This is a genomic window from Enterobacter sp. 61D5 (assembly GCF_034107965.1).
Taxonomy (GTDB): Bacteria; Pseudomonadota; Gammaproteobacteria; order Enterobacterales; family Enterobacteriaceae; genus Enterobacter; species Enterobacter cloacae_M.
Genome location: NZ_JAWNFK010000019.1, coordinates 377 through 56,814, shown reverse-complemented (window position 1 = coordinate 56,814; position 56,438 = coordinate 377). Strand labels below are relative to the sequence as shown.

Here is a 56,438-nt window from a genome sequence, read left to right as displayed (position 1 = left end):
ACCGAGATGAAACTCTGCCGGATTAAATTCCTGTTCCTGAATGTTCTCTGCGGTGTAAAGCGTGTTCAGTGTGCCGACAACCACCTCTTTCGCCATCGCACCGGTGAAAAGCCCGACGGTTGCCTGCCAGTTATCCTCATGCACGCCAATCGGTTTGAAGACCGGCGTGATGACGCGGCTGACGGAGGCGAGGGCAGAGTCGTTGATGTTATCCGCCGCCTGCCCGCTGAGGGTGAAGCTGTTCAGCGCGCTCAGGAAAATGCTGACGATGACAATCACCTTACCGGCGCGCAGCACAAAGCCCTTCAGGCGCTGCCAGGTCTGGATCGCCAGACTTTTCAGATGCGGCACGTGATACACCGGCAGCTCCATCACAAACGGCGACGCTTCACCGCGCATGATGGTGTGCTTCAGCATTAAACCGGTAAGAATAGCCATCACGATGCCCAGCACGTACAGCGAGAAGACCGCCAGCGCGCCCTGCTGGCCAAAGAAGGCTGCGGCAAAGACCGCAAAAATGGCCAGACGGGCGCCGCAGGACATAAACGGCGCCATCATGATGGTCATCAGACGCTCACGCGGCGCATCCAGGGTGCGCGCGCCCATCACCGACGGTACGTTACAGCCGAAGCCGACAATCAGCGGGACGAAGGATTTACCCGGCAGACCCAGCGCCTGCATCAGACGATCCATCACGAACGCGGCGCGCGCCATGTAGCCGGAATCTTCCAGGAACGAGAGGAACAGATACATCATGCCGATCTGCGGCACCAGAGGCAGAACGGTGTTGATACCGCCGCCGATCCCCTGTGCGAGGAAGATGGTTAACCATTCGGGGAAGTGGAGGGTGTAACCTACCCACTGAATTCCGTGGACGAAGACCGCGACGGAACCGGCGTCGAAAATGGGCTGGAGGGCGCCGCCGATGTTAATGGCGAGCAGGAACATCACGTACATCACCAGCAGGAAGATGGGCAAACCGAGGAAGCGGTTAAGCACAATCTTATCTACCGCCGCCGTAAAGCGGCTGGGCTCTGCCGTCAGGGCGTTGCTGACAACATCGCAAATCGAGGCGATGGCCTGGTAACGCGCATCGGCGATGTGCAGCGCCGGGTCGTCCAGCTCGTCGCTAAGACGAGCCACCGTCGCGTCCAGCTTATCAGCCGCATGCCCGGCGTAAGCGCGGCTGTAAATATCCCCTTCCAGCATCTGCAGGCCAAGCCACAGGCGCTGTTTCGCAGGCATGCTTTTGTCCATCTCCTGCGCAAGCACATTGGCTTCGCGCAGGAGAGGCTGCGCGTAATGCACCAGCTCAATGTCATGATTTCCCTGGTGACGGTCAATGGCCAGCTTCAGCGCATCAATACCGCGAGCGCGCGTCGAGACCAGCGGAACGACCGGGCATCCCAGGCGCGCGGAGAGGGCATCGACGTCGATACGCAGCTTTTGTTTCTCCGCAATGTCGAGCATGTTGAGCGCTACAATGCAGGGGATCCCCAGCTCCAGCAGCTGCAGCGTCAGATAAAGGTTACGCTCGAGATTGGAAGCGTCGACCACGTTGATCAGCAGGTCCGCGTCGCCGCCAAGAATATAGTGGCAGGCAATCTGCTCATCGAGCGAGGTTTGCGACGAAATGGTGGTTAACGAGTAGGTGCCGGGAAGGTCAACCAGCGTCACCTGGTTGTCTGTTGTCGTGAACTGGCCCTCTTTACGCTCAACCGTCACGCCCGCCCAGTTACCCACGCGCTGGCGGGCTCCGGTCAGCTGGTTAAAAAGCGTAGTCTTGCCGGAATTAGGATTGCCAATTAAGCCAATAGTTAACTTTTTCATTTTTTTAGACTCACTGAAACCGCTGGCTTGTTATCGGGATAAGGCTTCGACTTCTATTAACGCGAGGTCTTTCTTACGCAGTACCAGATTCACGCGGCGGGTTTCGATGTGAACCGGATCGCCCAGCGGGGCCACGCGCACGACCTGGAATGACGAGCCGGGAAGCATGCCCAGCGACAGCAGCTTTTGCCGATAGGCCGGGCTAATTTCGCGGGTAAAACCGGTAATCTTCCATGCACTGTCTGGAGTGAATTGCATAACGCCTGATTCCACGAAAGGTTAAATTATCTACTATGGGATGATAATGAGAATAGTTTTTATCAGCAATATTAAAACTGTGACGGAATGTTGTTTGCGGTATTAATTTACGGCCTGTTTGACCTGGCTCAATATTTGCTGAATGGCCTGGAAAACGAAAAGGGGAGTATTTGTTAACGGGGTGATAATTGGAGGTTTAAATATGGCTATGCAATCGGTTTCATATATTTCGGTATAATTTGTCCCCTCACCCCGGTCCTCTCCCCTTTGGGGAGAGAGTTAGGGTGAGGGAATTTACAACCTTAGCGTTTCTTACCCATCGCTGCCGCCAGCGCATCCATCATCGCGCTGTTGCCTGCAGGCTGAGCATCACGTCCGCGCGGTTTTGCCGCTTTCGCGGCCGGGCGCTGCTGCTCGCGGCCACCGCCATTGCCGCCGCGGCGCGCGCTGGTGTCGCCCGGCTGTTCGTCCAGACGCATGGTCAGCGCGATACGCTTGCGCTGCAGATCCACTTCCAGCACTTTGACCTTCACGATGTCACCCGCTTTAACCACGGTGTGCGGGTCTTCAACGAACTTGTCGGCGAGGGATGAGATATGCACCAGGCCGTCCTGATGCACGCCGATATCCACAAACGCGCCAAAGTTGGTGACGTTGGTCACCGCGCCCTCCAGCACCATGCCGGGCAGCAGGTCGTTCATGGTTTCCACGCCGTCAGCAAAGGTCGCCGTTTTGAACTCAGGGCGCGGGTCGCGGCCCGGCTTTTCCAGCTCTTTGATGATGTCGGTGACGGTAGGAACACCAAATTTGTCGTCGGTGAAATCAACGGCTTTCAGGTTGCGCAGGGCGCTGCTGTCACCCATGAGATCTTTCAGCGCCTGCTGGGTGGCGGCCAGAATGCGTTCCACCACAGGGTACGCTTCAGGGTGAACGGTAGAGGCATCCAGCGGGTTATCGCCGTGGTTGATGCGCAGGAAGCCCGCACACTGCTCAAAGGCTTTTGGCCCCAGACGGCTCACTTTCAGCAGCTGCTGACGATTCTGAAACTGGCCGTTCTCATCACGCCAGGCGACGATGTTCTGCGCCATCATGCGGGTTAAGCCCGCCACGCGGGTCAGCAGGGGAACGGAGGCGGTGTTCAGGTCAACGCCAACGGCGTTTACGCAGTCTTCCACCACCGCATCCAGCTTACGCGCCAGCTGAGTCTGGCTCACGTCGTGCTGATACTGGCCCACGCCGATGGATTTCGGGTCGATCTTCACCAGCTCCGCCAGCGGATCCTGCAGGCGGCGTGCAATAGAAACCGCACCGCGCAGGGACACGTCCAGGTCCGGGAACTCCTGGGCCGCCAGCTCGGAGGCGGAATAGACGGATGCCCCCGCTTCGCTGACGATCACTTTCTGCGCCGTCACTTTCGGGAACTGCTTCTGCACGTCGAGGTAGAAACGCTCGGTTTCGCGTGAGGCCGTACCGTTGCCGATGGCAACCAGCTCCACGTTGTATTTTTCGCACAGCGCCGCTACCACGACGGCCGCTTTCGCTGCCTGGCCGGTGTGCGGATAGATGGTATCGGTCGCCACCAGCTTGCCGGTGCCGTCAACCACAGCGACCTTCACACCGGTACGCAGGCCCGGATCGAGACCCATGGTCGCGCGCAGGCCGGCAGGGGCGGCCATCAGCAGGTCGTGCAGGTTACGGGCGAAGACGTTAATCGCTTCATCTTCGGCGCGCTCGCGCACGGTGCCCATCAGCTCGGTTTCGAGGTGCATCAGCACCTTGATGCGCCAGGTCCAGCTCACTACGCCTTTGCGCCAGCTGTCCGCCGGGGCGTTATTCAGGCGCAGGCCGAGATGGTCGATAATGATCTGCTCGCAGTGGCTCTCTTTCGGCGGTTCGTCAAACTGCGGGTCGGCGTTCAGGGAGAGCTGGAGCACGCCTTCGTTGCGGCCGCGGAACATCGCCAGCGCGCGGTGTGAAGGGGCGGTAGAAATCGGTTCGTGGTGATCGAAGTAGTCGCGGAATTTCGCGCCTTCTTCCTCTTTACCCGCGACGACGGTAGAGACGATGTGGGCATTCTTCCACAGGTAATCACGCACTTTAGCGAGCAGGGCGGCGTCTTCGGCGAAGCGCTCCATCAGAATGTAGCGCGCGCCGTCGAGGGCGGCCTTGGTGTCCGCTACGCCTTTGTCGGCGTCGATGAATTTCGCCGCTTCGGTTTCCGGGTCGTGGGACGGCTCGTTCCACAGCAGGTCGGCCAGCGGCTCAAGACCCGCTTCAATCGCAATCTGCCCGCGCGTGCGGCGCTTCGGTTTGTACGGCAGATAGAGATCTTCGAGTTCGGTTTTGCTCAGGGTGCCGTTGATGGCGCTTTCCAGCTCGCTGGTCAGCTTGCCCTGTTCGCCGATGGATTTAAGGATCGCCTGACGACGTTCTTCCAGTTCACGCAGATAGCCCAGACGGGTCTCCAGGTTACGCAGTTGCGTGTCATCCAGACCGCCGGTGACTTCCTTACGATAGCGTGCAATAAACGGCACGGTGTTCCCTTCATCAAGCAGGCGAACGGCAGCTTCTACCTGTTCGGCTCTGGCCTGAATATCACCCGCAATAATGCGGCAGAGCGAATCTTTCATCATGGCTTTATCATCTGTTGAGTCGAAAAAATCAGGGGATAGTTATACGGGCTGACACGGCAAAATGCCAGCCGGGGAGGGCGCTCTCGGACTATTTTACGTAGACGATCTCATTGACGTACCAGCTGGCTTCACCACCAGGGGTCTGAACGACGGCCAGATCGCCCACTTCCTTTTTCAGCAGCGCGCGGGCCATCGGGGAGTCGATGGAGATGTAATCCTTACGACCAAAAATTTCATCGTAGCCGACAATGCGAAAACGCAGAGTGTCGCCATCGTCGTTTTCAATCTCCACCCACGCGCCGAAGAACACTTTGCCCTCCTGCTGCGGGGAGTAATCGACAATTTTGAGATTCTCGAGGCACTTCGTCAGATAGCGAACCCGGCGGTCAATTTCGCGCAGCCGCTTTTTGTTGTACTGGTAGTCAGCGTTTTCGCTGCGATCGCCCAGGCTTGCCGCCCAGGTCACCTTTTTGGTTACTTCAGGACGCTCTTCGCGCCAGAGGTAATCCATCTCTTTTTTGAGATTTTCGTACCCTTCGCGGGTGATCAGGGGCGTTTTCATGGTAAAGCCTTTGCTGCCTGCCGGTTAACTGTCTTGCGCACAATACGTACCACACAGTGTAACAGACAGGATTAATAATGATTTATGTGATGAAATGAGCAGATAAGCTGCTGTTAAATATGCTTTGTAACAATTTCGACTAGAATTTATACCAGAATTAACTGGTCGAATACGTGCACTTTTTTAGAATACGCTGTTACAAAGACTATCCGAACCTTTGGGAGTACACACAATGCAAGAGAACTACAAAATTCTGGTCGTGGATGACGACATGCGCCTGCGCGCGCTGCTGGAACGTTATCTGACCGAGCAGGGCTTCCAGGTTCGTAGCGTCGCGAACGCTGAGCAGATGGACCGTCTGCTGACCCGTGAATCTTTCCACCTGATGGTTCTCGACCTGATGCTGCCTGGCGAAGACGGGCTTTCTATTTGCCGCCGTCTGCGCAGCCAGAGCAACCCGATGCCGATCATCATGGTGACGGCGAAGGGCGAAGAAGTTGACCGTATCGTGGGCCTCGAAATCGGCGCGGACGACTATATTCCAAAACCGTTTAACCCGCGTGAACTGCTGGCGCGTATTCGCGCTGTTCTCCGCCGTCAGGCGAACGAACTGCCTGGTGCACCGTCGCAGGAAGAAGCCGTCATCGCCTTCGGCAAGTTCAAGCTGAACCTCGGCACGCGCGAGATGTTCCGTGAAGATGAGCCAATGCCGCTCACCAGCGGCGAGTTTGCGGTACTGAAAGCGCTGGTCAGCCACCCGCGTGAACCGCTTTCCCGTGACAAGCTGATGAACCTGGCGCGCGGTCGCGAATACTCCGCAATGGAACGCTCCATTGACGTGCAGATCTCTCGCCTGCGCCGCATGGTGGAAGAAGATCCTGCGCATCCTCGTTATATTCAGACCGTATGGGGTCTGGGCTACGTGTTCGTCCCGGACGGCTCTAAAGCATGAGGCGAATGCGCTTCTCGCCGCGTAGCTCGTTTGCCCGCACCCTGTTACTGATCGTCACCCTGCTGTTCGTCAGCCTGGTGACGACCTATCTGGTGGTGCTGAACTTTGCGATCCTGCCGAGCCTCCAGCAGTTTAATAAGGTCCTGGCCTACGAAGTCCGTATGCTGATGACCGATAAACTGCAGCTGGAGGACGGCACGCAGCTCGTCGTTCCCCCGGCGTTTCGCCGTGAAATCTACCGTGAGCTGGGCATTTCGCTCTACTCCAACGAAGCGGCGGAAGACGCTGGCCTGCGCTGGGCGCAGCACTACGAATTTCTCAGCCAGCAGATGGCGCAGCAGCTGGGAGGCCCGACGGAAGTGCGCGTTGAGGTCAACAAAAGCTCGCCCGTCGTCTGGCTGAAAACCTGGCTGTCACCCAATATCTGGGTGCGCGTTCCGCTGACCGAAATCCATCAGGGCGACTTCTCGCCGCTGTTCCGCTACACCCTGGCGATTATGCTGCTGGCGATAGGCGGTGCGTGGCTATTTATCCGTATACAGAACCGACCGCTGGTCGACCTGGAGCACGCCGCGCTGCAGGTCGGTAAAGGGATTATTCCACCTCCGCTGCGCGAGTATGGCGCCTCAGAAGTGCGTTCGGTGACGCGCGCGTTTAACCATATGGCGGCAGGCGTGAAGCAGCTGGCGGATGACCGTACGCTGCTGATGGCGGGCGTAAGCCATGACCTGCGCACGCCGCTGACGCGTATTCGTCTGGCGACGGAGATGATGGGGGAAGAGGACGGTTATCTCGCAGAGTCCATCAACAAAGACATCGAAGAGTGTAATGCCATCATCGAGCAGTTCATCGACTACCTGCGCACCGGGCAGGAGATGCCGATGGAGATGGCGGATCTGAACGCGGTGCTGGGCGAGGTGGTGGCGGCGGAAAGCGGCTACGAGCGGGAGATTGATACCGACCTGCAGGCCGGTGAAATTCAGGTACGCATGCACCCGCTCTCCATTAAGCGCGCGGTGGCGAACATGGTGGTCAACGCGGCGCGCTACGGCAATGGCTGGATTAAAGTCAGCAGCGGGTCTGAACTCAACCGCGCCTGGTTCCAGGTGGAAGACGACGGTCCGGGCATCAAGCCCGAGCAGCGTAAGCATCTGTTCCAGCCGTTTGTCCGCGGCGACAGCGCGCGCAGCACCAGCGGTACAGGCTTAGGCCTGGCGATTGTTCAGCGTATTATCGATAACCACAACGGACTGCTGGAGATTGGCACCAGCGAGCGGGGGGGATTGAGCATTCGCGCCTGGCTGCCGGTTCCGGTGACGCGGGGGCTGGTGAAAGAGGGATAGTGCGGTCTGATGCCCGCAACCCGGCTCTCTCCCACGGGGAGAGGGAGAAAACATTAAAAAAGGCAACTTTCGTTGCCTTTTTGCTTTTACCTACAGCTTCGGTCCTGCGCTCACCAGCGCAGCACCCGCCGGAGTATCGGTATACTTCTCGAAGTTCTCGATAAACAGCTTCGCCAGCGATTCCGCCTTCTCACGCCACTGTTCCGGAGACCCGTACGTATTGCGCGGGTCAAGGGTATGCGTATCCACACCCGGCAGCGACGTTGGGATCGCCAGGTCAAACATCGGCAGCGTGAAGGTTTCAGCGTCGTCCAGAGAACCATCCAGAATGGCGTCGATAATGGCGCGGGTATCTTTGATGGAGATACGTTTGCCGGTACCGTTCCAGCCGGTGTTCACCAGGTAGGCCTGCGCGCCGGATGCCTGCATGCGTTTCACCAGAACTTCAGCGTACTGCGTCGGGTGCAGCGACAGGAAGGCCGCGCCGAAGCAGGCGGAGAAGGTTGGAGTTGGCTCCGTCACGCCGCGCTCGGTACCCGCCAGCTTGGCGGTGAAGCCGGAGAGGAAGTGGTACTGCGTCTGGCTGGCAGTCAGGCGAGACACCGGAGGCAGTACGCCGAACGCGTCCGCCGTCAGGAAAATGACCTTCGTGGCATGACCCGCTTTTGATACCGGCTTCACGATATTGTCGATGTGGTAGATCGGGTAAGAAACGCGGGTGTTTTCCGTTTTCGACGCATCGTCGAAGTCGATGGAGCCGTCGGCACGCACGGTGACGTTTTCCAGCAGCGCATCGCGACGGATCGCGTGGAAGATATCCGGCTCGGCCTCTTCAGACAGGCGAATGGTCTTCGCGTAGCAGCCGCCTTCAAAGTTGAATACGCCGTCGTCATCCCAGCCGTGTTCGTCATCGCCAATCAGGCGACGTTTTGGATCGGTGGACAGAGTGGTTTTTCCGGTGCCGGACAGGCCAAAGAACACCGCCACGTCGCCTTTTTCACCGACGTTCGCCGAGCAGTGCATGGAGGCGATGCCCCGCAGCGGCAGCAGGTAGTTCATAACCGAGAACATCCCTTTCTTCATTTCGCCGCCGTACCAGGTACCGCCGATCAGCTGGATACGCTCGGTCAGATTGAAGGCCACAAAGTTTTCGGAGTTCAGACCCTGCTCTTTCCACTGTGGGTTCGTGCATTTTGCGCCGTTCATCACGATGAAATCAGGGGTGAAATCCTGCAGCTCTTCGTCGGTCGGACGAATGAACATGTTCTTCACGAAATGCGCCTGCCAGGCCACTTCGGTAATAAAGCGTACGGAAAGACGGGTGTCGGCGTTAGCGCCGCAGAAAGCGTCGACAATGAACAGACGCTTGCCGGAAAGTTGATGGGTGACGAGCCCTTTCAGGTGCTGCCAGGTTTCCGGGGAGAGCGGTTTGTTGTCGTTCTTCCCTTTGCCCTTGTCAGCCCACCACAGCGTATCGCGGGTGGTTTCGTCTCGGACGATATACTTATCTTTCGGCGAACGACCGGTAAAGATACCGGTATCGACGGCGATAGCACCAAGATTCGTCAACACACCACGCTCGTATCCTTCCAGTGCTGGATTGAGCTCTTCCTGATACAGCGTATCGTAGTCGGGGTTGTAGACGATTTCCTGGACGTCGTGAATACCATAAGCCTTGAGATCTTGCGGGGTTAAACCAGTAACACGCATATCACTGCTCCTTAGCCAATATGTACTGCCTGAAATTGTAGGGTTTTTCTGAGGTTGTTAACCGCGACGGGGCTCATAGATTTACGCATCTGGAGAAAACCCTTACTAACGGAAAACGCTGCGACTCCAGTCACAGCGCAGGCGGATTATCGCAGGAATCGCTTTTTGGTTGGGGAAAATGTTCCGAAAAGGTTAAAGAGTGGTGATTTTATCGGAAAGAATGTGAATGTAATCGCATACACGTAAGAAAATTACGTAAGAGTTACATTAGGAAAACGATTCAGCTTGAGGGGGGTGTTTTACCCTCTCCCTAACCCTCTCCTGGAGGGAGAGGGAACTGGATAAGGGTAACGGTAAGACGGGATTAGTGAACCTGCGGATCCGCCGGGGAGGCGTTGTTGCGGATCTCAGCGATATCCATCGAATTGAACACGTAGTGCGTACCGCAGTAGTCACAGTGCATATCAATTTCGCCATCTTCCGCCATGATGCTGTCGATCTCTTCATCCGGCAGGGTTTTCAGTGCGCCAGCGCAGCGCTCGCGGGAGCAGGTGCACTTAAATTCCACCGCCTGCGGGTCGTAGACCGTCACTTCTTCTTCGTGGTACAGACGCCACAGCACGTCGGTCGCTGACAGGTTGAACAGCTCTTCCGCTTTGATGGTTTCGGTCAGCGTCGCCAGGTGCTCAAAGTCATTGGTCTGTGCGTCCTGCGCAGGCAGAACCTGCAGCAGCATACCGCCGGCAGCAGGCTGACCGTCCACTTCACCGGTGCGGATGAAGAGACGCGTCGGCAGCTGTTCAGAACGCATGAAGTAATCTTCCAGGCAGGCTGCCAGGGTATCGCCTTCCAGGCCCACCACGCCCTGATAGCGCTCGCCTTCCTCAGGGGAGATGGTGATCACCAGGTAGCCATTACCCACCAGCGTTTTGAGGTCTGCATTTTCAGGCACGTCGCCCTGAACGCGCGCCACGCCGCGCATCTGCTGCTGGTTATTGCCGTTGATTACCGCCAGCGTCATCGGGCCGTCACCCTGCAGCTGCACGGTGATATCACCGGCAAACTTCAGCGTCGCCGTCAGCAGGCTGGTGGCAACCAGCAGTTCGCCCAACAGGGTCTTCACCGGCAGCGGGTAGTTGTGGTTTTCCAGAATCTGTTTCCAGGTTTCGGATACGGTGACCAGCTCGCCGCGCACGGCGAATTGTTCAAACAGATAGCGGTGTAATTGGTCGTGTTGGGCCATTTTCATCTCTCGTGCGGGTGAGGTTAATCAGTCTCACCGTGTTTAAATTTCATCAGGTCGCGGCGCTCTTTTTTATCCGGTCGCCGGTCCGGGTGGGGCATCGTCAGCGCGTTCATTTTGCGCGCCAGCGCGGTCTTCTCGCGCTTTTCAATGCTCTCCGCCGTCTCTTCATAAAGCAGTACGGCTTCCGCAGCAGGTCGACGCTGTTCGGTAACGGCTTTAATCACCACAGTACGTTCATCGTTGCCCTGACGCAGCGTTAAGGTGGCATTCAGCTCAACCAGCTTGCTCGGTTTGCTGCGCTGGCCGTTGTAATGCACTTTTCCGCCGTCAACCATCTCGCGGGCAAGGGCGCGTGTTTTATAAAAACGCGCTGCCCACAGCCATTTATCCAGTCTTACCCCGTCAGCGGGTTTTTCTTTCATGGCGTCTCCTTCACGGTCAGTGAGGGGATCATCTGGCGATAGTCGTTTAGTCCAGGGTGGCGCAGATAGCTTTTTTCAGCCAGGCCAGAGTCAGGATTGGTCACGCCCAGACAGTAGCGAATGCCAAACCTAGCCGCGGAATCCAGAATGGGCTCGCTGTCATCAATGAACAACGTACGTTCTGGCTCCAAACCCGTCTCTTCCCTCACCGCATGCCACAACCGCTGATCCTCTTTCGGATAACCAAATGTGTGGGTGGAAAGTAATAAATCAAGGTGTGACGCCAGGCCGGTATGCTCCAGCTTCACCGCCAGATTATGTGGATGCGCGTTGGTCAGCAAAATACGGCGCTTGCCGCTTGCTTTCAGTGCATCCAGAAAGGGCACGGTATCCTCGCGCAGAACGGCGCGCGGGCCCTGGGCGGTGGTCATGGCACAAATATCCAAACCGAGGCGCTCGCTCCAGTAGTCAAGACAGTACCAGTTTAGCGTATGTTGCACCGCGCTATATTGCGAACGAATGAATGCCTGCGCTTCCGCCGGGGAGATCCCCTGCTGCTCGCCATAGGTTTCTGGAACCAGCGTTTGCCAGAAATAGTTATCAAAGGCGAGATCGAGCAGCGTACCGTCCATATCCAGCAGAACGGTATCTACCTCCTGCCAGGCGATATCAAGATGCATAAGGGGGAACTCCAGCCAGAAGGAACGTGCGCGACAGGGTAGCACATCTTGCCGCGCAACGACGTTATCAGATCAGGCTCTCAGACGAGGGGATCAGCTTAGGATTGAGGCAGTTTTCATAATACTGCTGGATGTCGGCAAGCCGGGTGCGCGAGCGCTGGTAGCGGCGCAGGGCCATAAAGCCGTTCCAGAAAATGGCGATCAGCATCGCGGTCATCAGCAGAGAGGTGCCGATGTAACGCCACAAGCCTGCGCTATCCGGCATCCGGTGCAGGCCGATATGGCGAGTGCCGTTGGCGTCGGTATAAATACTCGTGACAATCCCTTCGGCGCTGAACGGCGTTTGCATCAGCATCTGCGCCAGGCGCTGGAACTGGCTCCACTGCTCCTGAGCCGGGTAGTCATAAAGCGCAACCTGCGGGTAGGGCTGATCGACCAGGTCGCTGCCTTCATCGCTTGCTATTACAAAGCCGCCCGGCGCCGGGCTGTTCAGCGCCTGAGCCGCGCGGGTGGTCTCGCGCATCATGAACGGAGACGTCGAGGTGGCGACCAGGTTATCCAGCGATTCAGCGCTCACCGGACGCAGCAGGACATTAACGCCATCCAGTCGTCCCGCTTCGGCGCGTTTTACCAGCGAGTCCCAGTCTTTGCTGTTCCCCAGGTTTACCAGGGCGTTTTTAAGGCGTATGCACTCATCCTGAGAGGAGCATAAATCCTGCGTTTTCAGGACGATGTCACCAAAATCATCCAGCAGAATCATGCCTGATTTCTGAATGGCCGAGCGCAGCGCGGGGCTGACGCGCGAATCATCGTCCGGTTTCGGATGCAGCTGGCGGTTAACCGTCTGGGTAAGAGCCGTGGCCTTATTCACCACTTCGGATTCCGGCAGCGGCAGCGGCGGCGCGTCGTTCCAGATAATTTGCGAGCAGTCGAACGGCATGAACGGCGAGCTCTGACGCGTGTTCCACGCTCCCGGGGTGTGAATATTACACATCCCGGTTCCCTTCAGGCGCAGCGTGTCCCCCACGCGCACACCGGCTTCATCCAGTTTGTTGACGCTGGTCGCTTCGATGGTTTGCGCCCCTTTTATCCACGAAAGGGTGAATTTGATGGGCATATCCAGCGGCACGAAAAGCAGCAGCATGACAAAGACCAGCGCGGCACCGCCGGCAATGACCGTACTGCGTAACCAGTGCTGAAGCGGGAAATTTTTCACTTCATCATGCAGAGATAAAAATCGGCCCTGACGCACAACATGGCGATCAAGGTAGATATCAATATCGGTTTTCTGTCCTAAATCCTGCGCAATCCATGGCTGCCAGTGGCGCGGGTAGATAAGGTCGATAATGCCGAGCGAGATATTGTTGAGATGCTCCTGATCGTTTTCACCAAACAGACCCCAGCGCTTCGGCGTCCCGCGCAGGCAGTGGATCTCGCGCAACGAGGTTTTAGCCGGTGGAGCAAAGAGACCCCAAAGCCCGCCGGCCAGCAGCAGCACCGCGCCGCCAGCCAGCCAGGGGACAAACACATCCGGCGTCAGCAGGCAGATGAAAAAGAGCAGGAAGGCAGCAACGATGAGAATGGCTTCACGGATGCCGTCCGGGCGGCTCAGGGCATACTCTTCATGCGTTTCCTGGCGAATGTTCAGCAGTTCGATCTGCTCTGTCTCTTCGCCACGAATGGACGCCTGCGTTGAACTCGCGCGCTCCAGCGCAAAACGCGGGGCTTCCTGAAGGTATTCATTCAGCGTATGGCCGTTAAGCGTGATAACCAGAGGCAATGAATCGGTGTGGATCAGTTCAACGCTGTTTTCGTCAGTAATGTATTGCTCCCAGGACGGGGGCAGATGCACTTCGACGGAATCAAGGTAATAGCGCCATTTGTTGGGGTCATCAGTGGTGATGCCATAGCGCGTGATGGAGCGCGTCACGCAGAGCACGGTATCACTTTGCGCATTAAGCTTGAGCGCGACGGGCGCAGCGGTGGCTCCCGTTGGCCCAGGCGTTAACTGAGTACGGTTCAGGATTTCGAGATAGTTTTCAACCGCATCGCGCTCGTCCTGCGTGAGTTTACGCGTGCTCGCACCCGCAAATGCATTTAAAAACGGCAGACGATAACGGCGCTGTACGCGGCGCCTGTACAACCATCCTGCAACAAACGCACCGGCCAGCATAGCAGCGAGAACAATCAAAATGGTGCTCATGCTTTCCCCATCTTACTTATCTTCTTACAGGTGTAGTCAGTAGCACCTTTACATTGAATGAGAGTCTGTGGCTGGCTATCGGCAAGCATGGAGTCGAACTTGAGCATTCTGAAGCGCATCCCAGTGACCGGTGATGATAGCAAAGCCTGTTATGGCGCGATATCAGCAAATTCCTGGAAACATTTCAACCTCTTGACATTTGTTTTGAATTGAGGATTGATCCCAGTTACGTTGCATAAATGTAAATAAAGAACGATTGACATTGCCGAAACCGTGCGGCATATCGCACAATAACGCCAGTTCTCACTGCTAAGACCCATCAAGATGAGCAAACCACTACAAAAACCCACCATTCTGAATGTTGAAACTGTCGCCAAATCGCGCCTGTTTAATGTCGAAAGTGTGGACCTGGAGTTCAGCAACGGTGTGCGTCGCGTTTATGAACGTATGCGCCCCTCTTCGCGCGAAGCGGTGATGATTGTTCCCATTGTCGACGATCATCTGATTTTGATCCGCGAATACGCTGTGGGAACGGAATCTTACGAGCTTGGGTTCTCGAAAGGGCTTATCGACCCGGGTGAAACCGTCTTTGAAGCGGCAAACCGCGAGCTAAAAGAAGAGGTGGGCTTTGGTGCGAATGAGCTTTCATTCCTGAAAAAGCTGAGCATGGCGCCGTCCTATTTTTCAAGCAAAATGAATATCGTGGTGGCTGAAGACCTCTATCCTGAATCGCTGGAAGGGGATGAGCCGGAGCCGCTGCCGCAGGTTCGCTGGCCGCTAGCGCACCTGATGGATCTGCTGGAAGACCCTGACTTTAATGAGGCTCGCAACGTGAGCGCGCTGTTCCTGGTACGGGAATGGTTGAAGGGGCAGGGGCGACTGTAGTGGCCTGATGCCCTCACCCCACCCCTCTCCCACGGGAGAGGGAGCAAATACAAAAACGGCAACCAGAGGTTGCCGTTTTGCTTTGTTGTCAGAACAGCTCGTGCGTCTCGCCGTTATCAATAATCTCTGTCCCCACCTCGTGCACCGCCTGCGTGGTTGGCTGCGTGCCCTCGATGAAATACTCTTCGCGACTATTACCGCCGTTGGCGAGCTGACCGGTGCTGCGGTCGATATTAACCGTTACCACGCCTGGCGGTGGCGTTAACGGCTGCTCCGGCACGCCTTCAAGAACGGACTTCATGTAGGCGTCCCAGGCCGGCTGCGCGCTCTTCGCTCCGCCTTCGTAGCCGGAAATCTGATCTTTAATCGCTCCTGACGCCGTTGTACGGCCTAAGTCACGGCGGTGATCGTCGAAACCGATCCAGACTGAGGTCACCACACCCGGCCCGTAGCCGGAGAACCACGCATCTTTCGAGCTGTTGGTTGTCCCCGTTTTACCGCCGATATCATGGCGCTGCAAATCACGTCCTGCGCGCCAGCCTGTGCCCTGCCAGCCCGGTTCACCGAAGATATTGGTGTTCAGCGCGCTTTTGATCAGGAACGACAGCGGCGTATTGATCACGTGCGGGGCATACTCCGGTGCACCGGTCTGTGCCACCAGCGACTGGTTAGCCTGCTCGAGCTGCGGCTGCGGCACGACGCCGTTCTGCTGCTCCTGAGACACGGCAGGGTCTTCCATGTCCTTGTTTTCAAGCACGTCGGATTTCGGCGTATTGCCATAAATGACCGGAATATCGCAGTCAGGGCAGGCAATCTTCGGCTTCGCTTCGAACAGCACGCCGCCCTGATCGTTTTCAATCTTGCTGATGAAGTACGGGTCAATCAGGAAGCCGCCGTTGGCCATCACCGAGTACCCGCGTGCGACCTGAAGCGGCGTAAACGAGGCGGAGCCTAACGCCAGCGACTCGGTGCGAACGATGTTCTGCGCCGGGAAACCGAAGCGCTGCAGATACTCTGCGGCATAGTCGACGCCCATCGCGCGCATGGCGCGCACCATCACCACGTTTTTCGACTGTCCCAGACCCTGACGGAGGCGTATAGGACCGGCATACTCCGCAGGGGAGTTCTTCGGCTGCCAGTCGGAACCGGCACCGGCATCCCAGCGGGAGATTGGCACGTCGTTAAGGATGCTGGCGAGGGTCAAGCCTTTATCCATCGCTGCCGTGTAGAGGAACGGTTTGATATTGGAACCGACCTGACGCAGCGCCTGGGTGGCGCGGTTAAATTTGCTCTGGTTGAAATCAAACCCGCCGACCAGGGCCAGGATGGCACCGTTCTGTGGATTGATAGAGACCAGGGCCGAGTTGACGTCCGGCACCTGTGCCAGCCACCAGGATTCGCCTACCTTGCGCACCCAGATTTGCTGTCCGGTCTGGACGGCATCGGTCACTTTACGCGGCGTTGCGCCCTGCAGGGTATCCGAGCGGTAAGGACGCGCCCAGCGGATACCGTCCATACGCAGCGAGACGGAAGTACCGTCCGCGAGCGTCGCAACGGCTTCCTGAGGATCGGCCTGCGTCACCACGGCAGGAAGGAGCGGACCATAGGTTGGCAGCGCCTTCAGCGTACTGGTGATTTTTTTACTGTCCCACGCGCTTTCGCCCACTTTCCAGAGCACGTTTGACGGGCCGCGGTAGCCGTGACGCATATCGTAGTCCATCACGTTGTTCCGCACCGCTTCCTGAGCCGCCTGCTGGACCTTACGGGTGACGGTGGTGTACACGCGATAGCCATCTTCGTAGGCCTTGTCACCATAGCGATTCACCATCTCCTGGCGAACCATTTCGGTCAGGTAAGGAGATGCGAAGGCGATTTCAGGGGCGTGGTAGTTAGCGTCAATAACATCGTTACGCGCCTGGTCGTACTCGCTCTGGCTGATGTAGCCTTCGCTCAGCATACGTGACAGAACGACGTTACGGCGTGCGGTGGCGCGATCGAGCGAGTAGAGCGGGTTAAACGTGGACGGCGCTTTCGGCAGACCGGCAATGGTTGCCATTTCGCTTAAGGTGAGTTGCTCAACGGGCTTACCGAAGTACACCTGTGCGGCAGCCCCCACGCCATAGGCTCGGTAACCCAGGTAGATTTTGTTGAGGTACAGCTCAAGGATTTCGTCTTTGCTCAGCAGCTGCTCAATACGGATCGCGAGGAACACCTCTTTGATCTTACGCATCAGCGTCTTTTCAGGGCTGAGGAAGAAGTTACGCGCCAGCTGCTGCGTAATGGTACTCGCCCCCTGAGAGGCGTGACCAGAGAATAACGCAATGCTCGCGGCACGGAAAATCCCCACCGGATCGACACCGTGGTGCTCGTAAAAACGGCTGTCCTCCGTGGCGATAAAGGCTTTTACCATCACGGGTGGAATTTGGTTTAAGGTCAGCGGAATACGACGCTTCTCGCCATACTGCGCCATCAGCTCGCCATCGGCGCTATAGACTTGCATCGGGATCTGGAGGCGCACATCGCGAAGCGTGGCGACATCAGGTAGCTGTGGCTCAATATATTTGTATAAACCGTAAATCGAGCCTGCTCCCAGCAGAATGCAACAGACTGCAAGGATGAATAAATACTTTACGAACTTCACCGGAGATTTCCCATTTGGTTTCACTTGGGCAGTTTCTAAACAATCGCGCGGTAGTATAAAGGCAAGCCTGATTCATTGATATAGCCGTCAACCCGACGGGCGATAAGGAGATCGTGAAGCATGGCTTTCAAAACATGGCAAACGGGCGTTCATATTCAACAGGATAGGGTGCGGATCGTCGCCTTGGCCCGGGAGAAGTCGGGCTGGTGCTTGCGCCGCTGGTGGGCGATTCCTCTGGACGAGGGCATCATTCGTGACGGCAAAATTTGTCAGCCAGAACAGCTGGTTGATGCGTTACGCGACTGGCGGAAAACGCTGCCGCACTACCACCGGGTGTTCCTCTCTTTCCCGGCAGCACGCACTCTGCAACGGTCGCTCCCCCGCCCGACCATTGCGCTGCGCGACAGCGAGCAGCTCTCATGGCTTGGCGCGGCGCTCGCGCGCGAACTGGAGATGTCTGCCGATACGCTCTGTTTCGATTACGCGCAGGATACCTTCAGCAATACCTTTCACGTGACCGCCGCGCAAAACAACGAGATCGACACCCTACTGGTGCTGGCGAAAACGCTGCGTTTGCGGCTGGTGGCCATTACGCCGGATGCCAGCGCGCTGGCGAATCTTCTTCCCGCAGTGGCGCCAGCGACGTGCGTCGCCTTGCGGGACGATCGGCAGTGGCTGTGGGCGATGCGTCACCAGTGGGGACGCCGCTTTACCACAGAAGCCGAAAGCGTGGCCGAGCTGGCGGCGCTGCTGGCGCTTGGCCCGGATGACATCGCGCTGTTTGATAGCCGACGCGATCCGTGGGAAATCCTGGAGCGCTGCCATGCCCCGCTACCGGGCTGCGGCGCTGATTATACCGTTGCGCTGGCGCTGGCCATGAGCGAGGTGCCCGGATGAGCCTCATGAACTTTCTGCCCTGGCGACAGCAGCGGCGCGCACGATGCTTGCGTTTCTGGGGGGCAATGTGTGTCGGCACCGTGCTGTTGATGTTCGCGGTCATTTTCTGCCTGCGGATAAACCCTGTTATGAGGCTGCACGCGCTACAAACGGAGCTGACGGGAATACAGACCGTGCAGCACGCGCTTGCCTCCCGGCAGAAACTCGCCTCACAGGCGCAGAAGCCAGCGCAGACACGTCAACAACGCGCATGGCAACCGGTGCTGGAATCCCTTTCCCGCGCCACTCCTTCACAGGTCTGGCTGACAGAGCTTCGCTATCAGCCTCCTGCTCTGACGCTGAGCGGGTATGCCATAACCCTGCCAGCCCTGTCTGCTCTGCGCGATGCGCTGGGCCAAATGGCGGGTTTTACGCCCGGGACGGCGGGTGAGCTTCGGCAGGATAGCCAGGGGCGCTGGATGTTCACCCTCCACCTTAAAAGCGAGGGATAACGGATGGATACCCTGTTAGAACGCTGGTGCGAAAGCCGTCCCTGGTATCGGGTTCTATTCTGGTGTCTGGGGAGCCTCCTGGCAGGACTGGCCGCGTGGGGCACCTTGCTCAGACCGCTAGAAAGGCAGTGTGCTGAACGACAACGCCAGCTGATTCAGGACGCGAGGACGAACGCGGCGTTATGGCCTGTCGTCAGAAAGGCGCCGTTTCGACCGAAAACAACGGAAGCACGGGAGCTGACGCCATTTTACCCGCTCGATTTTCAGGGCGATGGCGCGACGCTGGTTCACTGGAAGCCGCTGCAGAACGGAGGGGAACTGATGCTGGATATGGAGTGGCAGGCTCTCCCGGCGCTTTTTGCCCGGCTGGCGCAGCGGAATGTGCAGATCGCCGCTTTCACGATTTCGCCAGAAGGTTCGGCATTACGCCTGCGGCTGGAGCTGGAACATGCGAAATAGCGCGCGATATTTGCTGGTTTGCTCAGCGCTGCTTTTGACCGGCATGCGCGATCCGTTTCGCCCGCCGGACGATCCCTGCGCCATAGGCGAGCTGGCGCAGTGGCGATACCGCGGCATGGTGGGAGGACAGCAGGCTATCGGCATTTTACAGGATGGGCAAAAGCGCTGGTACCGCCTGAAAATGCATGAGCGCTTCCCGGCAGGCTGGACGATAACAGCCATCAATGAAACGGAACTGGTTGTTGATGTGGGTGACACATGTGAACCAGAAAAATGGACGTGGCAACGAGAAGGAACGGATAAGAATGAATTTACGGATAATGCTGTGGCTGCTGGCGTTCAGCCATCCGCTGTGGGCCGCCGCGCCAAAACCGGTCACGCTGGTGGTGGATGACGTACCTGTAGTCCAGGTGCTGCAGAGCCTGGTTGCACAGGAGAACCGAAATCTGGTGATATCGCCTGACGTCGGCGGCACGCTTTCGCTCAACCTGACGCGCGTCCCCTGGCGTCAAGCGTTACAGACGGTTGTCACCAGCGCTGGCCTTGTTTTGCGAGAGGAGGGCGGCATTTTTTATGTTCATACCGCGGCCTGGCAGCGTGAACAGCAGGAGCGCTCAGAACAGGAGCGGACCCGTCGACAGCTTGATGCGCCGCTGGTGTCTCACAGCATCGCTTTGTCCTATGCCGATGCCGGAGAGCTGCAAAAAGACGCGGAAAAGCTCCTGAGCCCCAAGGGAAGTTTGTCTCTCGACAAACGCACCAACCGGCTGCTGATTCGGGATAACCAGACGGTGGTGGAGACGCTGCAGCGCTGGGCCGCTCAGATGGATATTCCCGTCGAACAGGTCGAGCTGGCGGCGCATATTGTGACCATTAATGAAAAAAGCCTGCGTGAGCTGGGGGTGAAGTGGAATCTCGCCGACGCCGCCGACGCGGGCAAGGTTGGTCAGCTCACCACGCTTGGCAGCGATCTTTCCGTCGCCAGTGCCACCAGCCACGTGGGTTTTAACATCGGACGGATCAATGGTCGGCTGCTGGATCTGGAGCTCTCTGCGCTGGAGCAAAAACAGCAGGTCGATATCATCGCCAGCCCGCGACTGCTGGCCTCGCATATGCAGCCGGCCAGCATCAAGCAGGGGAGTGAAATCCCGTATCAGGTCTCAAGCGGTGAAAGCGGTGCAACCTCCGTTGAGTTTAAAGAGGCGGTATTAGGAATGGAGGTCACACCGGTGGTCTTACCGGGTGGGCGCGTGCGCCTGAAATTGCACATCAGCGAAAATATGCCGGGACAGATTCTGCAGCAGGCTGACGGCGAAACGCTGGCGATCGACAAACAGGAGATAGAAACCCAGGTGGAGGTAAAAAGTGGAGAAACGCTGGCGTTGGGTGGAATTTTTTCGCAGAAGAACAAAACCGGCAGCGACAGCGTGCCGGGGCTGGGGAAAATCCCCTGGCTTGGACAGCTTTTTCGCCACGATGGTAAGGATAATGAACGGCGCGAGCTAGTGGTGTTTATTACACCACGTCTGGTCGGTATTCGCTGACGGGTAACGATCCCCGCAATGATTTTGCATTCAGTTTGTTGCAGATGTTTGACGTGGGGCATGAATTAGCATACAAGGAGTACCGATTTGAGTTGGACTTACGTCTTATTACCTTATGCGCCCGACGCGGTGATTTAATCAGTTGCCAAACAAGCCGGAGTATTGAGATAATTTTTAGTCTGACTCTCGCTCTATTGCATATGAGGTTTCAGTTCATGTCCTGCTACGCTGGGTGTCTGCGAAGCGGGGATTACCATTAACGAATAGTCTTAGTAGTACCGATAAAATGGCAGAGAAACGCAATATCTTTCTGGTTGGGCCTATGGGTGCCGGCAAAAGCACTATTGGGCGTCAGTTAGCTCAACAACTCAATATGGAATTTTACGATTCTGATCAAGAGATTGAGAAACGAACCGGAGCTGATGTGGGCTGGGTTTTCGATGTAGAAGGCGAAGAAGGTTTCCGTGACCGAGAAGAAAAAGTGATCAACGAACTCACGGAAAAACAGGGCATCGTTCTGGCAACAGGCGGCGGTTCTGTGAAATCTCGCGAAACCCGTAACCGTCTCTCCGCCCGTGGCGTAGTGGTCTATCTTGAGACGACCATCGAGAAACAGCTGGCACGTACGCAGCGCGATAAAAAGCGCCCGCTGCTGCAGGTTGAAACGCCACCACGCGAAGTTCTGGAAGCGTTGGCCGATGAACGCAATCCGCTGTATGAAGAGATTGCCGACGTGACCATTCGTACTGACGACCAGAGCGCTAAAGTGGTTGCAAACCAGATTATTCATATGCTGGAAAGCAACTGATTCTGGCTTTATATACACTCGCCTGCGGGTAAAAGCATTAAAGGTGGATGTCGCGTCATGGAGAGGATTACAGTTACTCTCGGGGAACGTAGTTACCCTATCACCATCGCGGCTGGTTTGTTTAACGACCCAGCTTCCTTTTTACCACTGAAAGCGGGTGATCAGGCGATGCTGGTCACCAATGAGACGCTGGCTCCGCTTTATCTCGACCGCGTACGCCACCTGCTTGAGCAGGCGGGCATAAAAGTCGACAGTGTGATTCTCCCCGATGGCGAGCAGTATAAAAGCCTGACGGTACTGGATACCGTCTTTACCGCATTGCTGCAAAAACCGCACGGTCGCGATACAACACTGCTTGCCCTGGGCGGCGGTGTTGTGGGCGATCTGACCGGCTTTGCGGCCGCAAGCTATCAACGTGGCGTCCGTTTTATTCAAATCCCGACCACGTTGCTGTCCCAGGTCGACTCCTCTGTGGGTGGAAAAACGGCAGTTAACCATCCGCTCGGCAAAAACATGATTGGCGCGTTCTACCAGCCCGCATCTGTGGTGGTGGATCTCGACTGTCTGAAAACGCTGCCGAAGCGCGAGCTGGCTTCTGGTCTGGCGGAAGTGATCAAATACGGCATTATTCTTGATGGCGAGTTCTTTAGCTGGCTTGAAGAGAATATGGATGCGCTGCTGTGCCTGGATGAGGCTAAACTGGCATACTGCATTCGTCGTTGTTGTGAACTGAAAGCAGAAGTTGTTGCAGCAGACGAGCGTGAAACGGGCTTACGTGCTTTACTGAATCTTGGGCATACGTTTGGCCACGCCATTGAAGCCGAGATGGGTTACGGCAACTGGCTGCACGGTGAAGCCGTCGCGGCCGGTATGGTCATGGCAGCCCGCACCTCTGAACGTCTGGGGCAGTTTAAACCTGAAGAGACGGCACGCATCATTGCGCTGCTTGAACGTGCAGGTTTGCCGGTAACCGGGCCGCAGGAGATGTCGGCGCAAGCGTATTTACCCCACATGATGCGCGATAAAAAAGTATTGGCAGGTGAGATGCGTCTTGTACTCCCGCTTGCAATAGGGAAGAGTGAAGTGCGCGGCGGAGTGCCGCACGATGTCGTTCTTGGCGCTATCGCTGATTGTCAGCAGGCGTAACAACTAGAAAGGTCAGGCCACTGTCGCAGGTGGTCGTTTAGCTTCAGGTGAAATGCAAAGTCGTTAGCATAAGCCTTTGAGTGGGGTGTTAAATGGATGAATTCAAACCAGAAGACGAGCTGAAACCCGATCCCAGCGATCGTCGTACTGGTCGTTCTCGTCAATCTTCAGAACGTGATAACGAGCCGCAGATCAACTTTGACGATGTTGATCTGGATGCAGACGATCGTCGCCCTTCGCGCAGCCGCAACGCGCACGAAGAGCGAGCAGAAGAGGATTATGAGTCCGAAGAAGATTCAATGGACGAACAGCCTGTAGAGCGTCGCCCGCGTAAACGTAAAAAAGCCGCTGCGCCGAAACCGGCTTCCCGCCAGTACATTATGATGGGCCTTGGCGTTCTGGTGCTTGTGCTGCTGATTGTCGGCATTGGCTCCGCGCTTAAAGCACCGTCAACGAACTCAACCGAGCAAACTGCTTCCGCTGAGAAGAGCATCAACCTGTCCGGTAACGATGCGACCAATCAGGCGAATGGCGCACAGCCTGCGCCGGGTGCGACTTCCGCAGATCAGACCGCAGGTAACACCACAGCGCCACAGGATGTTTCTCTACCGCCCGTTTCTTCAACCTCTGCTCAGGGTCAGGCACCTGCTACGCCTGAAGGCCAGCAGCGCGTAGAAGTTCAGGGAGATCTGAACAATGCGCTGACGCAGCCGCAGAACCAGCAGCAGGTTGATAACGTCGTGGTTAACTCTACGTTGCCAACTGAGCCGGCAACCGTTGCCCCGATTCGCGGTGGTAACGCTCAGCCACAAACGGCTGCGACGGAAACCAAACCGCGCCAGACGCAAACTGCGACGCGTCCTGAACGTAAGCAGGCGGTGATTGAGCCTAAGCGTGAAACCAAACCTCAGGCAGTCGTCAAAGCGCCTGAAGTGAAAGCCGTACCGGCACAGCCGAAACACACCGAAACGGCTGCGGTGAGCGAGCCTGCTAAAGCGCCAGTCACGCAGACCGCGCCGAAAGCAACGGCGACCACAACGGCACCGGCCGCCACAGCTGCGCCTGCAGCAACGGCTCCAGCAGCCACGGCAACAGCCTCCAGCGCCGCAGCAGGCAAAACGGCAGGTAACGTTGGCTCGCTGAAGTCTGCGCCATCCAGTAACTACACGCTGCAGCTGAGCAGTTCGTCTAACTATGACAACCTCAACGGTTGGGCGAAGAAATCAAATCTGAAAAACTACGTTGTTTATCAGACGACCCGCAACGGTCAACCGTGGTATGTGCTGGTCAGCGGCGTTTATTCGTCCAAAGATGAAGCGAAACGTGCCGTAGCGGCACTGCCAGCTGATGTTCAGGCAAAAAATCCCTGGGCGAAGCCGATTCATCAGGTTCAGGCCGATCTGAAGTAATGTTTAAAGCGCAGGATGCTGTCGGAGCTTTCTCCACAGCCGGAGAAGGTGTAATCAGTTAGTCAGCATGAAAAAAAATCGCGCTTTTCTGAAATGGGCAGGGGGGAAATACCCCCTGCTCGATGATATTAAAAAGCACCTGCCAAAAGGCGAGTGTCTAATCGAGCCTTTCGTAGGTGCGGGATCGGTGTTCCTCAACACCGATTTTTCTCGTTATATCCTGGCGGATATCAACAACGACCTTATCAGCCTCTATAACATTGTTAAGCTGCGTACCGAAGAGTATGTCGCAGAGGCGCGCAAACTGTTTACGCCGGAGAATAATCAGCCGGACGTTTACTACCAGTTCCGCACTGAGTTTAATCAGAGTCAGGATCCGTTCCGTCGGGCGCTGCTGTTCCTCTATCTCAACCGTCATGGTTACAACGGCCTGTGCCGCTATAACCTGCGTGGGGAATTTAATGTGCCGTTTGGTCGCTATAAGCGCCCGTATTTCCCGCAGGACGAGCTGTATCACTTTGCCGAAAAAGCGCAGAACGCAGAGTTTCATTGCCTCTCATATGAAGAGTGTATGGAACTGGCAGGCGTAAACTCGGTGGTTTACTGTGACCCGCCTTACGCACCACTGTCTGCAACGGCGAATTTCACCGCTTACCACACCAACAGCTTCAGCCCGGCCGAACAGGCTCGTCTGGCGGAGATGGCGGAAAAGCTGGTCAGCAAAAGAATTCCGGTGTTAATTTCGAATCACGACACGCCTGATACGCGCGAATGGTACAAAGCCGCGAAGCATTTTCAGGTCAAAGTGCGGCGTAGCATTAGCAGCAACGGCGGCACACGTAAAAAGGTGGACGAACTTCTGGCTCTTTATCGCCCCTGAGCCGTTTTGCCCGCCGGTAAACACATTTCAAGGAGAAGCGGATGAAACAGTTTTTGATTGCTCCCTCAATTCTGTCGGCCGATTTTGCCCGCCTGGGTGAAGACACCGCCAAAGCTCTCGCGGCTGGCGCAGATGTTGTCCATTTCGACGTTATGGACAACCACTACGTCCCTAACCTGACCATTGGCCCAATGGTGCTCAAGGCATTACGCAACTATGGCATTACCGCGCCGATCGACGTTCACCTGATGGTGAAGCCTGTTGATCGCATCGTGCCTGATTTCGCCGCAGCGGGTGCCAGCATCATCACTTTCCATCCGGAAGCCTCTGAACACGTGGACCGCACGCTGCAGCTGATCAAAGAGAACGGCTGTAAAGCGGGCCTGGTGTTTAACCCGGCCACGCCGCTGAGCTATCTCGACTATGTCATGGACAAGCTGGACGTGATTCTGCTGATGTCCGTTAACCCGGGTTTCGGCGGTCAGTCATTCATTCCCCACACACTGGATAAGCTGCGTGAAGTACGCCGTCGTATTGATGAGTCAGGTTACGATATTCGTCTGGAAGTGGACGGCGGGGTGAAAGTGAATAACATTGGTGAAATTGCGGCAGCGGGCGCGGATATGTTCGTTGCAGGTTCGGCAATTTTCGACCAACCGGATTACAAAAAAGTCATTGATGAAATGCGCCGTGAGCTGGCGAAGGTAAGTCATGGATAAATTGCAGGCAATTCGGGGTGTGGCATTCGACCTCGACGGCACGCTGGTCGACAGCGCGCCGGGCTTAACGAGCGCCGTAGACCAGGCGCTGTATGCACTTGAACTCCCCGTTGCGGGTGAAGAGCGCGTAGTAACGTGGATTGGCAACGGCGCCGATGTTCTGATGGAGCGTGCGTTGACGTGGGCTCGCCAGGAGCGCGCGTCGCAGCGTTCCGCGCAGGGTAAACCGAGCGTTGACCACGCTGACATCCCTAAGGATGAGCAGCTGCGGATTCTGCGCAAACTGTTCGATCGTTTCTATGAAGAGACCGTCGAGGAGGGCAGTTTCCTGTTCCCGGACGTTCAGGAAACGCTGAGCGCGCTGCACGCGAAGGGCATTCCGCTGGGGCTGGTGACCAACAAACCGACGCCGTTTGTTGCGCCTCTGCTGGAAACGCTCGATATCGCTAAGTATTTCTCCGTGATTGTGGGCGGCGACGACGTGCAGAACAAAAAGCCGCATCCGGAACCGCTGTTGCTGGTGGCAGGAAAATTATCCTTAACCCCTGCGGAGCTGCTCTTTGTCGGGGATTCGCGCAATGATATTCTGGCTGCCCGAGCGGCAGGGTGTCCTTCCGTCGGATTAACCTATGGCTACAACTACGGTGAAGCCATCACGCTAAGTGAGCCGGATGTGGTCTTCGACCACTTCAAAGATTTGTTGCCCGCACTCGGGCTTTCGCACAGTGAACATCAGGAATTGAATAATGACTAAGCCCATCGTTTTTAGTGGCGCACAGCCTTCAGGTGAATTGACCATTGGTAACTACATGGGTGCGTTACGTCAGTGGGTCAGCATGCAGGATGAGTACCATTGCATTTACTGCATCGTCGATCTCCATGCGATTACCGCGCGTCAGGATCCTGAGAAGCTGCGTAAAGCCACCCTGGACACCCTGGCGCTGTACCTGGCCTGCGGCATCGATCCTGAGAAGAGCACCATTTTCGTTCAGTCTCACGTGCCGGAGCACGCGCAGCTGGGCTGGGCGCTGAACTGCTACACCTATTTCGGCGAGCTGAGCCGCATGACCCAGTTCAAGGATAAATCCGCGCGCTACTCTGAAAACATCAACGCCGGCCTGTTCGACTATCCGGTGCTGATGGCGGCAGACATCCTGCTGTATCAAACCAACCAGGTGCCGGTAGGTGAAGACCAGAAGCAGCATCTGGAGCTGAGCCGCGATATCGCCCAGCGCTTTAACGCGATTTACGGCGATGTGTTCAAAGTGCCAGAGCCGTTTATTCCGAAGTCCGGCGCGCGTGTGATGTCGCTGCTGGAGCCGACCAAGAAGATGTCCAAGTCTGACGATAACCGCAACAACGTTATCGGCCTGCTGGAAGATCCGAAATCCGTCGTCAAAAAGCTCAAGCGCGCGGTCACCGACTCCGACGAGCCGCCTGTGGTGCGCTACGACGTGCAGAACAAAGCGGGCGTTTCCAACCTGCTGGATATCCTCTCCGGCGTGACTGGCCAGAGCATCCCTGAACTGGAAAAACACTTCGAAGGCAAGATGTACGGCCACCTGAAAGGTGAAGTGGCAGACGCCGTTTCCGGCATGCTGACCGAGCTTCAGGAGCGTTATCACCGCTACCGTAACGACGAAGCTTTCCTGCAGAAGGTGATGAAAGACGGCGCGGAAAAAGCCAGCGCGCGCGCGTCCGAAACCCTGAAAGCGGTGTACGAAGCGATTGGGTTTGTGGGTAAACCGTAGGTAAAAGCAAAACGGTAATCACGTTACCGTTTTTAGGGTTTGTTCCCTCTCCCTGTGGGAGAGGGGCAGGGTGAGGGCATCAGGCCGCACTTCCCTAAACAAAAAAACCGGGATATCCCGGTTTTTTTACGCCTGAAAATCGCTTACTGCTGCGCCTCCGGGCCGCAACCGCCGATGATCTTCGAAATGGAGATCGCCGGGTGCAGCAGGTAATCGTAGCTGCAGTTATTTTTGGTGTTCTGTACATGACCGGTACAGGCAGTCAGAGTCGATAACAGGCCAACCAGAACGGTGGCTTTTGCCAGTTTGAACATACGCATTCCTTGTCTTAAAAACGAAAGTTGGATGCAACTCAAGGGAATAAAGGGAGAAATTCCACTTCGGGGCGGTATGTTATCGACAGCAGTAAGAGGGGAGTAGTCCGCATAAGGACTACTCCGGAAAGGAAGATTATGCGTTAGTGATTCGAGAACCAGTTCAGCTTATCGCGCAGCTCAACCACGCGACCCACCACAATCAGCGCCGGGCTTTCGACCTGCTGCGCCAGCTCGCCTAACTGCGTCAGTACGCCATCCACCACGCGTTGCTTGATGGACGTACCGTTTTCCACCAGCGCAACCGGCATATCAGCCTCCATGCCGTGCTCCAGCAGCTTCGCCTGAATCGTCGCGGCCTGGTTCAGCCCCATGTAGAACACCAGAGTTTGCTTTTCAGCGGCCAGGTTATGCCAGTCCAACTCGCAGCCGGTTTTCAGATGGCCCGTCACCAGACGCACGCTCTGAGCATAGTCGCGGTGGGTCAACGGAATGCCAGAGTACGCTGAGCAGCCGGATGCCGCCGTAATGCCCGGCACCACGGAGAAGGGAATACCCGCGTCACACAGGGTTTCCAGCTCCTCGCCGCCGCGACCAAAGATAAACGGATCGCCACCCTTAAGGCGCACCACGCGCTTACCTTTCTGCGCCTCGCGCAGCAGGATCTGGTTAATCTCCTCCTGCGGTACGCAGTGATAGCCCGCCCGTTTTCCAACGAATACGCGGTCGGCATCGCGGCGCACCAGGTTCATGATGTCATCGGAGACCAGGCGATCGTAAACCACGGTATCGGCCTGCTGGATCTGCTGTAGCCCTTTCAGCGTCAACAAGCCCGCATCGCCGGGGCCTGCGCCCACCAGGACCACTTCACCGCGGTGGTCCAGCGGCTCGCTCAGCAGCTGTTCGGTCGTCTCTTCAACGGCTTTGGTGTCCTGATTCGCCAGCGACTGCGCCAGCCTGTCGTTCACAAAGAATTTTTCCCAGAAGCGACGACGCTCGCCCACGGTCGAGAAGGTTTGCTTCACGCGTGAACGCAGTTGCCCTGCATAGTGGGCAATCTGGCCAAGATGCTGGGGCAGCATGGCCTCCAGTTTTTCCCGCAGCAGGCGGGCAAGAACCGGCGAGCGTCCGCCGGACGACACCGCAATCATCAGCGGCGAGCGGTCGATAATCGACGGCATGATAAAGCTGGCTTCTTTCGGCGCATCCACCACGTTGCAGAAGATTCGGCGCACTTCGCAGGCGTCGCTGACGCGCTGGTTCACTTCATCATCGTCCGTTGCGGCAATCGTCAGCCAGCAGGTATCGAGCAGGAATTCATTAAACTCTCCCTGCACCAGCGTGAGCATTCCTTCCTGGGCCCAGACCTCAAACTGCGGGGCGAAAGCGAGGGCGTTGACGGTCAGTCGGGCGCCAGCCTCTAGCAGCAGGCGCGCTTTGCGTTCAGCCACGTCGCCGCCGCCCACGAGCAGGCAGTCGCGGTTGCGTAATTGACAAAAAATCGGCAGGTGATCCACGACGTTACCTCGCAGCATTCATGGAGGGGGTAAGAATTGACGTCAGGATAACAGCAGGAATCGTACAGAACATACGGTTTTTCCTGCCGTTACCCATAAGGGGTCATAAGCTTTTCGTATTGAAAACGCGGGGATTAGCCTTTCAACTGCACCTTGCCGTCCTTCACGCGAACGTCATAGTGCTTCACTGAATGACTCTCATCTTCCATGCAGTAACCGTCGCTTAAGCGGAAACGCTGCTTTTTCAGCGGGCTGGCGACCCACAGTTCACCCTGGTGCTCGGCAATCAGGCCGCGGGATAGCACGCTGGCCTCGAAGAACGGGTCGATATTGCTGATGGCAAAAACCTGTTCGTCGTGGCGAGGGCGGAAAATCGCGACCTGCTCGTTGCCCAGCAGCGCACAAACGCCGGTGGCGGGGAGAATGTCGTTAATATTGCAGATGTTTACCCACTGGCTCATGCGTTTTCCTCCACCAGCGTGACTGGAATACGTTCATACGGCGTCGCCGGACGATGCTGTTCACGCTCCGGCACGACCTGCACGTTCGGGTCGCGCTGTGTGCTGTTGATGAAGTGTTTGAAGCGCGTCTGCGCCGCCGGGGAGTTGACGGTTTCCGTCCACTCGCAGATCACCGCCTCGCGCAGGCGCGCCATCTCGGCTTCCAGATGTTCGTTCAGGCCCAGCTTGTCGTCGATGATCACCGATTTCAGGTAGTCGATGCCGCCTTCCAGATTATCGAGCCAGGAGGCGGTACGGGTCAGCTTATCGGCGGTACGGATGTAAAACATCATGAAGCGGTCGAGATACTGAATCAGCGTGTCGCGATCGAGATCCGCCGCCAGCAGATCCGCGTGGCGTGGCTTCATCCCGCCGTTGCCGCAGACGTACAGGTTCCAGCCTTTCTCGGTGGCGATGATACCCACGTCTTTACCCTGCGCTTCCGCACATTCGCGGGTACAGCCGGAGACGCCAAACTTCATTTTGTGCGGGGTGCGGATGCCTTTGTAGCGGTTTTCCAGCTCCACGCCGAAGCCCACGCTGTCGCCGACGCCGTAGCGGCACCAGGTGCTCCCCACGCAGGTTTTCGCCATACGCAGCGCTTTGGCATACGCGTGACCGGTTTCGAAGCCGGCTTCAATCAGCTGACGCCAGATTTCCGGCAGGTCGTCTTTCTGCGCGCCAAACAGGCCGATACGCTGGGAGCCGGTGATTTTGGTGTACAGGTTAAATTCACGGGCGATACGGCCCACGGCCACCAGCCCTTCCGGCGTGATTTCGCCCCCGGCAGAACGTGGAATAACAGAGTAGGTACCGTCTTTCTGGATGTTGGCCAGGAAGTTGTCGTTGGTGTCCTGCAGCGGCGTATGCTCGGGCTTGAGCACGTACTCGTTCCAGCAGGAAGCCAGCAGGGAGCCGACGGTCGGTTTACACACTTCGCAGCCGTAGCCCTGGCCGTGCTTCGCCAGCAGTTCGTCGAAGGACTTAATGCCCTCCACGCGGATCAGGTGGTACAGCTCCTGGCGAGAATACGCGAAGTGCTCGCACAGGTTGTTGTTTACTTCGATGCCCTGTTTCGCCAGCTCGGCGTTCAGCACCTGAGTGACCAGCGGAATACAGCCGCCGCAGCCGGTACCGGCTTTGGTTTCCGCTTTCAGCGCCGCCACGGTGTGGCAGCCTTTGTTGATGGCGGAGATCAACATGCCTTTAGTGACGTCGAAGCAGGAGCAAATTTGCGCGCTGTCCGGCAGTTTATCCACGCCGATAGACGGCTTGCCACTGGACGCGTGCGCCGGGAGGATCAGCGCGTCCGGGTTTTCCGGCAGCTCGATGGCGTTCAGCACCAGCTGGAGCAGGTTGCCGAAGTCGCTGGTGTCGCCCACCAGCACCGCGCCGAGCAGGGTTTTGTTGTCCTGGCTGACAATGAGGCGTTTATAGACTTCTTTGCTTTCGTCGAGATAGACATAGCTGCGAGCGCCGGCCGTGCGGCCGTGCGCATCGCCAATACCGCCCACGTCCACGCCCAGCAGCTTCAGCTTGGCGCTCATGTCTGCACCGGTAAACGCGTTTTCGCTGCCGAGGATATGGTCCACGGCGACCTGCGCCATTTTGTAGCCCGGCGCCACCAGACCGTAGACGCGGTTATTCCAGCTGGCGCATTCGCCAATCGCGTAGATATCCGGATCGGAGGTCTGGCAGGCGTCGTTGATCATGATCCCGCCGCGCTGCGCCACGGCCAGACCGCACTGGGTCGCCAGCTTGTCGCGCGGACGAATACCGGTGGAGAAGACGATGAAGTCAACTTCCAGCTCGCTGCCGTCGGCAAAGCGCATGGTTTTACGCGCTTCAGTTCCTTCCTGCACGATCTCTTTGGTGTTCTTGCTGGTATGAACCTTCACGCCCATGCTTTCGATTTTACGACGCAGCTGGTCACCGCCCATGTGGTCCAGCTGTTCGGCCATCAGCATCGGGGCAAATTCGATGACGTGGGTTTCAACGCCGAGGTTTTTCAGCGCGCCAGCCGCTTCCAGGCCCAGCAAACCGCCGCCGACCACCGCACCGCGACGGCTTCGGCGCGCGCAGGACTCAATGGCGTTGAGGTCTTCAATGGTACGGTAGACGAAGCAATCCTGAGTTTCCGAGCCTTTGATAGGGGGGATCCACGGATAGGAGCCCGTCGCCATGATCAGCTTGTCGTAAAAAACCGTACGCCCGGCGCTGGAGTGGATCACTTTTTCCTGACGGTTGATGGTGATAGCGCGTTCGCCCACCAGCACTTTTACGCCATGCTTCTCGTAGAAACCTTCGCGCACCAGAGAGAGCTCTTCGGCGGTATGATGGGAGAAGTAGGAAGACAGGTGCACACGGTCGTACGCCTTGCGGGGTTCTTCACAGAACACGGTAATATCGAACTGCTCAGCATCGGCCTTATCGAGAAGATCCTCAATAAAGCGGTGGCCGACCATGCCGTTACCGATGATAGCGAGTCTGACTTTGCTCATTATTGCCTCGATTTCTTTTCTATTATTGCCTACCTTAACGATTCAGCAGGGGCACTTATTGATGCAAATCAAATACGTCTTAGCCTACTCCTTAGGTGGTATGCGACTGATTTGTCAGGATTTTTATAAGTGGCGGAAATCGCAGGCTTTTCGTGCCTGTTGAATTTGTGTACAAACCAGGGGCGGTTTTGCCAAAATCGATACGCCTGAATATCAGCGGCGTTTTTTAGGGGAAGGGTATGTCTACAACACCGTTATGGCTTGTTCAGAATGTTCGTTTACCGGGTCGGGAAGGGCTGTGGCAACTCGCCATTGAGAACGGGCGATTTGGTGACATCACCCCGATGGACGACACCCACGCCGAAAGTTATGAAGTACTGAACGCGCGCGGTGGGCTTGCTATCCCGCCGTTCATTGAGCCGCATATCCATCTTGATACGACCCAGACGGCGGGTGAGCCGAACTGGAACCAGTCCGGCACGCTGTTCGAAGGCATTGAGCGCTGGGCGGAGCGCAAGGCGTTGCTCAGCCATGAGGATGTCAAAGCGCGCGCCTGGAAAACGCTGAAGTGGCAAATCGCCAACGGCATCCAGTTTGTCCGCACCCATGTGGATGTCTCCGACCCGACGCTCACCGCCCTGAAGGCGATGCTGGAGGTGAAGCAGGAGGTTGCCCCGTGGGTGACGCTGCAAATCGTCGCGTTTCCGCAGGAAGGTATTCTCTCTTACCCGAACGGCGCGGCGCTGCTGGAAGAGGCGTTAAAGCTGGGGGCCGAAGTGGTGGGGGCGATCCCGCACTTCGAGTTCACCCGCGAGTATGGCGTACAGTCGCTGCATATCGCTTTTGAACTGGCGAAGAAGTATGACCGTCCGCTGGATATCCACTGCGATGAAATCGACGACGAGCAGTCGCGGTTTGTCGAGACGGTGGCCGCGCTGGCGTATGAGGCCGGCATCGGCCCGCGCGTGACGGCCAGCCACACTACCGCCATGCACTCCTACAACGGCGCATACACCTCGCGGCTTTTCCGCCTGCTGAAGATGTCGGGAATTAACTTCGTCGCTAATCCGCTGGTCAATATCCATCTGCAGGGGCGTTTTGATGACTATCCGAAGCGCCGCGGCATCACCCGGGTGAAAGAGCTGCAGGAAGCGGGCATTAACGTCTGCTTCGGCCATGACGACGTCTTCGATCCGTGGTACCCGCTCGGCACCGGCAACATGCTGCAGGTGCTGCATATGGGGCTGCACGTCTGTCAGATGATGGGCTATCCGCAAATCGACAGCGGTTTGAATCTCATCACCCATAACAGCGCCCGTACCTTCGGCCTGAGCGATTACGGTATTGCAACGGGAAACCCGGCAAACCTGATTATTCTGCCTGCGGAGAGCGGGTTTGAAGCGGTGCGCTGTCAGGTGCCGGTGCGCTGGTCGATTCGTCAGGGACGCGTGATTGCCACGACGCAGTTGGCGCAGACGTGGATCCAGATGGATATCGGGGGAGAAGAGGTAAGCTTTGCCAGAAACAGCCCCTCTGCCGAGCGCAAAGGGGCGTAGGGGTTAGTGAGACGCTGCTGCCGCGTTGTGCTGGCGGTGGCGGGTCACGAAGCCCAGAACGAAGCACATGATAAATACCACGGCATACAGGCCGTTCGCGGTGTGCAGCGCCGCCAGCGGACCGCTGTGGGCGACGATCGGGCCGGTGACCACGAAGGTCAGCATGGTGCCGATGGTGCCGCAGGTCAGAACGAAGTTAACCAGCTTCGGCGAGGCCACTTTGGTCTGCAGGGAGCCCAGGGTGATGATCGAGGTATAAATGGCGCTGGAGAAGAAGCCCAGGGTCAGAATGAACCACGGCATATGCTCCGGAGAACCGTTGATGAACAGGTACATCAGCACGGTCGCCAGCCCCGCCAGCACGGTCAGAATGCGCTGCAGGTCGAAGAAGCGCAGGATGAAGCTGAACGCCCACATGCCGAACATGTAAGACATCCAGAAATCGCTCACCAGTTTACCCGCATCGTTCAGGCTCATGCCCAGACCTTTGGCGTACTCCGGTACCCAGGAGATAAAGCCCAGCTGGCCCAGGATGTAGCACAGGGCGGCAACGGAGAGGAACAGCACGCCGATGCCCCACTTTTCTTTCGCAACGGGCTCTGCGGTGGTGTGCGCTTTTTTACCCAGAACCGGGAAGTCGCAGCCGAAGGTCAGAATAAAGATTGCCACGTAGACCAGGCCGATGCAGGCATAAACCCAGTACCACTCAATGCTGCGCGCCAGCAGAACGGCCGCAACCATCGGGAAAATCATCCCGGCCATGCTGAAGAAGGAGTCGGTAAACAGCAGGCGCGCGCCGCGCTGGCGGCCTTCATACATATGGGTAATCAGGAACGTACCGATCGACATGGTGATCCCGCTGACCAGACCGAGCACGAACATGGCGGCTGAGAACAGGGCGATGCTGTGGCTCAGCATCAGACCCGCCACGGCGGCGACCATCAGCACGAAGCCGAAGCGAAGCTGGGTTTTCAGCGGCACGATTTCCATCAGCCAGGCGTTCAGGAAGATAGAGATCAGGATCCCCGCGTTGAGGAAGGTGAAGGTGTTACTCATGCTGGAAACGGGCAGCTGGAAGTAGTCTGCGATATTCCCCATCACCATCCCGGTGACGATCACCAACGCGCCGGTCAGAGCGTAGGAGAAGAAGCTGATCCATGTGAGCTTGATGCGATTGCTGTTAGTCATGTCTGGCCTGTTCAGAAAAAGAAAAGCGCCCAGGGGGCGCTGAGAGGGGCAGATTTTAGACATTAAAGTGATCTATTCATATCTTTTAAGAGAAATTCGAACTTAATTGCATGTTTTTGTGTGATCTCGATCACACAAAATGACGCTAAAGCCAACCGTTTGCGCGGTTACAACTGTTTCAATTTCGTAAAATTAGGTAAAAGGCTGGTCTCCGTTCATACTGCTCTTTAGAATCAAGCCATTCGCTTTTTATACTGCGCTTTGTTAAGGAATTCTCATGCTCAAATCAACACTGGCGGCTGTCGCAGCTGTGTTTGCTCTTTCTGCCGTTTCCCCTGCTGCGCTGGCAGCAAAAGGGGACCCTCACGTTCTGCTGACCACCTCCGCCGGGAACATTGAGCTGGAACTGAATAGCCAGAAAGCTCCGGTTTCTGTGAAAAACTTCCTCGACTATGTGAATAGTGGTTTCTATAACAACACCACTTTCCACCGCGTGATCCCAGGCTTCATGATTCAGGGTGGCGGCTTCAACGAGCAAATGCAGCAGAAACAGCCGAACCCGCCTATTAAAAACGAAGCGGACAATGGCCTGCTGAACAAGCGTGGCACCATCTCCATGGCGCGTACCGCAGACAAAGATAGCGCGACCAGCCAGTTCTTCCTGAACGTGGCGGATAACGCCTTCCTCGACCACGGTCAACGCGACTTTGGCTATGCCGTTTTCGGTAAGATTGTGAAGGGCATGGAAGTGGCCGATAAGATTTCTCAGGTACCTACCCACGACGTCGGTCCGTATCAGAATGTGCCGTCAAAACCGGTGGTTATTCTCTCCGCAAAAGTTCTGCCGTAATTCTTCTGAACGCGGGCTTCTTCTGCCCGCGTTACGTGACCCTCCCTGCGAAAGCGCGTTTTGCTGCTTATACTTGTGGCAAACGGACTATTCAGGGAGGCGTTAAGTGAAAAAGCTCACCGACAAGCAAAAATCCCGTCTCTGGGAACAGCAGCGTAACGTCAATTTACAGGCCAGTTGTCTCCTTGAAAAAGGTAATGGTCCCTCAGAGCCCCATATTGAGACGCTGGAGCTTGGGCCTTCCGCGCCCGGGTTGCCCCATATGTGTCTTATTCATCGTCATTTGTACCGCAGCGAGATGAAGCGGGCTGGCGAGTTCCGCACCGACGATATTTTTAAAGGTGACATTCCCTTCTGCCATTTTGAGTACATCGAAAAGATGGGTAATGAGCTGATGGCGGCGCTGGAAAGTGAAAAGTATCTCGTGGGCCTTGAGAAAGCGGCGTTTGTTGACAGAATTAGTCACTATTACTGCGAAATCAACATGCTGCATCCGTTTATGCGCGGTAACGGTATTGCCCAACGCGTTTTCTTCGAGCAGCTGGCGCTCCACGCGGGCTATGCGCTGGACTGGCGCGATATCGATCCCGAGCTGTGGGTGGAGGCTAACCGAAGTGGCGCAACGGGAGATTTAACCGCGTTAAACGCTATCTTTGCCAAAGTAGTGAGCGAAGCGCGGGAATCTGAGTAGAATAGGGCGGCATTTTTTTCGGGGGCCGCCATGATTCTGCTGATTGATAACTACGATTCCTTCACCTGGAACCTTTACCAGTATTTTTGTGAACTGGGTGCAGAGGTGGTTGTCCGCCGCAACGACGAGATCGATCTCGCCGATATTGAGATGATGGCTCCGCAGAAAATCGTGATTTCTCCGGGGCCGTGTACGCCGTCGGAATCGGGTATTTCTCTGGATGTTATTCAGCACTATGCCGGCAAGCTGCCAATCCTGGGCGTCTGTCTGGGCCATCAGGCGATTGCCCAGACGTTTGGCGCCACCATCGTGCGCGCCGCGAAAGTGATGCACGGTAAAACCTCTCCGGTCACCCACGCCGGCACCGGGGTATTCACGGGGCTCAATAATCCGTTAACCGTGACGCGCTACCATTCTCTGGTCATTGACCCGCCGACGCTGCCCGCCTGCTTTGAGGTGACCGCCTGGAGCGATACGCAGGAGATCATGGGGATTCGTCACCGCGAATGGGACCTCGAAGGCGTGCAGTTCCACCCGGAAAGCATCCTCAGCGAGCAGGGCCACGCGCTGCTGGCAAATTTCCTCCATCGCTGAATAACTGTTGCCTTGTTGTGATTTTTTATGCATATTTTGTGATTATATTTTCACAATCACTGTGACATAAAATGGATGGTCATGACATGGCAACTGAACAACCAGCAATTACCCGCGCGACATTTGATGAAGTGATCCTGCCGATTTATGCACCGGCTGAGTTTATCCCGGTGAAGGGAAAAGGCAGCCGCGTCTGGGATCAGCAGGGTAAAGAGTATGTGGATTTCGCGGGCGGTATTGCGGTCACTGCGCTGGGTCATTGCCATCCCGCGCTGGTGGAGGCGCTGAAAACCCAGGGCGAAACCCTGTGGCACACCAGCAACGTGTTCACCAACGAACCGGCGCTGCGCCTGGGCCGCAAGATCATTGAGGCGACCTTTGCCGAGCGCGTGCTGTTTATGAACTCCGGCACCGAAGCCAACGAAACCGCCTTTAAGCTGGCGCGATACTACGCGACAACGCGCCACAGCCCGTACAAAACCAAAATCATCGCCTTCCATAATGCCTTCCACGGACGCTCCTTCTTTACCGTCTCCGTTGGCGGCCAGCCGAAGTATTCCGACGGGTTTGGCCCTAAACCGGCCGACATCGTCCACGTACCGTTTAACGATCTGCACGCGGTGAAAGCGGTCATGGACGACCACACCTGCGCGGTAGTCGTTGAGCCGATCCAGGGTGAAGGCGGCGTGACGGCGGCAACCCCGGAATTCCTGAAAGGGCTGCGCGCGCTGTGCGATGAGCATCAGGCGCTGCTGGTCTTTGATGAAGTGCAGTGCGGGATGGGGCGTACCGGCGATCTGTTCGCGTATATGCATTACGGCGTGACGCCGGATATTCTGACCAGCGCCAAAGCGCTTGGCGGTGGTTTCCCGGTGAGCGCGGTCCTGACGACGCAGGAGATCGCCTCCGCGTTCCACGTCGGTTCTCACGGTTCCACCTACGGCGGTAACCCGCTGGCGAGCGCCGTGGCTGGCGCTGCGTTCGACATCATCAACACGCCGGAAGTGCTAAACGGAGTGAGCGCGAAGCGCGAGCTGTTCGTAAAACACCTGCAAAAGATTGACGAGCAGTACGACGTGTTCAGCGAGATCCGTGGGATGGGGCTGCTGATTGGCGCCGAGCTGAAGCCGCAGTACAAAGGCCGCGCGCGTGATTTCCTGCACGCCGCCGCGTACGAAGGTGTGATGGTGCTCAACGCCGGACCGGACGTGATGCGCTTTGCGCCGTCGCTGGTGGTAGAAGACAAAGACATCGAAGACGGGTTAACCCGCTTTGCCGCCGCGGTCGCGAAGATCGTTAAAGGCTAATACTCGGTTCGCTTTAACCTGCGGGTTAGCCAAATCCCGTGATGCGGACGCTGACGCCATGCCACCGACGAAATGGTGTGCATGGTGTTCAGATGGCCGAGTACGCGCTGCAAATGCTGCTCCAGGGTGCTCATTGGCCCGTGGGTCAACGTCTCCGGCGCTTCCAGAATGTTTGAGTCACCCGACTCGCCCGGCGCGTCATACTCCAGACGTTGCTGACACCTCTGCAACGCAATTTCACACGACTGCAAATAGCGCTGCGCCAGATCCGGCGTCAGCATCGTGTGCTCGCGCGCCAGCGTGGTCATGGCGTTGATGTGTTCGACGATAAACTGGCTGTGCGTCACCCAGAGCTTCATATCTGCCAGATAGTGCGAGTTAAAGCCTGGCTCCTGCATCGCCTGGTTGAGCGAGTTAAACAGGGCGTTGTGCGCCTGGTTGACCTTCATCCGCTGCCAGGCCAGCGGCGTCGGCTGAGGATTATCGCTGAGGATCAGCCTGATGGCCTCCTGATCCGCTTCAAGCGCGTCGTGGGCATTCTGGCGCAGCAGCCCGCTTTGCCACTGCGGCCACAGCCAGACCATGCCGCCAAAGGCAATCAGGCAGCCGATCAGGGTATCAATCAGCCTGGCGACAATAAACTGTTCGCCATTGAGCGTGAGTAGCTGCAGGGTGTATACCGCCGTTACCGTAAAGCCTACCATCGCCCAGCCGTAGTTTTTGCGGATAATCAGGTAGCTCACCAGCGTGATCGCCAGCATCCCTGCCAGGGTATAGCCTTCCGGCACGTGGAAGTGCAGCGTTACGCCCGCAATGATCAGCCCGGCCATCGTTCCGCCAGCCCGATGCAGAATACGCACCCGCGTGGCGCCGTAGCCGTTCTGGGTGACAAACAGCACGGTCATTAAGATCCAGTACGGTTTCGGCAGGTGCAGCGCCATGCCCATCAGGCTGGCGGTACTGAGCATCACGCTAATCCTTGCGGCGTTGCGCAGGGCGGACGATTTAAGAGAAAGATAGCTTTTGAGCGCGGGCAATAACGGAAGCCGTTTTTGCTTATCCGCCATCAGGTCGCGGGGATAAAGCGGGCGCTGCGTGCGCAACACGCGGGCGATGCGGCTGAAGTGCCAGGCGGCAAACTGGCCGACCGGGTTATCGGGATGCTGGCGGGCGATTTTCTCCAGCGCGCCCAGCTGCTTGTCCATGTTAAAGCGCGTCGGGTAGCGGTGGTAGAGAATATCATCGGCCAGCACGCGCAGACGTGCGGACACAGTTTGTGCGTTCCAGCGGATCACCGCTTCGGCATGACTGCGCTCGACCAGCTTTTGCACCTCCTGCGGGTGGTGAAGACTTACGGAGATGTGCTCCTGTAGATCCAGCCCGACCTGGAAGGTGCGCAGCAGCCGTTTGTATTCGTGGTTCTTGTTGGCGGCGAGCATATGCAGCTGCTGATAGCACTGGCTTATCAGATCCACCACCTTCTGCTGGCGCGTCAGCAGCGGCGGCAAGGATTTTTCCGGGTCGGTATGCTGGGTGAGCAGGGTATATTTAGCCTCGCAGTAATCCGCAAGCTGCACATAGAGCAGGCTCAGGGATTCACGCAGAGGCTGCTCCCGCCACAGCCAGAACCAAAACCAGTTAAACAGCCCGTACCATAATGTCCCCAGGGCGTAGATCAGCAGCGGCTCCCACACCGGCATGTTCCCGGCGAGGCTCAGCGTGAAAATGGCCGCAATCAGCGAGGCGGGAAGCAGGCGAGCGTGCAGCGAACTGATTTCCGCCGTGACGCCAAGGGTCATCGCCAGCACGGTCAGGATCAGCGGCAGCGGGATATCCCGGGCAAGCAGAAGTTGTACGGCGAGGCTACAGCCCGCAAACAGGCAGCCACCAACGATCAGGCGTTTGAAAAAGCGCTTATGCGGCGTGTCCAGACCGGCGATGTTGCAGCAGGCGGGCACGAGAGAAAATAGCAGACCTTGCTGGAGGTGTCCGAGGATCAGGCCTATAGCCACAGGAAGACACAACACCAGCGTTTGCCGCAGTGCGTAGTTAACTTCCGGGTGATAGATCAGCCTGCGCCACATGGGGAGTAGAGACAAAAACGGCGTGACACCTTGCGATGGCACGCCGTTTAAGCGGAATTAACGCGTTCCGTAGACCACGATGGTTTTACCGTGGGCGGAGATCAGGTTTTGATCTTCCAGCATTTTCAGGATACGGCCCACTGTTTCACGGGAGCAACCGACGATCTGACCAATTTCCTGACGGGTAATTTTAATTTGCATGCCGTCCGGGTGGGTCATGGCGTCTGGCTGTTTCGCCAGGTTCAACAGGGTTTGTGCGATACGGCCGGTAACGTCCAGGAAGGCGAGGTTGCCCACTTTCTCTGAGGTGACCTGCAGACGGCGCGCCATCTGGGAAGAAAGACGCATCAGGATGTCAGGGTTAACCTGAATCAACTGACGGAACTTCTTGTAAGAAATTTCAGCCACTTCACATGCTGTCTTTGCACGAACCCAGGCGCTACGTTCCTGGCCCTCTTCAAACAGGCCCAGTTCACCGATGAAATCGCCCTGGTTCAGATAAGAAAGGATCATCTCTTTCCCTTCTTCATCTTTGATCAGCACTGCCACCGAGCCTTTAACGATGTAATACAACGTTTCCGCTTTTTCACCCTGGTGAATCAGCGTGCTCTTCGATGGGTACTTATGAATGTGGCAATGAGACAAGAACCATTCGAGAGTCGGGTCTGTTTGCGGTTTGCCAAGCACCATGCGCTGTTATCCTCTGTTATAAGCTGTCACCAGAGTCATCAGATGCATCCGGACTCTGGGGTTGCAATCGAATTCTTACCCATACCCTGGGAAGTCGGCTACCGTAACGTTTCGCAGCCAGTAAAGTTTGATGTCCTCTGCATACATGTGTAACGTCAATGTATTACTGTAGCATCCAGAGTGTTTTAGCATAGCTTTCGCCGCGTGTCTCCTGGTGTCTCGCTTCAGCATGATGCAGGTCGCCTTCCATTGCGAGAAATGTAACGCACGCGTAATCTGTCACCAAAAATGCAACGTTGGAGTTTAAGAATATGCAAGCGCGCGTGAAATGGGTTGAAGGTTTAACGTTCCTGGGCGAGTCCGCGTCAGGACACCAGATTTTGATGGACGGCAACTCCGGCGATAAAGCGCCAAGCCCAATGGAAATGGTGCTGATGGCGGCAGGTGGATGCAGCGCCATTGACGTGGTGTCGATTCTGCAAAAAGGTCGTCATGACGTGACGGATTGTGAGGTCAAACTCACGTCAGAGCGTCGCGAAGAGGCGCCACGCCTGTTCACCCATATTAACCTGCACTTTGTGGTCACCGGTAAAGAGCTGAAAGACGCGGCGGTCTCGCGTGCGGTGGACCTGTCTGCGGAGAAGTACTGCTCTGTGGCGTTAATGCTGGAGAAAGCGGTAAAAATCACGCATTCGTATGAAGTGATCGAGGGCTAATTAATGGGGCATCGTGCGTGTTGATGCCCTCACCCTAACCCTCTCCCACTGGGAGAGGGAACATGCTCACGCGATCTGCTTCCCTTCCATCAGTCGCTCCACCAGCGGCGTCATGATGAGCTCCATCGCCAGCCCCATTTTCCCGCCCGGCACCACTAACGTATTCATGTGCGAAATAAACGAGCCCTGCAGCATCGCCAGCAGCCAGGGATAGTCAATGCCTTCGAGATTGCGGAAATGGATCACCACAAAGCTCTCATCCAACGACGGGATGCTTTTAGCGGCAAACGGGTTGGAGGTGTCCACCGTCGGCACGCGCTGGAAGTTGATATGGGTGCGGGAGAACTGCGGCGTCAGGAAGTTGATGTAATCCTCCATGGAGCGCACCACCGAGTCCATCACAGCCTCTCGCGAATGGCCGCGCTCGCTCATGTCACGCGTCAACTTCTGGATCCACTCCAGGTTTACGATAGGCACCACGCCGACCAGCAGATCCACGTGGCGCGCCACGTCGTGTTGAGGCGTGACCACACCGCCGTGCAATCCTTCGTAAAACAGGACGTCGGTGGGTTCCGGCAGCGGCTGCCACGGGGTAAAGGTGCCCGGCACCTGATTCCAGGGTACGGCTTCATCATAGGTGTGGAGATACTTGCGGGACTGCCCTTTGCCGCTCTGACCGTACTCTATAAAGGTTTGTTCCAGCAGGCCGAAGTCATTGGCTTCCGGGCCGAAGTAGCTGATGTGTTTACCCAGATCGCGCGCCTTACGGATGGCCATGTCCATCTCCGGACGCGTGTAGCGGTGAAAACTGTCGCCTTCGACCTCCGCGGCACGGAGATTCAGCTGGGCGAAAATCTTGCGAAATGCGAGGCTGGTGGTGGTGGTTCCCGCACCACTCGACCCCGTAACGGCAATAACCGGATGTCTGGCAGACATAGCAACTCCCTGACTGAAAAGGGTGGAAGATCAGCCGTGAAACGCGTTGCGGGGCATGATATTGACCGTCTCATGCAGTTCTGACCACACCAGCACCACGTCGCCGCTTTTCAGCTGGCGCTTAACATCGTTGACCTTTTGCTCAAGCGAGCGTTCCTGTTCACCATAATCGGTGCCTTCGCGTAATACAAAGCTTTCAATCAGATTATCGAGCGTAATGGGCGCCAGATCCTGCCAGGGAATAATCATTTTGCACCGTCCAGATAAGGGGTTAGCCAGTCAGGAATACGCGCCTCAAGCCACATTTTCGGGCGGCGCAGCGTGCCGCCGATAAACCCGACGTGGCCGCCGTGCTCGGTCAACTGATAGTGAACGTTGTCGGGCAGGAATTCCTGAGCGGGGATCGAGTGATGATCCATAAACGGGTCATCTTTGGCATGAATAATCAGCGTTGGCTGCGTGATCTTGCTGAGCAGCGGCATGGCGCTGCACTGACGATAATAGTCAATCGCATCGGCGAAGCCGTGGATTTTCGCGGTGATCAGGTCGTCGAACTCGCGGATACGACGCACCTTTTTCAGCTGGCGCAGGCTTACCGGCAGGGTATCCGGGTAGGCCTTCAGCTTACGCGCCGCGTTGGCCTTCAAAAGGTTGAGCAGGTAGCGCTGGTAGACGCGGGAAAAGCCTTTATCCATGTGGTAGCTGCACTGCTCGAGCATAAACGGCGCGGAGACAATGACGGCGGCATCCAGCGGTACGCTTTCACCCTCTTTGGCCAGCAGACAGGCCAGCATATTGCCGCCCAGCGAGTAGCCCACGGCGGCCGTTGGCACGGTGCCATAATTTTCCCGCAGCCAGTGTAAAAACCACGTCCCGTCTTCGGTTTCACCCGAGTGATAAATGCGTTTCTGACGATTCGGTTCGCCGCTGCAGCCGCGAAAATGCATCACCACGCCGAGCCAGCCGCGCGCTTTTGCCGCTTCAATTAACCCATGCGCATACGGGCTGTGCAGGCTGCCTTCCAGACCGTGAAAGACCACCAGACGCGGCTTATGGCGAGCCTGTTCCGGCGCTTCGCTCCAGGCGAGATCCAGAAAGTCACCGTCTGGCAGGTCAAGCCGTTGCCAGTGCGGGGTGAACTGAACCTTACGGCGGATCAGTCGCGGCAGCATGGTCTGCAAATGGGGATTGGCTACGCCGCGCATAGGCACGAACTCAGTGCTGTCTTCGGCCGCAATGTCGAAGTCTGATGGAATGATTTGGGTCATAAGCGCGATGCTGATTCTTGTCGGAAATTTACGATACTTTCCGAATTGTACCCCGTTTAAGCTGGATTTCCGAACCCGGTACGGATTCTGTTCTTCAAACGGGGTAAACAGGTCAGTCAGCCTGCAGCATCGCTTCCAGCTGTTCCTGCGCGTCGAGCCACGCCATCTCGCACTCTTCGAGACTGGATTTGGTCTTCGCCTGGGTTTGCAGGCAGTCGGTCAGCTCAGCCTTGCGGCTCTGGTCATACAGGCCGCTATCGCCGAGCTTCTCTTCAACGACAACCAGCGTGGCGTTGAGTTTTTCCATCTCTTTTTCCAGACGGGTAATCTCTTTACGCAGCGGCTGCGTCTGGGTGCGAAGCTCCGCTTCACGACGCTTCTGGTCTTTACGCGCCTGCGCGCTGTTGGCGTTGTCTTTTGCTGACTCTTCCGGCTGGTTTTCCTGCTTCTGCACGTCCGTCAGCCACTGCTGGTAGTCTTCCAGATCGCCGTCGAACGGTTCAACTTTGCCGCCGTGCACTAAATACAGATCGTCCGTGGTGGAGCGGATCAGGTGACGGTCGTGCGAAACCACCACCAGCGCGCCTTCGAACTCAATCAGCGCTTCGGTCAGCGCCTGGCGCATGTCGAGATCCAGGTGGTTGGTCGGTTCATCGAGCAGCAGCAGGTTCGGGCGCTGCCAGACGATCAGCGCCAGCACCAGGCGGGCCTTTTCGCCGCCGGAGAAGCGCTCGGTGTTTTCAGTCACCTTATCGCCCTGGAAGCCAAAGCCGCCGAGATAGTCGCGCAGCTTCTGCTCCATCTCCTGCGGCGCCAGACGCGCGAGGTGCTGAATCGGTGATTCATCCGCGCGTAAAAATTCCAGCTGATGCTGGGCGAAGTAACCCAGCTTGATGCCCTTCGCGAGGCCGATTTCGCCGCTGACCGGGTTAAGCTCGCCCGCCAGCAGTTTGATCAGCGTCGATTTACCGGCGCCGTTACGCCCCAGCAGGCCAATGCGTGAACCCGGCACCAGGTTGAGCTTGATGGAATCGAGAATAATGCGGTCGGCATAGCCCGCGCTGACTTTCTCCATCTTCAGCAGCGGGTTAGGCAGGCTTTCCGGCTCGCGGAAGCTGAAGTGGAACGGGTTATCCACGTGCGCCGGGGCGATCATCTCCATACGTTCCAGCATCTTGATGCGGCTCTGGGCCTGCTTGGCTTTTGAGGCTTTGGCCTTAAAGCGATCCACGAAGCTCTGCAGGTGCGCCACGCGCTGCTGCTGGCTTTCGTACATGGACTGCTGCTGGGCGAGACGCGTCGCGCGCTGGCGCTCGAAGGAGCTGTAGTTGCCGGTGTACTCGAACATCGTTTGCTGTTCGATATGAATGATTTTATCCACTACCGGGTCAAGGAAGTCGCGGTCGTGGGAGATCAGAATCAGAGTGCCCTGATAGCTATTGAGCCACTTCTCCAGCCAAATAACCGCATCGAGATCGAGGTGGTTGGTCGGTTCGTCAAGCAACAGCAGGTCAGAGCGGCAGATCAGCGCCTGCGCCAGGTTGAGGCGCATACGCCAGCCGCCGGAGAAGTCGCTGACCGGGCGTTCCAGCTGTTCGTTGCTGAAGCCCAGGCCGTGCAGCAGGCTGGAGGCGCGGGAGCGAATGGTCCACGCGTCGATGGCGTCCAGCTTGCCGTGAACGGTGGCGATGGCGTGACCGTCGTTGCGCTCGTTAGCAGAATGAAGTTCCGCTTCGAGCTTGCGGTATTCACGGTCGCCGTCGATAACATAGTCGAGCGCCGGTTCACTCAGCGCCGGCGTCTCCTGGTTTACCCAGGCGAGCTGCCAGTTCCCCGGGAAGGTAAAGTTACCGCCATCCGCGCTAATCTCGTTTTTCAGCAGCGCCAGCAGGGTGGATTTACCGCAGCCGTTTTTGCCGACCAGGCCCACTTTTTGGCCTGGGTTGATGGTAGCAGTGGCGTTATCCAGCAGGACGCGCACGCCGCGACGAATTTGTAACGAGGAGAAAACAATCATAGAAGCGCCGTATGTTCCGACTATGTTAATTTGTCATTATGATAATGTAAGGTGTGGGCCATTTTCCGCACCGGGCCGCCATGGTAGCCCAAAACAGCGACGATACACAAAAACAGAAACAAGACCGGGAGGGGAATGATGTCTCAGACAGCAAAAGTGCTGCTGCTGTATGCCCATCCGGAATCTCAGGACTCGGTGGCAAACCGGGTGCTGCTTAAGCCGGCCACACAGCTTAGTAACGTAACGGTGCACGATCTCTACGCGCACTATCCTGATTTCTTTATTGATATCCCTTACGAGCAGGAACTGCTGCGTCAGCATGACGTGATTGTGTTCCAGCATCCGCTTTATACCTATAGCTGTCCGGCGCTGCTCAAAGAGTGGCTGGACCGCGTGCTGAGCCGGGGCTTCTCCAGCGGGGTGGGGGGCAACCAGCTGGCGGGAAAGTACTGGCGTAGTGTGATTACGACCGGTGAACCCGAAAGCGCTTACCGCCACGACGGGCTGAACCGCTATCCGATGAGCGACATCCTGCGGCCTTTCGAGCTGACGGCGGCCATGTGCCGTATGCACTGGATGAGCCCGATTATTGTCTACTGGGCGCGGCGCCAGGATTCGAAAGAGCTGGCAAGCCACGCCAGAGCCTATGGTGAATGGCTGGCGTCACCCATTCCGGCAGGAGGTCGTTAATGGAAGGATCGAATTTGCTCCTCGCCGGGGTGCTGTTTTTATTTGCGGCCGTCGTCGCGGTGCCGCTTGCTGCACGGATTGGTATCGGCGCGGTGCTGGGGTATCTGCTTGCGGGGATCGCGATTGGCCCATGGGGGCTGGGATTCATCAGCGATGTCGATGAGATTCTCCATTTCTCCGAGCTGGGCGTGGTGTTCCTGATGTTCATCATCGGCCTGGAGCTGAATCCTTCGAAATTGTGGCAGCTCCGACGCTCTATCTTTGGCGTGGGCGCCGCGCAGGTGTTGTTCAGCGCCGCGATCCTGGGTGGCCTGTTAATGCTGACCAACTTTTCATGGCAGGCGGCGGTGATTGGCGGGATAGGCCTTGCGATGTCGTCGACGGCGATGGCGCTGCAGCTGATGCGCGACAAAGGGATGAATCGCAACGAAGCCGGTCAGCTGGGCTTTTCGGTGTTGCTGTTCCAGGATTTGGCGGTGATCCCGGCGCTGGCGCTGGTGCCGCTGCTGGCGGGGTCCGGGGACGATCACTTCGACTGGGCTAAAATCGCCATGAAGGTGCTGGCCTTCGCGGGCATGCTGATTGGCGGTCGTTTCCTGTTACGTCCCGTGTTCCGCTTTATTGCCGCGTCGGGCGTTCGCGAGGTGTTTACCGCCGCGACGCTGCTGCTGGTGCTGGGATCGGCGTTGTTTATGGACGCGCTGGGGCTGTCGATGGCGCTCGGGACCTTTATCGCCGGGGTGCTGCTGGCGGAGAGCGAGTATCGGCACGAGCTGGAAATTGCCATCGATCCCTTCAAAGGGCTGCTGTTAGGCCTGTTCTTTATTTCGGTCGGGATGGCGCTCAACCTCGGTGTGCTCTATACCCATCTACTGTGGGTTGTCGTGAGCGTCGCCATCCTGGTGGCGGTGAAGATGCTGGTGCTGTACGTCATGTCACGTATCTACGGGCTGCGCAGTTCGGAACGCATGCAGTTTGCCAGCGTGTTAAGCCAGGGAGGCGAGTTCGCGTTTGTGCTGTTCTCCACCGCATCCTCCCAGAAGCTGTTTAAAGACGATCAGATGGCGCTTTTGCTGGTGACGGTCACGCTGTCTATGATGACCACGCCGCTGCTGATGAAGCTGGTGGATAAACTGCTGTCGCGTCGCCTGAATCCAGCTGACGATGAAGACGAAGCGCCGTGGGTGGAAGACGACAAGCCGCAGGTGATTGTGGTGGGCTTTGGCCGTTTCGGACAGGTTATCGGACGTTTGCTGATGGCGAACAAAATGCGCATTACGGTACTGGAGCGGGATATCAGCGCGGTCAACCTGATGCGTAAATATGGCTACAAGGTTTACTACGGCGACGCGACTCAGCTCGAGCTGCTGCGCTCGGCGGGGGCCGAAGCGGCAGAGTCCATCGTGATTACCTGTAACGATCCGGAAGACACGATGAAGCTGGTGGAGCTGTGCCAGCAGCATTTCCCGCATCTGCATATTCTGGCGCGTGCGCGGGGACGTGTTGAAGCTCACGAATTGTTGCAGGCGGGTGTGAAACACTTCTCCCGTGAGACGTTCTCCAGTGCGCTGGAGCTGGGCCGTAAGGCGCTGATCTCGCTCGGGATGCATCCGCATCAGGCGCAGCGCGCCCAAATGCACTTCCGCCGGCTGGATATGCGGATGTTGCGCGAGCTGATGCCGGTACATACCGATACGGCGCAGATCTCCCGCGTGCGGGAAGCACGTCGCGAGCTGGAGGAGATCTTCCAGCGAGAAATGCAACAGGAACGACGCCAGCTCGATGGCTGGGATGAATTTGAATAAAGGGTAACGAAAGATGGCTGTACGTAAACGCTTTATTGCGGGTGCAAAATGCCCGACCTGCCAGGCGCAAGATACCCTGGCGATGTGGCGGGAAAATAATGTTGATGTTGTTGAGTGTGTTAAGTGCGGTCACCAGATGCGTGAGGCCGATAAAGAGGCCCGCGATCACGTTCGCAAAGAAGAGCAAGTTATCGGGATTTTTCATCCGGACTAGCGATATGCCCTGAGTTTTTTTAAGCTAAAGGGTACACGGGTGCAGATTTCCGCTACAATCTGCGCCAGCAATTTTCCCACGCTCAGGAGATATCATGAAAGTAGCAAAAGACCTGGTGGTCAGCCTGGCCTATCAGGTACGTACAGAAGACGGTGTGTTGGTTGATGAGTCTCCGGTGAGTGCGCCGCTTGACTACCTGCATGGTCACGGCTCCCTGATTTCTGGCCTGGAAACCGCGCTGGAAGGTCATGAAGTTGGCGACAAATTTGACGTTGCTGTAGGCGCGAATGACGCTTACGGTCAGTATGACGACAATCTGGTTCAGCGCGTTCCTAAAGACGTGTTCATGGGCGTTGACGAACTGCAGGTTGGCATGCGCTTCCTGGCTGAAACTGACCAGGGTCCGGTTCCTGTTGAAATCACCGAAGTGGAAGATGACCACGTCGTGGTTGATGGTAACCACATGCTGGCTGGCCAGAACCTGAAGTTCAACGTAGAAGTTGTTGCGATCCGTGAAGCGACCGAAGAAGAGCTGGCTCATGGCCACGTTCACGGTGCACATGGTCACGACCATGACCACGAACACGGCCACGACGGCTGCTGTGGTGGTCACGGCCACGATCACGACCATGGTCACGACCACGGTAAAGGTGGTTGCGGTAACGGCGGCTGCGGCTGCCACTAATACCCGTCGTCTTTCAAGCCGCAGGTGCGTTGGCTGCGCTTTCAAACCCCTGTCATATAGTTATCTATGCTCCCGGGGATTTTCAAGCTTGCCGCCACCGGGCACAAAAAAAGCGGGATTATCCCGCTTTTTTTACGCCTCAATAATGAGGAGGTGGCGTCTCTTCTGACTGAGAGGCAATGTTTGACGGCTGTGTAGCCTTCAGCTTTTCCGTCAGCAGGCGCATATGATCCCGCAGTTTTGCCATTTCGAGCTCATGTGCGGTCACGGTCTGATTTAGCTCTTCGATGGTGATGTCCTGAAAAGCCAGGCGGCTTTCCAGCTCAGCCATTCTCGCTTCTATTGCTGTATCCTTCATCATTCACCTCGTTTGTTTCAGATTCGCCATAATGGCCCTGCGGCGGCGCAGTTTAACTGAGTTTATCCTTAAGTACAGTCTGCATCCCTTTGGCAGGAAACTTATTTAAACAAAAATAGTCTGAAAAGTGGCGAGAATTGGAAGTGTCTGTCTGTAGATTTCTTCCGCAACGTTTTATAGTACGTAACTCATTTACGTTTAACGCTGGGGTGAGAGTCCCCAGGCCCTGGAGATATGGATGAAATCACTGTTTAAAGTAACGCTGCTGGCGACGACGATGGCTGTTGCGCTGAACGCGCCGCTGTCATTCGCTGCTGATACTGCTGCGAAGCCTGCTGCCACTGCAGACAGCAAAGCGGCGTTCAAAAATGACGACCAGAAATCCGCCTACGCACTGGGCGCATCTCTGGGTCGCTACATGGAAAACTCTCTGAAAGAACAAGAGAAACTGGGCATCAAACTGGATAAAGCTCAGCTGATCGCGGGCGTTCAGGACGCATTTGCAGATAAGAGCAAGCTGTCTGACCAGGAAATTGAACAGACTCTGCAGGCGTTCGAAGCGCGCGTGAAGGGTGCCGCGCAGACCAAGATGGACGCGGACGCTAAAGATAACGAAGCGAAAGGCAAAGCCTACCGCGATACTTTTGCCAAAGAGAAGGGTGTGAAAACCTCTTCTACCGGCCTGGTGTACAAAGTTGAGAAAGAAGGCACCGGCGATGCGCCTAAAGACAGCGACACCGTTGTTGTGAACTACAAAGGTACGCTGATCGACGGTAAAGAGTTCGATAACTCTTACACCCGCGGTGAGCCGCTCTCCTTCCGTCTGGATGGTGTGATCCCTGGCTGGACTGAAGGCCTGAAAAACATCAAGAAAGGCGGCAAGATCAAGATGGTTATCCCACCGGATCTGGCCTATGGCAAAACCGGCGTTCCGGGTATCCCAGCCAACTCTACGCTGGTCTTTGACGTAGAGCTGCTGGATATCAAACCGGCACCGAAAGCGGATGCGAAAGCAGACGCACCGGCTGACGATAAAGCCGCTGCTGCTAAGAAGTAATGTTGAAAAAAACCGCCGCCTTTCAGGCGGCGGTTTTTTTATTGTGGGGCAGATATAATTAACACTGGAAAGCGCTACGCACGCTGTATTAATTTAGTTGTCCGTGTAGATAATGAGCCTGCCCTGAAAACCTAACGACAGGCTCCTGAAAAGGAGTGTTTTTTTCATGTCCAGGTCGCTTTTAACCAACGAAACCAGTGAACTTGATTTGCTGGATCAACGTCCTTTCGATCAGACCGACTTCGATATTCTGAAATCCTACGAAGCGGTAGTGGACGGGTTAGCGATGCTCATTGGCTCCCACTGCGAAATCGTATTGCACTCCCTGCAAGATCTGAAGTGTTCCGCCATCCGCATTGCGAATGGTGAGCATACTGGCCGTAAAATTGGTTCGCCAATTACCGACCTTGCATTGCGTATGCTGCATGACATGACCGGCGCGGACAGCAGCGTCTCCAAATGCTATTTCACCCGCGCCAAAAGCGGCGTGCTGATGAAATCAGAAACCATCGCGATTCGAAACCGCGAGCATCGTGTTATTGGGCTACTGTGCATTAACATGAACCTTGATGTGCCATTCTCGCAAATCATGAGCACCTTTATTCCACCAGAAACGCCGGACGTTGGCTCCTCTGTTAACTTTGCCTCCTCTGTTGAAGATCTGGTGACGCAGACGCTTGAGTTTACGATTGAAGAGGTGAATGCCGATCGCAACGTCTCGAACAACGCCAAGAATCGTCAGATCGTGCTCAATCTTTATGAAAAAGGGATTTTTGATATTAAAGACGCCATCAACCAGGTGGCCGATCGTCTGAACATCTCCAAGCACACGGTCTACCTCTATATTCGCCAGTTCAAAAGCGGCGATTTCCAGGGACAAGACAAGTAATGCGTTTTGCGTTAATGGTGACAGGCCCGGCGTACGGTACTCAGCAGGCCAGCAGCGCGCTGCAGTTTGCGCATGCGCTACTGGCGGCCGGACATGAGCTGGCGAGCGTCTTCTTCTATCGGGAAGGGGTGTATAACGCGAATCAGTTTACGTCACCGGCGAGCGATGAGTTCGATCTGGTGCGCGCCTGGCAGGCATTAAACGAAAAGCAGGGCGTAGAACTGCACATCTGCGTGGCGGCGGCACTGCGCCGCGGGGTGACCGATGCAACCGAAGCCGCACGTCTTGGTTTATCGGGTTCTAACCTGCAGCCCGGCTTTTCGTTGAGTGGCCTGGGTGCACTGGCACAGGCGGCATTAACCTGCGACAGAGTGGTGCAATTCTGATGAAGCGTGTCGCGTTTGTTTTTTCCTCCGCACCGCACGGCAATGCGTCCGGCAGAGAAGGGCTGGATGCGCTGCTCGCGACCTCAGCATTGACCGAAGATATCGGTGTCTTCTTTTTGAGCGACGGCGTATTTCAGCTTCTGGCGGGGCAACAGCCTCAGGTCATTCTGGCGCGTGATTACATCGCGACGTTCAAAGTGTTACCGCTTTACGATATCGAAACCTTCTATGTCTGTGCCGACTCCCTGGCCGCGCGCGGTTTAAACGAGTCAACGCCTTTCGTGCTGGATGTGACAGTCCTGTCTTCTGCTGCATTGCGCGAACACCTTTCCCACTACGACACCGTTCTGACTTTCTGAGGCTGACATGCTCCATACTCTGAGCCATTCACCGTGGCAATGTGATATCGACGCGTTACTGAGTATGCTGCGCGAAGGTGATGATCTGCTGCTGATCCAGGATGGCGTGCTTGCCGCACTGGAAGGCAGTCGTTTCGTTGAAATTCTCACGAATGCCCCCATAACAGTCTCTGCGCTGAAGGACGATCTGGATGCGCGGGGTCTTTCTGGTCAAATTTCAGCCAAAATTGACGTGGTTGGCTATACTGATTTCGTCAATCTTACTGTGACGCACGCCAGTCAAATGAACTGGTGATTTGAGATCGCTGTATATTTCTTGACACCTTTTCGACGTAGCCCTAAAATTTCGCGTCCTCATATTGTATGAGGTCGTTTTATTACGTGTTTACGAAGCAAAAGCTAAAACCAGGAGCTATTTAATGGCAACAGTTAACCAGCTGGTACGCAAACCACGCGCGCGCAAAGTTGCAAAGAGCAACGTGCCTGCGCTGGAAGCCTGCCCGCAGAAACGTGGTGTATGTACTCGTGTATATACCACCACTCCTAAAAAACCAAACTCCGCACTGCGTAAAGTATGCCGTGTGCGTTTGACTAACGGTTTCGAAGTGACTTCCTACATCGGTGGTGAAGGTCACAACCTGCAGGAACACTCCGTGATCCTGATCCGTGGCGGTCGTGTTAAAGACCTTCCGGGTGTTCGTTACCACACCGTTCGTGGTGCGCTCGACTGCTCAGGTGTTAAAGACCGTAAGCAGGCTCGCTCCAAGTACGGCGTGAAGCGTCCTAAGGCTTAATGGTTCTCCGTTAAGTAAGGCCAAACTGATTTATCTTAATGTCAAACTAAACTCTTTGAGTTTTGGACAATCCTGAATTAACAACGGAGTATTCCCATGCCACGTCGTCGCGTCATTGGTCAGCGTAAAATTCTTCCAGATCCGAAATTCGGATCAGAACTGCTGGCAAAATTTGTAAATATCCTGATGGTAGATGGTAAAAAATCTACTGCAGAAGCAATCGTATACAGCGCGCTTGAGACCCTGGCTCAGCGTTCTGGTAAAAATGAACTGGAAGCTTTCGAAGTCGCTCTCGACAACGTTCGCCCAACCGTAGAAGTTAAGTCCCGCCGCGTTGGTGGTTCTACTTATCAGGTTCCAGTTGAAGTTCGTCCGGTTCGTCGTAATGCTCTGGCAATGCGTTGGATCGTTGAAGCTGCTCGTAAACGCGGTGATAAATCCATGGCTCTGCGTCTGGCGAACGAACTTTCTGATGCTGCAGACAACAAAGGTACTGCAGTTAAGAAACGTGAAGACGTTCACCGTATGGCAGAAGCCAACAAGGCGTTCGCACACTACCGTTGGTAATCCCTTCGGAGTATTAGTCACCAGGCGGGCGCTTCAGAGAAGCCGCCCGCTCTGGGTAACTTAACTGAACGCCTAAAGATATAAACGAGGAATCAAATGGCTCGTACAACACCCATCGCACGCTACCGTAACATCGGTATCAGTGCGCACATCGACGCCGGTAAAACCACTACTACCGAACGTATTCTGTTCTACACCGGTGTAAACCATAAAATCGGTGAAGTTCATGACGGCGCAGCCACCATGGACTGGATGGAACAGGAGCAGGAGCGTGGTATCACTATCACCTCCGCAGCGACTACTGCATTCTGGTCAGGTATGGCTAAGCAGTACGAACCGCATCGCGTAAACATCATCGACACCCCAGGGCACGTTGACTTCACCATCGAAGTAGAACGTTCCATGCGTGTTCTTGACGGCGCGGTAATGGTTTATTGCGCAGTTGGTGGTGTTCAGCCACAGTCTGAAACCGTATGGCGTCAGGCGAACAAATATAAAGTTCCACGCATCGCGTTCGTTAACAAAATGGACCGTATGGGTGCTAACTTCCTGAAAGTTGTTGGCCAGATCAAAACCCGTCTGGGCGCGAACCCTGTTCCGCTGCAGCTGGCAATTGGTGCTGAAGAAGGTTTCACCGGCGTTATCGACCTGGTGAAAATGAAAGCCATCAACTGGAACGATGCAGACCAGGGCGTTACCTTCGAATACGAAGATATCCCAGCTGCAATGCAGGACCTGGCTGACGAATGGCACCAGAACCTGATCGAATCCGCTGCTGAAGCTTCTGAAGAGCTGATGGAGAAATACCTGGGTGGTGAAGAACTGACTGAAGAAGAGATCAAAAAAGCTCTGCGTCAGCGCGTTCTGAACAACGAAATCATCCTGGTAACCTGTGGTTCTGCGTTCAAGAACAAAGGTGTTCAGGCGATGCTGGATGCGGTAGTTGACTACCTGCCATCCCCGGTTGACGTTCCTGCGATCAACGGCATCCTGGACGACGGTAAAGATACTCCGGCTGAGCGTCACGCAAGCGACGAAGAGCCATTCTCTGCACTGGCGTTCAAAATTGCTACCGACCCATTCGTGGGTAACCTGACCTTCTTCCGCGTATACTCTGGTGTGGTTAACTCCGGTGACACAATCCTGAACTCCGTGAAAGCGGCGCGTGAACGTTTTGGCCGTATCGTACAGATGCACGCTAACAAACGTGAAGAGATCAAAGAAGTTCGTGCGGGCGACATCGCTGCAGCGATCGGTCTGAAAGACGTGACCACTGGTGACACCCTGTGTGACCCGGATCACCCGATCATTCTGGAGCGTATGGAATTCCCTGAGCCGGTAATCTCCATTGCAGTTGAACCAAAAACCAAAGCTGACCAGGAAAAAATGGGTCTGGCTCTGGGCCGTCTGGCGAAAGAAGACCCATCATTCCGCGTATGGACTGATGAAGAATCTAACCAGACCATCATCGCTGGTATGGGTGAACTGCACCTGGACATCATCGTTGACCGTATGAAGCGTGAATTCAACGTTGAAGCGAACGTGGGTAAACCTCAGGTTGCTTACCGCGAAGCGATTCGTGCGAAAGTTACCGACATTGAAGGTAAACACGCTAAGCAGTCTGGTGGTCGCGGTCAGTACGGTCACGTTGTGATCGACATGTACCCACTGGAGCCGGGCTCTAACCCGAAAGGTTACGAGTTCATCAACGACATCAAAGGTGGTGTAATTCCTGGCGAATACATCCCAGCCGTTGATAAAGGCATCCAGGAACAGCTGAAAGCGGGCCCTCTGGCTGGCTATCCGGTTGTTGACATGGGTGTTCGTCTGCACTTCGGTTCTTACCACGACGTTGACTCCTCTGAACTGGCGTTTAAACTGGCTGCGTCTATTGCCTTTAAAGAAGGCTTTAAGAAAGCAAAACCAGTTCTGCTTGAGCCAATCATGAAGGTTGAAGTAGAAACTCCTGAAGAGAACACCGGTGACGTTATCGGTGACTTGAGCCGTCGTCGCGGTATGCTGCGTGGTCAGGAATCCGAAGTAACTGGCGTTAAGATCCACGCTGAAGTTCCGCTGTCTGAAATGTTCGGATATGCAACTCAGCTGCGTTCTCTGACCAAAGGTCGTGCATCATACACCATGGAATTCCTGAAGTATGATGATGCGCCTAACAACGTTGCTCAGGCCGTTATTGAAGCCCGTGGTAAGTAATCCACAGGATTAAAACCTAAGTCCCGTGCTCTCTCCACAGGGGAGAGCACTATAGTAAGGAATATAGCCGTGTCTAAAGAAAAATTTGAACGTACAAAACCGCACGTCAACGTTGGTACTATCGGCCACGTTGACCATGGTAAAACTACCCTGACTGCTGCAATCACTACCGTTCTGGCAAAAACCTACGGTGGTTCTGCTCGTGCATTCGACCAGATCGATAAC

At 56.2% G+C, this 56,438-nt stretch carries 56 protein-coding genes (1 of these 56 cut by a window edge); 34 read left to right on the top strand and 22 right to left on the bottom strand.

The genetic code is table 11. The features are described from left to right. The 4 genes from feoB to greB form a co-directional block, all read right to left on the bottom strand. Positions 1-1,830 carry the 5' portion of a Fe(2+) transporter permease subunit FeoB gene (gene feoB, locus UTM25_RS17330; protein WP_194401410.1) on the bottom strand. 489 nt of this gene lie to the left of the window's left edge, so only the first 1,830 of its 2,319 coding nucleotides appear in the window; the start codon lies at positions 1,828-1,830; its stop codon lies off the left edge, out of view. Positions 1,831-1,860: 30 nt separating this feature from the next. Next, on the bottom strand, positions 1,861-2,088 hold the full coding sequence (feoA, locus tag UTM25_RS17325; protein ID WP_008503050.1) for a ferrous iron transporter A: 228 nt from the start codon (positions 2,086-2,088) through the stop codon (positions 1,861-1,863). Between the two features lie 302 nt (positions 2,089-2,390). Continuing rightward, entirely contained in the window at positions 2,391-4,721 is a 2,331-nt protein-coding gene (locus UTM25_RS17320) for a Tex family protein (RefSeq protein WP_045403361.1), read from the bottom strand. Between the two features lie 88 nt (positions 4,722-4,809). Beyond that, on the bottom strand, positions 4,810-5,283 hold the full coding sequence (greB, locus tag UTM25_RS17315; protein WP_194401411.1) for a transcription elongation factor GreB: 474 nt from the start codon (positions 5,281-5,283) through the stop codon (positions 4,810-4,812). A 232-nt stretch (positions 5,284-5,515) separates the two neighbouring features. On the opposite strand from greB, the gene ompR reads away from it, so the two are divergent. Next, positions 5,516-6,235, top strand: a complete 720-nt coding sequence (gene ompR / locus UTM25_RS17310) for a two-component system response regulator OmpR (protein WP_001157751.1) — start codon at positions 5,516-5,518, stop codon at positions 6,233-6,235. Next, on the top strand, positions 6,232-7,578 hold the full coding sequence (gene envZ, locus UTM25_RS17305) for a two-component system sensor histidine kinase EnvZ (protein WP_194401412.1): 1,347 nt from the start codon (positions 6,232-6,234) through the stop codon (positions 7,576-7,578). The genes ompR and envZ overlap by 4 nt, the downstream gene beginning before the upstream one ends. Positions 7,579-7,668: 90 nt before the next feature. Here envZ and pckA read toward each other — a convergent pair whose 3' ends face one another. From pckA to UTM25_RS17280, 5 genes are all read right to left on the bottom strand, one after another. Further along, the gene (pckA, locus tag UTM25_RS17300) at positions 7,669-9,288 is read right to left on the bottom strand and encodes a phosphoenolpyruvate carboxykinase (ATP) (protein ID WP_194401413.1); all 1,620 of its coding nucleotides are present in this window, start codon (positions 9,286-9,288) and stop codon (positions 7,669-7,671) included. Between the two features lie 364 nt (positions 9,289-9,652). Beyond that, positions 9,653-10,537, bottom strand: coding sequence for an Hsp33 family molecular chaperone HslO (gene hslO, locus UTM25_RS17295; RefSeq protein WP_162269339.1), 885 nt, complete (start codon positions 10,535-10,537; stop codon positions 9,653-9,655). A 17-nt stretch (positions 10,538-10,554) separates the two neighbouring features. Next, positions 10,555-10,956 (bottom strand): ribosome-associated heat shock protein Hsp15, encoded by a 402-nt coding sequence (gene hslR, locus UTM25_RS17290; protein WP_194401414.1) that lies wholly within the window; start codon positions 10,954-10,956, stop codon positions 10,555-10,557. Then, entirely contained in the window at positions 10,953-11,636 is a 684-nt protein-coding gene (yrfG, locus tag UTM25_RS17285) for a GMP/IMP nucleotidase (RefSeq protein ID WP_194401415.1), read from the bottom strand. The genes hslR and yrfG overlap by 4 nt, the downstream gene beginning before the upstream one ends. 67 nt (positions 11,637-11,703) lie before the next feature. Beyond that, entirely contained in the window at positions 11,704-13,839 is a 2,136-nt protein-coding gene (locus UTM25_RS17280; protein WP_194401416.1) for an intracellular growth attenuator family protein, read from the bottom strand. A 324-nt stretch (positions 13,840-14,163) separates the two neighbouring features. Between UTM25_RS17280 and nudE the strand changes: the two genes are divergently transcribed. Next, the gene (gene nudE, locus UTM25_RS17275) at positions 14,164-14,724 is read left to right on the top strand and encodes an ADP compounds hydrolase NudE (RefSeq protein WP_008503041.1); all 561 of its coding nucleotides are present in this window, start codon (positions 14,164-14,166) and stop codon (positions 14,722-14,724) included. Between the two features lie 88 nt (positions 14,725-14,812). On the opposite strand, the gene mrcA is transcribed toward nudE, so the two are convergent. After that, entirely contained in the window at positions 14,813-17,365 is a 2,553-nt protein-coding gene (mrcA, locus tag UTM25_RS17270; protein WP_194401417.1) for a peptidoglycan glycosyltransferase/peptidoglycan DD-transpeptidase MrcA, read from the bottom strand. Positions 17,366-17,485: 120 nt separating this feature from the next. Here mrcA and pilM point away from each other — a divergent pair, with 120 nt between their 5' ends. The 12 genes from pilM (at position 17,486) to trpS (ending at position 27,469) form a co-directional block, all read left to right on the top strand. Further along, positions 17,486-18,262, top strand: coding sequence for a pilus assembly protein PilM (pilM, locus tag UTM25_RS17265; RefSeq protein ID WP_320715102.1), 777 nt, complete (start codon positions 17,486-17,488; stop codon positions 18,260-18,262). Continuing rightward, positions 18,259-18,753, top strand: a complete 495-nt coding sequence (locus tag UTM25_RS17260) for a PilN domain-containing protein (RefSeq protein WP_194401419.1) — start codon at positions 18,259-18,261, stop codon at positions 18,751-18,753. The genes pilM and UTM25_RS17260 overlap by 4 nt, the downstream gene beginning before the upstream one ends. Before the next feature lie 3 nt (positions 18,754-18,756). Continuing rightward, the gene (locus UTM25_RS17255) at positions 18,757-19,212 is read left to right on the top strand and encodes a HofO (RefSeq protein ID WP_194401420.1); all 456 of its coding nucleotides are present in this window, start codon (positions 18,757-18,759) and stop codon (positions 19,210-19,212) included. Next, positions 19,202-19,606: a HofP DNA utilization family protein gene (locus tag UTM25_RS17250; RefSeq protein WP_194401421.1), complete on the top strand. Its 405-nt coding sequence runs from the start codon at positions 19,202-19,204 to the stop codon at positions 19,604-19,606. The genes UTM25_RS17255 and UTM25_RS17250 overlap by 11 nt, the downstream gene beginning before the upstream one ends. After that, positions 19,533-20,756 (top strand): DNA uptake porin HofQ, encoded by a 1,224-nt coding sequence (gene hofQ / locus UTM25_RS17245; RefSeq protein ID WP_233469425.1) that lies wholly within the window; start codon positions 19,533-19,535, stop codon positions 20,754-20,756. The genes UTM25_RS17250 and hofQ overlap by 74 nt, the downstream gene beginning before the upstream one ends. Before the next feature lie 286 nt (positions 20,757-21,042). Beyond that, a complete protein-coding gene (gene aroK / locus UTM25_RS17240; protein WP_003861630.1) occupies positions 21,043-21,564 on the top strand; it encodes a shikimate kinase AroK in 522 nt (173 codons plus the stop codon). A 57-nt stretch (positions 21,565-21,621) separates the two neighbouring features. Beyond that, on the top strand, positions 21,622-22,710 hold the full coding sequence (aroB, locus tag UTM25_RS17235) for a 3-dehydroquinate synthase (protein ID WP_194401423.1): 1,089 nt from the start codon (positions 21,622-21,624) through the stop codon (positions 22,708-22,710). A 92-nt stretch (positions 22,711-22,802) separates the two neighbouring features. Then, entirely contained in the window at positions 22,803-24,119 is a 1,317-nt protein-coding gene (damX, locus tag UTM25_RS17230; RefSeq protein ID WP_194401424.1) for a cell division protein DamX, read from the top strand. 67 nt (positions 24,120-24,186) lie between these two features. After that, positions 24,187-24,999, top strand: coding sequence for an adenine-specific DNA-methyltransferase (dam, locus tag UTM25_RS17225; protein ID WP_033146808.1), 813 nt, complete (start codon positions 24,187-24,189; stop codon positions 24,997-24,999). Positions 25,000-25,040: 41 nt separating this feature from the next. Next, entirely contained in the window at positions 25,041-25,718 is a 678-nt protein-coding gene (rpe, locus tag UTM25_RS17220; protein WP_024907923.1) for a ribulose-phosphate 3-epimerase, read from the top strand. Next, on the top strand, positions 25,711-26,472 hold the full coding sequence (gene gph / locus UTM25_RS17215; protein WP_194401425.1) for a phosphoglycolate phosphatase: 762 nt from the start codon (positions 25,711-25,713) through the stop codon (positions 26,470-26,472). Before rpe ends, gph begins: the two co-directional genes overlap by 8 nt. Further along, positions 26,465-27,469, top strand: coding sequence for a tryptophan--tRNA ligase (gene trpS / locus UTM25_RS17210; protein ID WP_023309477.1), 1,005 nt, complete (start codon positions 26,465-26,467; stop codon positions 27,467-27,469). Before gph ends, trpS begins: the two co-directional genes overlap by 8 nt. 143 nt (positions 27,470-27,612) lie before the next feature. On the opposite strand, the gene UTM25_RS17205 is transcribed toward trpS, so the two are convergent. From UTM25_RS17205 to nirB, 4 genes are all read right to left on the bottom strand, one after another. Next, the gene (locus UTM25_RS17205; RefSeq protein ID WP_194401426.1) at positions 27,613-27,783 is read right to left on the bottom strand and encodes a YhfL family protein; all 171 of its coding nucleotides are present in this window, start codon (positions 27,781-27,783) and stop codon (positions 27,613-27,615) included. 143 nt (positions 27,784-27,926) lie between these two features. After that, positions 27,927-29,300 carry a siroheme synthase CysG gene (gene cysG / locus UTM25_RS17200; RefSeq protein WP_194401427.1) on the bottom strand — a complete coding sequence of 458 codons (1,374 nt, stop codon included), beginning with the start codon at positions 29,298-29,300 and terminating at the stop codon, positions 27,927-27,929. A 134-nt stretch (positions 29,301-29,434) separates the two neighbouring features. After that, a complete protein-coding gene (nirD, locus tag UTM25_RS17195) occupies positions 29,435-29,761 on the bottom strand; it encodes a nitrite reductase small subunit NirD (RefSeq protein ID WP_194401428.1) in 327 nt (108 codons plus the stop codon). Beyond that, positions 29,758-32,301: a nitrite reductase large subunit NirB gene (nirB, locus tag UTM25_RS17190; RefSeq protein ID WP_194401429.1), complete on the bottom strand. Its 2,544-nt coding sequence runs from the start codon at positions 32,299-32,301 to the stop codon at positions 29,758-29,760. Before nirB ends, nirD begins: the two co-directional genes overlap by 4 nt. Before the next feature lie 239 nt (positions 32,302-32,540). On the opposite strand from nirB, the gene UTM25_RS17185 reads away from it, so the two are divergent. Then, the gene (locus UTM25_RS17185; protein WP_194401430.1) at positions 32,541-33,857 is read left to right on the top strand and encodes a cytosine deaminase; all 1,317 of its coding nucleotides are present in this window, start codon (positions 32,541-32,543) and stop codon (positions 33,855-33,857) included. Between the two features lie 3 nt (positions 33,858-33,860). On the opposite strand, the gene tsgA is transcribed toward UTM25_RS17185, so the two are convergent. Then, entirely contained in the window at positions 33,861-35,045 is a 1,185-nt protein-coding gene (gene tsgA / locus UTM25_RS17180; protein ID WP_194401431.1) for an MFS transporter TsgA, read from the bottom strand. Positions 35,046-35,322: 277 nt separating this feature from the next. Here tsgA and ppiA point away from each other — a divergent pair, with 277 nt between their 5' ends. The 4 genes from ppiA to argD all read left to right on the top strand — a co-directional run bounded on the left by ppiA (position 35,323) and on the right by argD (position 38,487). Continuing rightward, positions 35,323-35,895, top strand: a complete 573-nt coding sequence (gene ppiA, locus UTM25_RS17175) for a peptidylprolyl isomerase A (protein ID WP_194401432.1) — start codon at positions 35,323-35,325, stop codon at positions 35,893-35,895. Positions 35,896-36,001: 106 nt separating this feature from the next. Beyond that, positions 36,002-36,586, top strand: coding sequence for a putative adenosine monophosphate-protein transferase Fic (locus tag UTM25_RS17170; RefSeq protein ID WP_194401433.1), 585 nt, complete (start codon positions 36,002-36,004; stop codon positions 36,584-36,586). A gap of 30 nt (positions 36,587-36,616) precedes the next feature. Next, positions 36,617-37,180 carry an aminodeoxychorismate synthase component 2 gene (gene pabA / locus UTM25_RS17165; RefSeq protein ID WP_194401434.1) on the top strand — a complete coding sequence of 188 codons (564 nt, stop codon included), beginning with the start codon at positions 36,617-36,619 and terminating at the stop codon, positions 37,178-37,180. 86 nt (positions 37,181-37,266) lie between these two features. Beyond that, positions 37,267-38,487 carry a bifunctional acetylornithine/succinyldiaminopimelate transaminase gene (gene argD, locus UTM25_RS17160; RefSeq protein ID WP_194401435.1) on the top strand — a complete coding sequence of 407 codons (1,221 nt, stop codon included), beginning with the start codon at positions 37,267-37,269 and terminating at the stop codon, positions 38,485-38,487. Here the strand turns inward: argD and UTM25_RS17155 are convergent. After that, positions 38,484-40,571: a YccS/YhfK family putative transporter gene (locus UTM25_RS17155; protein WP_194401455.1), complete on the bottom strand. Its 2,088-nt coding sequence runs from the start codon at positions 40,569-40,571 to the stop codon at positions 38,484-38,486. The two genes, argD and UTM25_RS17155, sit on opposite strands and share 4 nt — an antisense overlap. A 57-nt stretch (positions 40,572-40,628) precedes the next feature. Next, on the bottom strand, positions 40,629-41,261 hold the full coding sequence (crp, locus tag UTM25_RS17150) for a cAMP-activated global transcriptional regulator CRP (RefSeq protein WP_000242758.1): 633 nt from the start codon (positions 41,259-41,261) through the stop codon (positions 40,629-40,631). A 311-nt stretch (positions 41,262-41,572) separates the two neighbouring features. On the opposite strand from crp, the gene UTM25_RS17145 reads away from it, so the two are divergent. Continuing rightward, a complete protein-coding gene (locus tag UTM25_RS17145; RefSeq protein ID WP_194401436.1) occupies positions 41,573-41,977 on the top strand; it encodes an OsmC family protein in 405 nt (134 codons plus the stop codon). Positions 41,978-42,043: 66 nt separating this feature from the next. Here the strand turns inward: UTM25_RS17145 and UTM25_RS17140 are convergent, their stop codons facing one another. From UTM25_RS17140 to UTM25_RS17125, 4 genes are all read right to left on the bottom strand, one after another. Then, a complete protein-coding gene (locus UTM25_RS17140) occupies positions 42,044-42,913 on the bottom strand; it encodes a phosphoribulokinase (protein ID WP_008503017.1) in 870 nt (289 codons plus the stop codon). Positions 42,914-42,943: 30 nt separating this feature from the next. Then, positions 42,944-43,162 (bottom strand): YheU family protein, encoded by a 219-nt coding sequence (locus tag UTM25_RS17135; protein ID WP_047652866.1) that lies wholly within the window; start codon positions 43,160-43,162, stop codon positions 42,944-42,946. Beyond that, on the bottom strand, positions 43,159-44,181 hold the full coding sequence (locus tag UTM25_RS17130; RefSeq protein ID WP_039263094.1) for a hydrolase: 1,023 nt from the start codon (positions 44,179-44,181) through the stop codon (positions 43,159-43,161). The genes UTM25_RS17135 and UTM25_RS17130 overlap by 4 nt, the downstream gene beginning before the upstream one ends. 112 nt (positions 44,182-44,293) lie before the next feature. Beyond that, on the bottom strand, positions 44,294-46,198 hold the full coding sequence (locus UTM25_RS17125) for an ABC transporter ATP-binding protein (protein ID WP_194401437.1): 1,905 nt from the start codon (positions 46,196-46,198) through the stop codon (positions 44,294-44,296). Positions 46,199-46,333: 135 nt separating this feature from the next. On the opposite strand from UTM25_RS17125, the gene kefG reads away from it, so the two are divergent. From kefG to slyD, 4 genes are all read left to right on the top strand, one after another. Beyond that, the gene (gene kefG, locus UTM25_RS17120; protein WP_194401438.1) at positions 46,334-46,888 is read left to right on the top strand and encodes a glutathione-regulated potassium-efflux system ancillary protein KefG; all 555 of its coding nucleotides are present in this window, start codon (positions 46,334-46,336) and stop codon (positions 46,886-46,888) included. Beyond that, positions 46,888-48,693: a glutathione-regulated potassium-efflux system protein KefB gene (gene kefB, locus UTM25_RS17115; RefSeq protein ID WP_032641069.1), complete on the top strand. Its 1,806-nt coding sequence runs from the start codon at positions 46,888-46,890 to the stop codon at positions 48,691-48,693. Before kefG ends, kefB begins: the two co-directional genes overlap by 1 nt. Before the next feature lie 13 nt (positions 48,694-48,706). Then, positions 48,707-48,907: a YheV family putative zinc ribbon protein gene (locus UTM25_RS17110; RefSeq protein ID WP_033146793.1), complete on the top strand. Its 201-nt coding sequence runs from the start codon at positions 48,707-48,709 to the stop codon at positions 48,905-48,907. Positions 48,908-49,001: 94 nt separating this feature from the next. Beyond that, the gene (gene slyD / locus UTM25_RS17105) at positions 49,002-49,592 is read left to right on the top strand and encodes a peptidylprolyl isomerase (protein ID WP_194401439.1); all 591 of its coding nucleotides are present in this window, start codon (positions 49,002-49,004) and stop codon (positions 49,590-49,592) included. A 139-nt stretch (positions 49,593-49,731) separates the two neighbouring features. Here slyD and UTM25_RS17100 read toward each other — a convergent pair whose 3' ends face one another. Further along, complete coding sequence (locus UTM25_RS17100; protein WP_023309461.1) at positions 49,732-49,950, bottom strand: protein SlyX; 219 nt, start codon at positions 49,948-49,950, stop codon at positions 49,732-49,734. Between the two features lie 238 nt (positions 49,951-50,188). On the opposite strand from UTM25_RS17100, the gene fkpA reads away from it, so the two are divergent. The 9 genes from fkpA to UTM25_RS17055 form a co-directional block, all read left to right on the top strand. After that, on the top strand, positions 50,189-51,007 hold the full coding sequence (fkpA, locus tag UTM25_RS17095) for an FKBP-type peptidyl-prolyl cis-trans isomerase (protein WP_023309460.1): 819 nt from the start codon (positions 50,189-50,191) through the stop codon (positions 51,005-51,007). Positions 51,008-51,173: 166 nt separating this feature from the next. Continuing rightward, entirely contained in the window at positions 51,174-51,896 is a 723-nt protein-coding gene (locus UTM25_RS17090; RefSeq protein ID WP_014171909.1) for a transcriptional regulator, read from the top strand. Then, positions 51,896-52,282: a sulfurtransferase complex subunit TusD gene (tusD, locus tag UTM25_RS17085; protein WP_033146792.1), complete on the top strand. Its 387-nt coding sequence runs from the start codon at positions 51,896-51,898 to the stop codon at positions 52,280-52,282. The genes UTM25_RS17090 and tusD overlap by 1 nt, the downstream gene beginning before the upstream one ends. After that, positions 52,282-52,641, top strand: a complete 360-nt coding sequence (tusC, locus tag UTM25_RS17080; RefSeq protein WP_194401440.1) for a sulfurtransferase complex subunit TusC — start codon at positions 52,282-52,284, stop codon at positions 52,639-52,641. The genes tusD and tusC overlap by 1 nt, the downstream gene beginning before the upstream one ends. Positions 52,642-52,648: 7 nt before the next feature. Further along, positions 52,649-52,936, top strand: coding sequence for a sulfurtransferase complex subunit TusB (gene tusB, locus UTM25_RS17075; RefSeq protein ID WP_024907951.1), 288 nt, complete (start codon positions 52,649-52,651; stop codon positions 52,934-52,936). Positions 52,937-53,060: 124 nt separating this feature from the next. Continuing rightward, positions 53,061-53,435 carry a 30S ribosomal protein S12 gene (gene rpsL / locus UTM25_RS17070; RefSeq protein ID WP_000246815.1) on the top strand — a complete coding sequence of 125 codons (375 nt, stop codon included), beginning with the start codon at positions 53,061-53,063 and terminating at the stop codon, positions 53,433-53,435. 96 nt (positions 53,436-53,531) lie between these two features. Then, entirely contained in the window at positions 53,532-54,002 is a 471-nt protein-coding gene (rpsG, locus tag UTM25_RS17065; RefSeq protein ID WP_004106370.1) for a 30S ribosomal protein S7, read from the top strand. A gap of 96 nt (positions 54,003-54,098) precedes the next feature. Then, a complete protein-coding gene (gene fusA / locus UTM25_RS17060; protein WP_008503004.1) occupies positions 54,099-56,213 on the top strand; it encodes an elongation factor G in 2,115 nt (704 codons plus the stop codon). 69 nt (positions 56,214-56,282) lie between these two features. Continuing rightward, the coding region (locus UTM25_RS17055) for a GTP-binding protein (RefSeq protein WP_227537769.1) at positions 56,283-56,438 on the top strand (156 nt) is incomplete at its 3' end.

Coding starts and splice junctions, on each gene's coding strand:
- feoA (WP_008503050.1), bottom strand. CDS start 2,088: ATGCAATTCACTCCAGACAGTGCATGGAAGATTACCGGTTTTACCCGC.
- UTM25_RS17320 (WP_045403361.1), bottom strand. CDS start 4,721: ATGATGAAAGATTCGCTCTGCCGCATTATTGCGGGTGATATTCAGGCC.
- greB (WP_194401411.1), bottom strand. CDS start 5,283: ATGAAAACGCCCCTGATCACCCGCGAAGGGTACGAAAATCTCAAAAAA.
- ompR (WP_001157751.1), top strand. CDS start 5,516: ATGCAAGAGAACTACAAAATTCTGGTCGTGGATGACGACATGCGCCTG.
- envZ (WP_194401412.1), top strand. CDS start 6,232: ATGAGGCGAATGCGCTTCTCGCCGCGTAGCTCGTTTGCCCGCACCCTG.
- pckA (WP_194401413.1), bottom strand. CDS start 9,288: ATGCGTGTTACTGGTTTAACCCCGCAAGATCTCAAGGCTTATGGTATT.
- hslO (WP_162269339.1), bottom strand. CDS start 10,537: ATGAAAATGGCCCAACACGACCAATTACACCGCTATCTGTTTGAACAA.
- hslR (WP_194401414.1), bottom strand. CDS start 10,956: ATGAAAGAAAAACCCGCTGACGGGGTAAGACTGGATAAATGGCTGTGG.
- yrfG (WP_194401415.1), bottom strand. CDS start 11,636: ATGCATCTTGATATCGCCTGGCAGGAGGTAGATACCGTTCTGCTGGAT.
- UTM25_RS17280 (WP_194401416.1), bottom strand. CDS start 13,839: ATGAGCACCATTTTGATTGTTCTCGCTGCTATGCTGGCCGGTGCGTTT.
- nudE (WP_008503041.1), top strand. CDS start 14,164: ATGAGCAAACCACTACAAAAACCCACCATTCTGAATGTTGAAACTGTC.
- pilM (WP_320715102.1), top strand. CDS start 17,486: ATGGCTTTCAAAACATGGCAAACGGGCGTTCATATTCAACAGGATAGG.
- UTM25_RS17260 (WP_194401419.1), top strand. CDS start 18,259: ATGAGCCTCATGAACTTTCTGCCCTGGCGACAGCAGCGGCGCGCACGA.
- UTM25_RS17255 (WP_194401420.1), top strand. CDS start 18,757: ATGGATACCCTGTTAGAACGCTGGTGCGAAAGCCGTCCCTGGTATCGG.
- UTM25_RS17250 (WP_194401421.1), top strand. CDS start 19,202: ATGCGAAATAGCGCGCGATATTTGCTGGTTTGCTCAGCGCTGCTTTTG.
- hofQ (WP_233469425.1), top strand. CDS start 19,533: ATGCTGTGGCTGCTGGCGTTCAGCCATCCGCTGTGGGCCGCCGCGCCA.
- aroK (WP_003861630.1), top strand. CDS start 21,043: ATGGCAGAGAAACGCAATATCTTTCTGGTTGGGCCTATGGGTGCCGGC.
- aroB (WP_194401423.1), top strand. CDS start 21,622: ATGGAGAGGATTACAGTTACTCTCGGGGAACGTAGTTACCCTATCACC.
- damX (WP_194401424.1), top strand. CDS start 22,803: ATGGATGAATTCAAACCAGAAGACGAGCTGAAACCCGATCCCAGCGAT.
- dam (WP_033146808.1), top strand. CDS start 24,187: ATGAAAAAAAATCGCGCTTTTCTGAAATGGGCAGGGGGGAAATACCCC.
- rpe (WP_024907923.1), top strand. CDS start 25,041: ATGAAACAGTTTTTGATTGCTCCCTCAATTCTGTCGGCCGATTTTGCC.
- gph (WP_194401425.1), top strand. CDS start 25,711: ATGGATAAATTGCAGGCAATTCGGGGTGTGGCATTCGACCTCGACGGC.
- trpS (WP_023309477.1), top strand. CDS start 26,465: ATGACTAAGCCCATCGTTTTTAGTGGCGCACAGCCTTCAGGTGAATTG.
- UTM25_RS17205 (WP_194401426.1), bottom strand. CDS start 27,783: ATGTTCAAACTGGCAAAAGCCACCGTTCTGGTTGGCCTGTTATCGACT.
- nirD (WP_194401428.1), bottom strand. CDS start 29,761: ATGAGCCAGTGGGTAAACATCTGCAATATTAACGACATTCTCCCCGCC.
- nirB (WP_194401429.1), bottom strand. CDS start 32,301: ATGAGCAAAGTCAGACTCGCTATCATCGGTAACGGCATGGTCGGCCAC.
- UTM25_RS17185 (WP_194401430.1), top strand. CDS start 32,541: ATGTCTACAACACCGTTATGGCTTGTTCAGAATGTTCGTTTACCGGGT.
- tsgA (WP_194401431.1), bottom strand. CDS start 35,045: ATGACTAACAGCAATCGCATCAAGCTCACATGGATCAGCTTCTTCTCC.
- ppiA (WP_194401432.1), top strand. CDS start 35,323: ATGCTCAAATCAACACTGGCGGCTGTCGCAGCTGTGTTTGCTCTTTCT.
- pabA (WP_194401434.1), top strand. CDS start 36,617: ATGATTCTGCTGATTGATAACTACGATTCCTTCACCTGGAACCTTTAC.
- argD (WP_194401435.1), top strand. CDS start 37,267: ATGGCAACTGAACAACCAGCAATTACCCGCGCGACATTTGATGAAGTG.
- UTM25_RS17155 (WP_194401455.1), bottom strand. CDS start 40,571: ATGTGGCGCAGGCTGATCTATCACCCGGAAGTTAACTACGCACTGCGG.
- crp (WP_000242758.1), bottom strand. CDS start 41,261: ATGGTGCTTGGCAAACCGCAAACAGACCCGACTCTCGAATGGTTCTTG.
- UTM25_RS17145 (WP_194401436.1), top strand. CDS start 41,573: ATGCAAGCGCGCGTGAAATGGGTTGAAGGTTTAACGTTCCTGGGCGAG.
- UTM25_RS17140 (WP_008503017.1), bottom strand. CDS start 42,913: ATGTCTGCCAGACATCCGGTTATTGCCGTTACGGGGTCGAGTGGTGCG.
- UTM25_RS17135 (WP_047652866.1), bottom strand. CDS start 43,162: ATGATTATTCCCTGGCAGGATCTGGCGCCCATTACGCTCGATAATCTG.
- UTM25_RS17130 (WP_039263094.1), bottom strand. CDS start 44,181: ATGACCCAAATCATTCCATCAGACTTCGACATTGCGGCCGAAGACAGC.
- UTM25_RS17125 (WP_194401437.1), bottom strand. CDS start 46,198: ATGATTGTTTTCTCCTCGTTACAAATTCGTCGCGGCGTGCGCGTCCTG.
- kefG (WP_194401438.1), top strand. CDS start 46,334: ATGATGTCTCAGACAGCAAAAGTGCTGCTGCTGTATGCCCATCCGGAA.
- kefB (WP_032641069.1), top strand. CDS start 46,888: ATGGAAGGATCGAATTTGCTCCTCGCCGGGGTGCTGTTTTTATTTGCG.
- UTM25_RS17110 (WP_033146793.1), top strand. CDS start 48,707: ATGGCTGTACGTAAACGCTTTATTGCGGGTGCAAAATGCCCGACCTGC.
- slyD (WP_194401439.1), top strand. CDS start 49,002: ATGAAAGTAGCAAAAGACCTGGTGGTCAGCCTGGCCTATCAGGTACGT.
- UTM25_RS17100 (WP_023309461.1), bottom strand. CDS start 49,950: ATGAAGGATACAGCAATAGAAGCGAGAATGGCTGAGCTGGAAAGCCGC.
- fkpA (WP_023309460.1), top strand. CDS start 50,189: ATGAAATCACTGTTTAAAGTAACGCTGCTGGCGACGACGATGGCTGTT.
- UTM25_RS17090 (WP_014171909.1), top strand. CDS start 51,174: ATGTCCAGGTCGCTTTTAACCAACGAAACCAGTGAACTTGATTTGCTG.
- tusD (WP_033146792.1), top strand. CDS start 51,896: ATGCGTTTTGCGTTAATGGTGACAGGCCCGGCGTACGGTACTCAGCAG.
- tusC (WP_194401440.1), top strand. CDS start 52,282: ATGAAGCGTGTCGCGTTTGTTTTTTCCTCCGCACCGCACGGCAATGCG.
- tusB (WP_024907951.1), top strand. CDS start 52,649: ATGCTCCATACTCTGAGCCATTCACCGTGGCAATGTGATATCGACGCG.
- rpsL (WP_000246815.1), top strand. CDS start 53,061: ATGGCAACAGTTAACCAGCTGGTACGCAAACCACGCGCGCGCAAAGTT.
- rpsG (WP_004106370.1), top strand. CDS start 53,532: ATGCCACGTCGTCGCGTCATTGGTCAGCGTAAAATTCTTCCAGATCCG.
- fusA (WP_008503004.1), top strand. CDS start 54,099: ATGGCTCGTACAACACCCATCGCACGCTACCGTAACATCGGTATCAGT.